The following is a 56,607-nucleotide window of genomic DNA, read 5'->3' on the forward strand; positions in this document are numbered from 1 at the left end:
CCGACGGACATCTCGCCGGTCGGCATGGCCGCGCAGATGCATCTCGGGCTCAGCATCCACAACTTCGGCATCCAGGAGTACATGCCGCACGGTGACAGGACGAACCAGGTCTTCCAGCAGTCCTTCACCTGGCAGAACGGCCTTCTTCACCCGGGCGACCAGCCGGGGCTCGGCGTCACACTCGACGTAGACGAAGCGGGCAAGTACCCGTATGAACAGGCCTACCTGCCCTACAACCGCCTCGCCGACGGCACCATCCACGACTGGTGACATCGCCATGACCAGCATGATGAGGGCTGTGATCAAACGTGGACCAGGGGTCGAGGGGATCGAGATCGGAGAGGTGGAGGTTCCGACCGCCGGTGCCGGACAGGTGGTCGTCGATGTCCTGGCGACCGGGATCTGCGGCACCGACGTGCATATCGCGCACGACGAGTACGCGCATGAGCGTCCCGTCGTCATGGGGCACGAAGTCCTCGGTGTCGTCTCGTCGGTCGGGTCCGATGAGGATGCCGGCTGGCTCGGCGCGGAGGTGGCGATCGAGACGTATTTCTCGGCCTGCGAAGTATGCGACATGTGCCGTTGCGGACGACGCAACCTGTGCCGAGATCGCCGGTCGATCGGATCATTCCGAAATGGCGGGTTCGCCGAGAAGCTGCTGGTTCCGGTGATCAATCTGCACCGCCTGCCGGACATGCCGGGGGAACTCGATGGCGTGCTCAGCGAACCGCTGGCGTGCATCGCGCAGTGCCTGCTCGACCCGCCCGTCGTGCAGCCGGGTGACCGGGTGCTCGTCACCGGCCCCGGAGCCATGGGGCAGCTCGCAGCGCAGGTCGCGAAGGCGTCCGGTGGTCTCGTCACCCTCGCCGGGCTCCCCACCGATGCGGAGCGGCTCGCGGTGGCCGCCGACCTCGGCGTCGCGATCACGACGGAGCCGCCGACGGAGGACGCGTTCGACGTCGTGGTCGAATGTTCCGGATCGGCTTCCGGCGCGGCCGGCGCGCTGCGTGCCGCGCGCCGGGGAGCACGCTACGTGCAGGTCGGGATCTTCGGCCGCGATGTGATGCTGCCGTTCGACATCCTGCTGTACAAGGAGCTCACCGTCACCAGCGGTTTCGCGTCCACGCCGTCATCATGGCGCTCCGCGATGCGCTTGATCGAGGCGGGCGATGTGATCCTGACACCGCTGATCACGAAGCAGGTTCCGTTGGACTCCTTCTTCGACGCGCTGGATGCTGCAGCTCGCGGCGAAGGGCTGAAGACGGTGATCACGCCGAGGCAGACTCGGGTTCGCTGACGGCGAAGGGCGGATGCGAGCGGTTCGGCCACGATGTCGGAGGCGCTCGCTAACGTGAGCGCATGACAGAAAGCCAACTCACAGTACGTCCGGCGACCCCGGAGGACGTCGCCGCACTGGTGCGCCGCGCGCACCACGAAGCCATCACCGTCGTCTCAGGCGGCCACGGACCCTGGTCGCGTGACGCATCGGACGGCGTGCGCATCGAACTCACCGAACTCGCCGAGATCCGGGTCGACGGCACCACAGTGCACATCGGGGGCGGTGCGACCTGGGGTGCGGTCGCGGCAGCGCTCTCGGAGAAGGGACTGGCCATCAGCTCGGGCGACACCTCGACCGTCGGCGTCGGCGGTCTCACGCTCGGCGGCGGGGTCGGTTGGATGGTGCGTGCCTGGGGACTCGCCGTGGATCAGCTGATCGGTGCACAAGTCGTGACGGCGTCCGGAGAGATCGTGGAGACGTCCGCGACGGAGAACGCCGATCTCTTCTGGGCATTGCGCGGCGGCGGCGGCAACTTCGGCATCGTCACGCGCTTCGACTTCGAGGCGCATCCGATCGAGGGCATCGTGTACGGCGAGTATGCGATCGGCGGCGATGCCGCTGCGGTCGTGCGAGCTGCCCGTGATGTGATGCGCACGGCACCTCGTGAGCTGACCGTGACGTACATGGATGTCCCGGCGATGGATCCGAGCGCCCCGGCGGGGGCTCGTCTGGCTGCGGTCTGGGCGAGCGCTGATGTCGAGGCGCTCAAGGCGACGCTCGCGCCGATCGCAGCGTTCGAGGGCGTCAGCGAGACTGTGACGACTCCGGCGTACCGCGACATCCTGCTCGAGATGCCGGTACCTGAAGCCGGGGACGAGGCGCCAGGCCCTCCCGGCTTCATCGGAGGCAACGGTCTCTATGCCGAACTCGATGACGAACTGATCGATCGCCTTGTGGCCTTCCGTGCGAAGTACCCCGCGTCGGTGGTGTTCCTGCGATCCCTGGGCGGTGCGTACGGCGATGTGTCTCAGGAGGAGACGGCGTTCCCTGCTCGATCGGCGACATGGTTCGTCATGGCAGGAGGATTCGACATCCCCGGCCTGGTCGACGAAGACGCGCGCGCAGCCATCCTCGCCGACTGGCGCCAGATCGAGTCGGGTCGTCTGGCCGAGTACGGCAACTTCGCCGACACCGAGCGTCCCGACGCTGTACCGGGGATGTTCACGCCCGCCGCTCACGATCGGTTGCGCACGGTGAAGTCGAAGTGGGATCCGCAGAACCTCTTCCGGCGTAATCACAACATCGCGCCGTGAGACGCGAAGGGCCGACAGCCTCGCGGCTGCCGGCCCTTCTGGGGGGGGGGGTGTGCGTGTCAGTGGGTGTCGACTGCTTCGATTTCGGTGCGGTCGCCGGACCATTGGGTGTGGAAGGTGCCTTCTTTGTCGATGCGCTTGTAGGTGTGTGCGCCGAAGAAGTCGCGTTGTCCTTGGACGAGGGCGGCGGGGAGGCGGTCGGCGCGGATGCCGTCGTAGTACGACAGCGAGGAGGAGAATGCCGGGGCGGGGATGCCGGATTGTGCGGCGGCGATGACGACGCGGCGCCAGGAGGCCTGGGCGCGGGTGATCGCTTCGCTGAAGTACGGTGCGGTCATCAGCACGGGCAGTTCCGGGGTCTCGGCGTAGGCGTCGGCGATGCGGTTGAGGAACTGGGCGCGGATGATGCAGCCGCCGCGCCAGATCTTCGACACGGCACCGAGGTCGATGTTCCAGTCGTACTCGGCGGCCCCGGCACGGATCTCGTCGAAGCCCTGCGAGTAGGCGACGATCTTCGATGCGTAGAGGGCGAGGCGGACGTCTTCGATGAACGCGTCGTGATCCTCGACCGTGAACGCCTCGTCGGGACCGGGGAGGTGCACGGCCACCGCGCGCTGTTCAGGGTGCGAGGACAGCGAACGGGCGAAAGTCGCTTCGGCGATCCCGGAGACCGGGACGCCGAGGGCGAGAGCGGTCTGCACGGTCCATGCGCCGGTGCCCTTGGCGCCGGCCTGGTCGAGGATGACATCCACGAGCGGATTGCCGGTCTCGGCGTCGACCTGGCGGAGCACCTCGGCGGTGATCTCGATCAGGTACGACTCGAGCTCGCCGGTGTTCCACTCGGCGAAGATCTCCGCGATCTCGGCCGGGGACTTGCCCGTGCCGCGACGGATCAAGTCGTACGCCTCGGCGATGAGCTGCATGTCGGCGTACTCGATGCCGTTGTGGACCATCTTCACGAAATGACCGGCACCGTCGTGACCGATGTGCGTGACACACGGCTCGCCCTCGGCGACCGCGGCGATGGATTTCAGGATCGGGCCGAGCGTGACCCACGACTCATCGGACCCGCCGGGCATGATCGACGGTCCGAGGAGGGCGCCTTCCTCACCGCCGGAGATCCCGGCGCCGACGAAGTTGATGCCCGTCTCACGCACGGCCTTCTCGCGGCGGATCGTGTCGGGGAAGTACGCGTTACCACCGTCGACGATGATATCGCCCGGCTCGAACACCTCCGTCAGCGCCTGGATCACGGCATCCGTGCCCGCACCGGCCTTGACCATGATGATCGCCGTGCGCGGCTTCTGCAGCGACGCCGCGAACTCCGCGTACGTGGACGCCGGAATGAACCCGGCCTCGGGGTGCGCATCGAGCACGCCCTGGGTCTTCTCGTAGCTGCGATTGAAGATCGCCACCGTGTTGCCCTCGCGGGAGGCGAGGTTGCGGGCGAGATTCGAACCCATGACGGCGAGTCCGACGACTCCGATATTCGCTGATGCTTCGGGCACAGACTGCTCCTCGGTCGTGAAGTTGTGGATGTTCTCAGATTATCGCGCTCAGCGACGTGATTACGCGCCGAGGAGCGAGTGGCCACGAATCGCCGCACCGGCGTCTCTGAATGCAGGCAGACTGTGAAGATCAGGATCGGGTGAGGAGACGCCGCCGGCGTCGTCATGAAGGAGTTCACGGTGGAGAACGTCGCCGCGGCCGCCCGCAGGGAGGATGGTTTGCGCATCGTCGTGATGGGCCCCAGCAGCTCAGGAAAGTCCACGGTCGGTCGCGCGCTGGCGGAGCATATCGGTACCAGCTTCATCGATGGGGACGATCTTCACCCGGCGGCGAATGTGGCCAAGATGGCGGCGGGGAAGCCCTTGGACGACGGCGATCGGATGCCGTGGCTCCGCGTCATAGGTCGGGCACTGCATGCTCAGCAGGACATCGTCATCGCATGCTCTGCGCTCAAGCGGGACTACCGGGACGCCATAAGAGCCGAGGCGCCGGATGCGTTCTTCGCGGAACTCGTGACAGACCGAGCCGTACTCGAGCAGCGCATGCGCACGCGCCTCGACCACTTCATGCCGGCGTCGCTGCTGGACTCGCAGCTCGAGACGTTGGAGCCGCTGGAGGAAGATGAGCGTGGAGTCAGGGTCAGCGCATCCGGTGATGTGCCCACTGTCGTGTCGGCGATCGCCGCGGCAACGGGGGAGTGACGCTTCAGTCCTTGCGGTAGCTGGTGCGCCCCATCGAGAACAGCGCACCGATCGTGAACACGGTGGCGCACACGGCCATCCCGCCGATGAGCCAGAGGATGACGTGTGAGAGGAAGGCGCCGTCGAGCATGCCGGACTCCAGGTTCTGCGAGGGACGATGAGCGGAGTTTCAGCTTACTCGGTCATCCGGTACGATAGAGGAGTTCCTCGGCGAGGGATGCTTCGCGTGCGCGGCATCCGTTATCGACGCGGCGAACCAAGCCTCGTGGCTTTTTCGCACGTCTGCGTCCGGGAAGCCGACCAATAGACCACCACGCGGCGAGTAGTTCGCCGTGTGCCCCGAAGGAGAATCCATGTCTGAGGACACCAAGGTCCACGCTGAGGTCCGCGAGCAGTTCGGCAAGGGCTTCGCCCGTCGCCTGCGCGCAGCCGGCAAGATCCCCGCCGTCATCTACGGCCACGGCACCGAGCCGGTGCACGTCGCACTGCCGGGCCACCAGGTCTCGCTCATCATCCGTCGCGCGAACGCGCTGCTCGAGCTCGACATCGAGGGTACGGCAACGCTCGCCCTCGTCAAGGACGTGCAGCGTGACCCGGTGCGCCAGGTCATCGAGCACATCGACCTTCTCGTCGTGAAGAAGGGCGAGAAGATCCAGGTCGACGTCCCGATCGTCGTCGTCGGTGAGTCGTTCGCCGGCACCGTCGCCAACCTTGACGCGACTTCCCTCGCGGTCGAGGTCGAGGCCACGCACATCCCGCAGCACTTCGAGGTTTCCATCGAGGGTCTGGAAGAGGGCCAGCACATCACTGCCGCCGACGTGAAGCTCCCCAAGGGCGCTTCTCTCCTCGCTGACCCGGAGACCCTGATCGTCGCGATCTACGTCCCGACCGCTGAGGCGACAGAGGAGTCGACCGAAGAGGTCTCCGCCGAGGGGGAGGCCGCAGACGCACAGACCGAAGAGTCTGCTGCGGAGTAATCCACAGGCATTTCTGACGCAGAGGGGACGCGAGCACATCGCGTCCCCTCTGTCGTATCCTGACGACGTTCGAAAGGCGTGAGAGGTATGGCCGACACCTGGCTGATCGTGGGACTGGGAAATCCAGGACCCCGGTACGAAGCGACCCGACACAACGTCGGACAGCTGGTCGTCGACGAACTCGCGGCGCGGCGCGGCGAGAGCTTCCGCGAACACAAGGGCGGCGCGCGCGTGGTGGAGACCTGGGTACGCCCAGGAGCGGACAAACTCGTACTCGCCAAGCCGAACTCATTCATGAATGTCTCCGGCACTCCGGTTGCCGCTCTGGCCCGTTTCTACTCCGTGCCGCCCGAGCGCACAGTCGTGATCCACGATGAGCTCGATATCCCCTTCGACACGCTCAAGCTCAAGATCGGTGGCGGGCACGGCGGACACAACGGCGTGCGCGATGTCGCTCGCGCGATCGGCACGGCCGACTTCCCTCGTGTTCGCGTCGGCATCGGCAGGCCGCCGGGGCGCCAGGATCCCGCGGACTGGGTGCTGTCTCCGTTCGGCAAGGCCGAACGGGAGACGCTTGCGATCCTCGTCGGTGATTCAGCGGATGCTGTCGAGCTGCTCGTCACGGATGGACTGCTGGCCGCTCAGCAGAGGCATCACGCTCCGCGCTGAACCGATCCCGCCTGATCGGCAGAGCCGCCCGGTCACGCGCCGTAGAACGACATCGAGCCGGCGCCCGCACCGACTCCGAGCGTCACACCGAGCACGGTGAAGAAGATCACAGGGCCGAGCACGCCGAGTATCAGCGCGGTGATGCCCCACGCGCGACCTGCGCGCTTCACGATCGCCATGATCCCGAGTACGATCGCGGCAATGCCGGCCAGGGTGCCCAGCCAGAAGGAGATCTCGCCCATCAGCACCTGATCACGCACGGGCGCGAGGAACGAAAGATCACTCGTCGAGCCGTTGAGCTGCTGCATGACGGTCGGCAGCTTGAAGCCGATCTGGTAGCCGGCGGCACCGCCGATGATCGATGCGACGACGGCGGCGACGATCGACAGCGCGAATGCCACTATGCCCAGTGCTGAGGACTTGGCCTGCGACGGCGCGGCGGACGGCTGGTATGCACCCGCGGGCGCTCCGTATCCGCCCACAGGCGCGGGGTAGGCGCCGGGGGGCGCCTGGTACTCCGGGGCCGTGGGCGTCTGGCTCTCCGGGGCGGGGGGAACCGGATATCCCGGCGCCGAATACGACGAAGCGGCAGGCGGGTGATATCCGGGCGCTACCGGAACCGGCGGCACGGAACCGTCGGACGAAGAGCCGTTGGACGAAGAGCCATCGGACGAGGGCGGCGGAAGCTGCGGATCGGTCACGCTCACCATCCTAGAGCGCGGGTCGGACCGGCTCGTCAGACTCGACGCAGCAGGCCGACCTTCTCGTAGACGTCGGCGAGAGTCGCATCTGCCACGGTGTCGGCACGTGCGGCGTTCGCGGCGAGGATGCGGTCGAGCTCGGCGGGATCGTCGAGGAGCTCGAGGGCGCGCGTGCGCACCGGCTCGAACTCGGACACGACGACGTCGGCGAGTCCCTTCTTGAAATCGCCGTACCCACGGCCGGCATATTCGTCCTCGATCGCCGCGACCTGACGGCCGGAGAGCGCCGCGTAGATCGTCAGCAGGTTGGATACCCCAGGCTTGGCCTGCCGATCGAAACGGACGCTGCCCTCGTTGTCGGTCACCGCGCGCATGATCTTCTTTGCGGACTTGGCTGGGTCATCCAGCATCCAGAGCACTCCGGCGTCGCTCTCCGCTGACTTCGACATCTTCGCCGTCGGATTCTGCAGGTCGTAGATGCGCGCCGTGTCCTTCTGGATCACCGGCATCGGCACGGTGAAGGTGTCACCGAAGCGCGAGTTGAACCGCTCAGCGAGATCGCGGGTCAGCTCGACATGCTGTTTCTGATCGTCGCCCACGGGCACCACATCGGTCTGGTAGAGCAGGATGTCTGCGGCCATCAGCACCGGGTAGGTGAACAGGCCGACAGAGGTGGCATCCGCGCCGTAGCGGGACGACTTGTCCTTGAACTGCGTCATGCGCCCGGCTTCGCCGAACCCGGTGATGGTGCTGAGGATCCACGCGAGCTCAGCGTGCGCGCGCACATGCGACTGCACGTACAAGGTCGACTGCGACGGCTCGATGCCGGCTGCGATGTACTGTGCGGCCGTGCGACGCGTCTTCTCCCGCAGCTCTTTCGGGTCCTGCGCCACCGTCAGGGCATGCATGTCGACGACCGAGAAGTACGCATCATACGAGTTCTGCAGGTCCCGCCACTGCAGGAGAGCCCCGATGTAGTTGCCGATCTGGAGGGAGTCGGCGGAGGGCTGCATTCCTGAGTAGAGGCGAGGTCTGTTCACGACATCAATCCTATGGGGCTGCTGGTGGGGACGATGCGCAGCTGCGAGACTCGGGCCATGGTGCAGGGGGAGACGACGACGGGTGACCGCGTCATACGGATCATCGGTCTCTTGCTCACTGTGCTGTGCGCGGCGCCATTCCTGGTGCCTCTGGTGTTCCGTTCCGGCAGCCGCAGCGCCGCGTATGGGTGGAGCCTGGTCACCTACGTGCTCGTCGGGGTCGGCCTCATCGCCGCGCTGCTGACTGCCTGATGGTCTTCCTCAGGTGGAGCGTTCGCATCCGCCAGCCGTACCAGGCCACGGCCAACGTCGCCACGGCGTAGAGGATGAGCGCTTGCAGCGCATAGGCAGTGTAGTGGATCACCCAGCGCGGTTGGCTGGGATCCGAGACATGCGCGGGGTTGTCACTCACGTACGGCACGAGCGTGCCCAGCATGTAGCCGGCCATCTGGCCGAGAGCGTAGATCAGGATGCCCACGCAGAGCGCGATCACTGCGCCTCCGGTACTGTGACGCCATCCGCGTCGCGTTGAGCGCAGCGCCGTGCGCCGATCCCAATTGCCGCGAACCGGGTCGAACCACGCCGTCATGATAGGCGCGCAAACGAAGGCGGCGACCAGCAGGAGCAGCAACAGGGCGGTCCCGATGAGCAGCAGCCGTTCGTCGCCAGCCCTGCTGCGCATGAGCTTCGGTACAAGAAGGAGGATCAGAAGGGGCAGACAGCCGAGCGTGCAGGCCAGCCAGCTGCGTAAGAGCGTTCCGATGTTCACGCTTTCAACCATGGCTCGGGAGCGTTGGTGGCGGTATACAGCGAGCCCTCGGATCTTTTCGGGAAACCGTCGTGAACCCTCTCCTGAGAGTCAGTACGAGTAATCCACGATGACCGGAGCGTGATCGCTCCAGCGGTCGGCGTAGGAGGCGGCGCGCGCCACGCTGTACGTCTCGACGCGCTCCGCGAGAGCAGGGGTCGCGAGGTGATAGTCGATGCGCCAGCCGGTGTCGTTGTCGAACGCTTGGCCGCGCATCGACCACCACGTGTACGGTCCCTCGACTTCACCGTGGAAGCGGCGTCCGATGTCGACCCAGCCGAGCCCGATGCCGACCGTGCCGTCGACACCGGCGATCTCTGCGTCTCGATCACCCAGGAAACGATCGAAGTACGCTCGTTCGCGGGGGAGGAAGCCGGCCTTCTTGCGATTGCCGCGCCAGTTCTTGATGTCGAGCTCTCGGTGGCCGACGTTGAGGTCGCCCGTGACGAGCGCGAGAGCATCGTCTCGACCGAGCTCGACGAGCCGCGTGCCGAAGGCATCGAGGAACTTCCACTTCTCGTCCTGCTTCGGGGTGTCGGCCTCACCGGAGTGCACATATGCGCTCACGACCGTGATCGTGCGATCTCCGAGCAGGAAGTCGCCTTCGATCCAGCGCCCCTTCGAATCGAAGTCATCGGCACCGAACGCGGTGCGAGACGCGAGCGCAGGCGTGCGGCTCGCGATCGCGACTCCCGCGCGGCCCTTCGCCGTCGCCTCGTCATGGATGATCGACCAGCCCGGGAGCGCGGCTTCGAGGTGCTCGTCTTGACCGCGCACCTCTTGCAGCGTCAGGATGTCGACGTCTGCAGCATCGAGCCAGCTGCTCATTCCGTTTCGGGCAGCCGCCCTGATTCCGTTGACGTTGACCGAGGCGATACGCAGGTTGGGCATGGGTTAAAGCCTAGCCAGCACCCCGGACATCGCGGCGCGCCCGCGTCAGCTCTGTGAGGAGACGGTGAGTGGCCGGGGCATCCGGCGTCGAGGGCTTCGGCGGATCCGCGAGGAGCTCGTCCAGCTCGTCCGCCGCGGCATGCACGGCTCTCCGTGAGCTCCACGCACGGTACCAGGGTGCGCGCTCCTGGGCGCTCCTCGCATCACGCAGACGAATGCGCGCGGCCAGGAGCAGCGCCTGATACTCCGCGATGATGCGCTCCTCCTCGCTCTGGCGAAGCAGAGGAACGTCCCGGTCCTTTGCGGCCACGGCGATCCATGCCGCAGCCACGAGCATGACGACGCCGTTGATGCGGAACCACAGCAGAAGGCCGACGAAGATCGCGAAGGTGGCGAGCAGGGGATTGGTCGGCGTGTAGCTGAGCAGGAAGCCGGCGCCGAACTGCAGCATGGTCATGGCGCCGCCGCCGAGCAGCGCGCCCGGCCAGATCGTGCGCCATCGCAGTGAGGTGCCGGTGAGGAAGCGCACCATCGCTGCCAGCGCCGCCGAGAGAAGGGTGAACGAGACGATGACGGTGCCGATGCGGATCAGTAGATTCACGGCATTCGAGCCGGCATCCCACCCCAGCAGCTGGAGAACCCAGGTCAGCATCGCGGCGCTGCCGTAGCTCAGCGCAGAACCTGCGATCAGAGCGATGCCGAAGATGAGAGCGGCGAAGAAATCGCGTGCCTTGAGCAGTAGGTAGCTGCGCCTGTCGGGCGGAAGGGCGAACATGTCGCGCACCGCTCGTCGTGAGAACGTGACCCAGCCGATGGCCGTCCAGATGACGGCCACGAGAGCGATCAGACCGGTGATGCTGAGAACGCCGGCCATGTTCGAGGCGAGCTCGTGGGCTTCCTCCGGGGTGAGAAGGTTGCTCTGCGCGCTGATCAGGTTCGGAATGTAGCTGTTGATGACGCCGATCAGCGCGTCGACGGCCTCTGTGCTGCCGCCGAGCCACAGCCCGGAGATCGCGAACGCGAGATAGATGGCGGCGAAGATCGCGAACAACGCCTGGTAGCTCACTCCGGCCGCGAGCAGGAACCCGTTGTTCTGCAGGAAGTGCCGCCAGACTCTGACCGGGAACAGGCCGAGCGTGCGCCTGCTCAGCCTGGTCGCGCGCTCCACGGCGGCGTCGAGGCGACCGGCGGATGCACCGGCGTCAGAATCAGACACGCCCCCACCCTATCCAGGGCCGGGGCGTGTCGATGACGGAAGGAGCGCTCAGCGTCGTCCGCGAAGAACGGCCTGCTTGACCTCGGCGATCGCCTTGGTGACCTCGATGCCACGGGGGCAGGCCTCGGAGCAGTTGAAGGTCGTGCGGCAGCGCCAGACGCCTTCCTTGTCGTTGAGGATGTCCAGACGCACCTCGGCGTTGTCATCACGGGAGTCGAAGATGAAGCGGTGCGCGTTGACGATCGCGGCAGGGCCGAAGTACTGACCGTCCGTCCAGAACACCGGGCACGATGAGGTGCACGCAGCGCAGAGGATGCACTTGGTGGTGTCGTCGAAGATCGCACGGTCTGCGATCGACTGCACGCGCTCCTTGCCCTTCTCCGGTGTGGAGTTGGCGACGAGGAACGGCTGCACCTCGCGGAAGGAGGCGAAGAACGGCTCCATGTCGACGATGAGATCCTTCTCGAGCGGCAGACCCTTGATGGCCTCGACGTAGATCGGCTTCGAGATGTCGAGGTCCTTGATCAGCGTCTTGCAGGCGAGGCGGTTGCGACCATTGATGCGCATGGCGTCAGAGCCGCAGATGCCGTGTGCACAGGAGCGGCGGAACGACAGCGAACCATCGACCTCCCACTTGATCTTGTGCAGGGCGTCGAGCACGCGGTCGGTGGAGAAGAGCTCCACGTCGTAGTCGACCCAGCGCGGCTCGGCGTCCTTCTCGGGATCGAACCGCCGGATGGTGAAGGTGACGAGGAAGGACTGGATGGCGGGGTCAGCCGCGGCGGGCGCCTCTGCGACAGCATTCGACATTTCAGTACTTCCTCTCCATCGGCTGGTAACGGGTCATGACGACGGGTTTCCAATCGAGCTTGATGTGGTCGGCCGGTGTCGACGAGTGCGGATCGCCCGTGAGGTAGGCCATCGTGTGCTTCATGTAGTTCTCGTCATCGCGCTTCGGGAAGTCGTCGCGCATGTGACCGCCACGGCTCTCCTCACGGTTCTGGGCCGCGTAGACCACGACCTCGGCGATGTCGAGGAGGAAGCCCAGCTCGACGGCCTCGAGCAGGTCGGTGTTGAACCGGTGGCCCTTGTCGTCGACGTAGACGTTCCGGTAGCGCTCGCGCAGTTCGGCGATCACGCCGAGCACGTGCTCGAGGGACTCGTGCGTGCGGAACACCTGAGCTCCGAGATCCATCTCCTCCTGCAGCTTCTTGCGCAGTACGGCGACGCGCTCGGTGCCCTTGCTGTCGCGCAGCTGCTCGAGCAGGCCGGAGACGAAGCCGGCTGGGTTCTCCGGCAGCGGGACGAACTCTGCGTTCTTCGCATATGCGACCGCGTTGTTGCCGGCGCGCTTGCCGAACACGTTGATGTCGAGCAGCGAGTTGGTGCCGAGGCGATTCGAGCCGTGCACCGAGACGCAGGCGCACTCGCCGGCCGCGTACAGACCGGGAACGACGGTGTCGTTGTCGGCGAGCACCTCGGCGTTGTTGTTGGTCGGGATGCCACCCATCGCGTAGTGCGCCGTCGGCATGACGGGAACGGGATCGGTCACCGGGTCGACACCGAGATAGGTGCGGGCGAACTCGGTGATGTCGGGGAGCTTGGTCTCCAGCACCTCGGCGCCCAGGTGGGTGCAGTCGAGGTAGACGTAATCCTTGTGCGGGCCGGCTCCGCGGCCGTCGAGGACCTCCTGCACCATGGAGCGCGCGACGATGTCGCGAGGCGCGAGGTCCTTGATGGTGGGAGCGTAGCGCTCCATGAAACGCTCACCCGATGCGTTGCGAAGGATCGCGCCTTCGCCGCGGGCGCCCTCGGTGAGAAGGATACCGAGACCTGCGAGTCCGGTCGGATGGAACTGGAAGAACTCCATATCCTCGAGCGGCAGGTTCTTGCGCCAGACGATTCCGACGCCGTCTCCGGTGAGGGTGTGCGCGTTGGATGTGGTCTTGTAGATCTTGCCGAAGCCGCCGGTCGCGAAGATGATGGCCTTGGCCTGGAACACGTGCAGTTCGCCGGTGGAGAGGTCGTATGCGACGACGCCTGCGACCTGGGTGCTGCCATCTTCGGCGGTGACCGTGATCAGGTCGAGCACGTAGAACTCGTTGAAGAAGTTGATGCCGAGCTTCACGCAGTTCTGGAACAGCGTCTGCAGAATCATGTGGCCGGTGCGGTCCGCGGCGTAACAGGCGCGTCGGACGGGCGTCTTGCCGTGCTCTGCCGTGTGGCCGCCGAATCGACGCTGATCGATCTTGCCCTCTGGGGTGCGGTTGAACGGCAGGCCCATGTTCTCCAGGTCGATGACCGCGTCGATGGCCTCCTTGGCGAGGATCTCGGCAGCATCCTGGTCGACGAGATAGTCGCCGCCCTTGACCGTGTCGAAGGTGTGCCACTCCCAGCTGTCCTCCTCGACGTTCGCGAGGGCCGCAGCCATGCCCCCCTGTGCGGCTCCGGTGTGAGACCGCGTCGGGTAGAGCTTGGAGATCACTGCCGTCTTGGCGCCGGGCCCCGCCTCGATCGCCGCGCGCATGCCGGCGCCGCCGGCACCCACGATGACGACGTCGAACTGGTGGTAGTGCACGCCGTTGCGGACGACGGAATCCTGTGTCTCAGTAGTCACTTCTTGTTGCTCTCTTCTCAGTTGCCGACGACGCCTGCGGCTACGCAGGTGTCCCACAGCGTGCTGGAGTCAGTGACGCCCAGGCAGGGGTCGAAGGTGAAGACGACCAGAGTGCCCAGCACGATCAGGAGTCCGGCTGCGAGGCCGATCGCCCAGACCAGGGGCCGCCGGACCTTCACGTTGGTCACATAGTCGTTGACGATCGTGCGCATGCCGTTGCCGCCGTGCAGGAGCGCGAGCCACAGCATCAGTACGTCCCACCACTGCCAGAACGGCGTGGCGAACTTGCCGGCGATGAAGGCGAAGTCGAGGGCGTGGATGCCTTCACCGACCATGAGGTTGACGAACAGGTGGCCGAAGATCAGGACGATCAGCACGACGCCGGAGCCGCGCATGAACAGCCAGCCCCACTTCTCGAGGTTGAACCCGCGGCGGCGGCGCGCCGGTGCGGCGACGGTCTGAGCAGACATCAGTGACCCCCTCCGAATCCGGCGAACGCGAGCATGAGGTGTCGCGGCACGAAGCCGGCCATGAGCACGATCCACACGGCGATGACGCCCCAGAAGAGCTGCCGCTGGAAGCGCGCGCCCTTCGACCAGAAGTCGACCAGGATGATGCGGAGGCCGTTGATGGCGTGGAACACGATGGCGGCGACGAGGACGACCTCGCCGATCGCCATGATCGGGTTCTTGTACGTGCCGATCACGGCGTTGTACGCCTCGGGGGAGACCCGGATGAGTGCTGTGTCGAGCACATGCACCAGCAGGAAGAAGAAGATCGCGACTCCGGTGATGCGATGAAGCACCCATGACCACATGCCTTCGCGACCCCGATAAAGGGTTCCGCGTGGCGTCTTGGAAGTGGTCTCCGAAATCGACGGTGCCAAGCGAGTGCCTGCGGACACGGTCGTCCTCCCTGATCGATACGAGGTCGGCAGCGCGTACTGGGTCTGAGCTGACCGCAGACGTGCCCGATCGTGTTCCATCCTATTCCTGTTCAATCGCTGGGAGCGACGAAGGGTGGCCTAACTGTCTCGACGTCGAGATTGTTTCGCGCGGCTACGCTGGGGTTATGACTGAGCCACTGGATGACTTCTACGCCGTGATACCCGCAGGTGGCATCGGAAGCCGACTGTGGCCGCTCTCCCGCGCCGACGCTCCGAAGTTCCTCCACGATCTGACCGGCTCCGGCAACTCGCTGCTGCGCGACACCTGGGACCGTCTGGAAGCTCTCACCGGCGCCGACCGCATATCGGTCGTGACCGGTCGGGCGCACCGCGCCGCGGTGGAGGCCGAGCTTCCCGGCATCGCGGACAAGAACGTGTTCCTCGAGTCCGAGCCGCGCGACTCGGCCGCTGCGATCGGGCTCGCCGCCGCGATCCTGCATCGCCGGGATCCCGACGTCATCATCGGCTCGTTCGCCGCTGACCATGTCATCCGCGGCACGCGCACATTCGAGTTCGCCGTGCAGCAGGCGGTCGAGGTCGCCCGCGCCGGCTACATCTGCACGATCGGCATCCAGCCCTCTGAACCGTCAGTCGGCTTCGGTTATATCCGCAAGGGCGAAGAGCTGATCGTCGACGGCGCGCCAGAAGCCGCAAGGGTGGAGAGCTTCGTCGAGAAGCCGGATCTCGAAACGGCGAAGGAGTACTACGCCGACCGTTCGTACCTGTGGAATGCCGGCATGTTCATCTCCAAGGCGAGCGTGCTGCTCGACGAACTCGCGGCGAATGAGCCGGAACTGCACGCCGGCCTCATGGAACTCGCCGAAGCCTGGGACGACCGCGAGCGACGCGGACCGGTCGTCGACAGGGTGTGGCCGACTCTGAAGAAGATCGCGATCGACTACGCCGTCGCCGAGCCCGCTGCCGACAAGGGCCGCCTGGCCGTGATCCCCGGCCACTTCGATTGGGATGACGTGGGGGATTTCGCGTCGCTCACCAAGCTCATAAGCAACGGCCGCAAGAACGACCTCGCCGTGCTCGGACCGAAGGCCAGAGTGCTCTCCGACGCGGCGACCGGAATCCTCGTGAGCCAGACGTCGCGCGTGATCAGCCTCGTTGGTGTGAAGGACATCGTGGTCGTCGATACTCCTGACGCGCTGCTGGTCACGACGACCGAACACGCCCAGCGGGTGAAGGACGTCGTGGAATCGCTCAAGCTCACCGGCCGCGGAGATGTGCTGTAGTCCTTCGTCACGGGTCTATTGCGAGTTTGTAACCATTAACCGCAACCATGATGTCGGATGCCGTAACACTGGGTAACTTGTCTCCACGGGCATTGCGAATGGCGCAGGCCAGTAGTCGTGGAGGCTTACGTGACCATTTCCACCAAGAAGCGCGCTCTGGCCGCGCTCGTGGCGACCGGTGTCGCCGTCGCACTAGCAGGTTGCGGTGCCGCTCCGGAGGATGACGGCGGAGATGCCGGCGGCGAGAGCATCGACTTCCTGCCCTGCATCGTCTCCGATGCCGGCGGATTCGACGACAAGTCGTTCAACCAGCTGTCCTTCGAGGGCGTCGTCCAGGCCGCCGATGAGCTCGGCGTCGAGTACAAGAACGTCGAGTCCAACAGCGAGACCGACTTCGCCCCGAACCTGGAGAGCCTCGTCTCCCAGGGCTGCAACGCCATCGTCTCGGTCGGCTTCGCGCTGTCGTCGGCGACCGTCGAGGCGGCGACGGCCAACGAAGGCGTCGACTTCATCCTCGTCGACGACGCCGCGGACAACGACTTCGACGGCGAGAAGGATGCCGAGAACGTCAAGCCGCTGCTGTACGACACGGCTCAGGCCGCATTCCTCGCCGGCTACCTTTCGGCCGGCTACTCGGAGGCCGGCAAGGTCGGCACGTACGGCGGCATGGAGTTCCCGACAGTCACGATCTTCATGGACGGCTTCTACCAGGGCGTGAACTACTACAACGAGCAGAACGGCACCGCCGTGCAGGTCGTCGGCTGGGACGGCACGGCCGGCTCGTTCACCGGTGGCTTCGAAGCGGGCCCCGAGGCCAAGACGGTCGCACAGAACATCATCGACCAGGGCGTCGACGTGCTCCTGCCGGTCGGCGGACCGATCTACCAGTCGGGTCTGCAGGCCATCAAGGAGTCCGGCCGCGACATCGCGCTGATCGGAGCTGACGCCGACCTGTTCGTCACCGACCCGACGACCGCCGACTTCGTGCTCACCTCGATCCTCAAGGACATGAAGCTCTCCGTCTACGAGGCGACCATGAGCAGCGCGAACGAGGAGTTCGATGCCGAGGCGTACGTCGGAACCCTGGAGAACGAGGGCGTCGGCATCGCCGAGCTGCACAACTTCGAGGACAAGGTCGACCCGGAGCTGTGGAACGCGGTTCAGGACCTGCAGCAGCAGATCATCGACGGTGAGGTCACCGTCACCTCGTACCTCGGCTGATCGAGAAACGAGAAATAGGGGAGGTCGGCGACCCGCCGGCCTCCCCTCGCCGTCTCGCGGGCTCCCACAGGAACCTGGGAGGAAGCACCTTTGCTGATTAGGATCTGACACATGAAGCTTGAACTGCGCGGCATCACGAAGAAGTTCGGCGCGCTGACGGCCAACGACCACATCGATCTCACCATCGAGCCAGGAGAGATCCACTGTCTCCTCGGCGAGAACGGCGCCGGGAAATCGACGCTGATGAACGTGCTCTACGGCCTGTACCAGGCCGATGACGGTGAGATCCTTCTGGACGACATCGAGCAGCACTTCGCCGGCCCCGGCGACGCGATGGCGGCGGGCATCGGCATGGTGCACCAGCATTTCATGCTGATCCCCGTGTTCACCGTCGCCGAGAACGTCATGCTCGGCCACGAGAAGACGACGTTCGGCGGTCGCCTCGATCTCGCGGCCGCTCGTGCGATGGTGCGCGAGATCTCGGATCGCTTCGGGTTCAAGGTCGATCCGGATGCCGTGGTCGAAGACCTGCCGGTCGGCGTGCAGCAGCGCGTGGAGATCATCAAGGCGCTCTCGCGCGACGCCAAGGTGCTCGTGTTCGATGAGCCGACCGCCGTGCTCACGCCGCAGGAGACCGACGACCTGATGGCGACGATGCGGCAGCTGCAGGAAGGCGGCACCTCGATCGTCTTCATCACCCACAAGCTCCGCGAGGTCCGCGAAGTGGCGGACCGGATCACTGTCATCCGGCTCGGCAAGGTCGTCGGGGAAGCGTCACCGACCGCCAGCAACGAAGAACTCGCTTCCCTCATGGTCGGCCGCGCCGTCGAGCTCACGGTGCACAAGGATGCCCCGAAGCTCGGCGAGGAGTCGCTCATCGTGAAGGAGCTCACGGTCACCGATCCCTTCGGGACGGTGCTCGTCGACGATGTCTCGTTCTCGGTGCGAGGCGGTGAGGTGCTCGTGATCGCCGGTGTGCAGGGCAACGGGCAGACCGAGATCACCGAGGCGATCGTCGGCCTGCAGACGCACGTCGAAGGCAGCGTGCGGCTCAACGGCGTGGAGCTGGTCGGACGATCGGTGCGCGACATCCTCGACGACGGCGTCGGCTTCGTCCCGGAGGACCGCAGCGTCGACGGGCTGGTCAAAGAATTCTCGATCGCCGAGAACCTCATGCTGGACCGCTCGGTCGGCGGGCCCTTCGTCAAGGCCGGCACCCTGCAGCTGGGTGCGCTCGAGGAATTCGCTCGCGAGAAGATCACGGAGTTCGACATCCGCACCCAGGGACCGGCTCAGCAGGCCGGACGTCTCTCAGGCGGAAACCAGCAGAAGGTCGTGCTGGCGCGGGAACTCAGCCGCGAACTCTCCCTGTTCGTCGCAGCGCAGCCGACCCGCGGCGTCGATGTCGGCTCCATCGAATTCATCCACAAGCGCATCATCGAGACTCGCGACTCCGGCATCCCCGTGATCGTGATCTCCACAGAGCTCGATGAGGCGGCGGCACTCGCCGACCGCATCATGGTGATGTATCGGGGCAAGGTCGTCGGCATCGTGCCCGGCGACACCACGCGTGAGCAGCTCGGCCTCATGATGGCCGGCATGATCGAGACCGACACGACGGCCGTGGCGGCCACGACGGCAGCCGACACCGAGGAGACGAGCGCATGACCGGCCCAGAGCTGAAGCCGATCGCCTCGGCCCCCGCAGACTTCGGCACCGATCCCACGAGCCCCGGCACCGAACCCTCGCGCTGGCACAGAGCGTTCCGGCGCATCGTGACCGGCAACGGTCTGATCTCCGTGCTCTCAGTCATCCTGGCTCTCATCGCCGGATCGATCATGATCGCGTTCACGGATCCCGACGTGCAGAGCACTGCCGGCTACTTCTTCGCCAGGCCTGGCGACATGCTCGCCGCCGTGTGGAGCTCGATCTCCGGCGCGTACGTCGCGCTTTTCCAGGGGGCCTTCTACAACTTCCGCGTCGACGGCTTCGCCGCCGGCATCCGCCCGCTCACCGAGACGCTGAAGTTCGCCACGCCGCTGATCGCCGCCGGCCTCGGAGTGGGCCTCGCCTTCCGCGCCGGCCTGTTCAACATCGGCGGCCAGGGCCAGATGCTGATGGCCGCTGCCGCCGCGGGCTGGGTGGGCACGAGCATGAACCTCCCGTGGCCTCTGCACATGCTGGCCGCCATCGTCGCCGGCATCGTCGCCGGGGGGATCTGGGCGGGCATCGCCGGCATCCTCAAGGCGCGCACGGGTGCGCACGAGGTGATCGTGACGATCATGCTCAACCACATCGCGGTGTATCTGCTGGCCTGGATGCTGGCCACCCAGGGCATCCTGCAGGCGCCCGGTTCGAACAACCCGAAGACGGCGGCGATGGCGGAGTCCGCCGTGCTTCCCGGCATCCTCGGACCCCAGTACAAGCTGCACGCGGGCTTCATCCTCGCTCTGATCGCAGTCGCCTTCACCTGGTGGCTGCTGGAACGCTCGAGTCTCGGCTTCCGCTTCCGTGCGGTGGGGGAGAACCCGAGCGCCGCGAAGGTGGCGGGCATCAGCGTCGGCAGGATGTACTTCTACGTCATGCTCATCGCGGGTGGCCTCGTCGGCATCGCCGGCGTCAGCCAGATGCTCGGCACCGTCACCAGCGGTTTCGGCGGTGACATCGACGCCGGTATCGGCTTCGATGCGATCACCGTTGCCCTGCTCGGCCGTTCGACGCCGCTGGGCATCCTGGCCGCAGGCATCCTGTTCGGCGCGTTCAAAGCCGGCGGGTTCGCCATGCAGGCATCCGAGAACGTGCCGATCGAGATCGTGCTCGTCGTCCAGTCCCTGATCGTGCTGTTCATCGCGGCGCCGCCCCTGGTGCGTGCCATCTTCGGCCTGCCCCAGCCGGGCGCGCGGAAGAAGCCGAACAAACCGAAGAAGCCGAAGAAGAATGCGGCGCAGATCGCCGAGGAGGTGTCCGCATGACCGTCACAGCTGAAGCGGTGGTCAGCGATGAACAGCGTCGCGTCGCCATCACCTCCTGGAAGACGCCGATCATCTTCGGCCTGTTCACCGTGCTGTTCGCTCTGCTGCCGCTCATCGCCCCGCGCGAGGGCGACAGCACCTTCCGGCTCGTCCGCTCCGCGGACGCTGTCATCCAGCTGCCGGAGCTCGTGCTGCCCGCCAATGCCACGGCGTGGGTCGCCGTCGTCGTGCTCGCCGCGATCACCGCTCTGGCTGTGATGTGGACGCGCGCTCACCGACGGCTGCCGCTGTGGCTGACGGTCGTCTACGTGATCGTGCTTCTCGTCGGGTTCCTCGCCTGGGCATCCGCCGGCGGCACGCTGCCGATGATCGGACTGCTCGGCGGTGCGCTCGCACTCGCGACGCCCCTGATCTTCGGGGCTCTGGGCGGCGTGATCGGCGAGCGGGTCGGTGTCGTCAACATCGCGATCGAGGCGCAGTTGCTGGCCGGCGCCTTCATGGCCGCGCTCGTCGGGTCGGCGACGAAGAACCCGTGGGCCGGCCTCGTCGCGGCGATGGTCGCCGGCGTGCTGGTCTCGCTCGTGCTCGCCGTGTTCGCGATCACCTACTACGTCAACCAGGTGATCGTCGGCGTCGTGCTGAACGTGCTCGTGGCAGGGCTCACGACGTTCCTGTACCGCCAGGTGCTGGTCGCCAACCCCGAGACGCTGAACTCTCCGCCGCTGTTCCCGGTCATCCCGATCCCGCTGCTCAGCGAGATCCCCGTGCTGGGGCCCGTGTTGTTCCGCCAGACGATCATCGTGTATCTGATGTACATCACGGTGTTCCTGGTCTGGTATGGCCTGTACCGCACCCGCTGGGGGCTGCGCCTTCGGGCTGTGGGTGAGCACCCGCAGGCTGCTGACACGGTCGGCATCAAAGTCGCACCAACGCGCTACTGGAACATGATGCTCGCCGGTGCCATCGCAGGCATGGGCGGTGCGTTCTATACGCTGGTCACGAATCCGCAGTTCGGCCGTGAGATGACTGCCGGTGCGGGCTATATCGCACTGGCCGCGGTGATCTTCGGCAAGTGGGATCCGGTGCGTGCGACCCTGGCGGCGCTGCTGTTCGGCTTCGCCACCAACCTGCAGGGCGTGCTCTCGGTGATCGGATCGCCGGTGCCGAGCCAGTTCATGCTGATGCTGCCGTATGTCGTGACGATCTTCGCGGTCGCCGGTCTCGTCGGACGTTCACGTCCGCCGGCGGCCTCCGGCGAGCCGTACATCAAGAGTTGAAGCACTGAGACCAGAGGGACAATGACTGACATCGACTGGGACGAGCTGCGTCAGGTTGCGACCGACGCCATGCACAAGGCATACGCCCCGTATTCGCGGTACAAGGTGGGAGCTGCGGCTCTCGTGGATGACGGCCGCATCATCTCCGGCTGCAATGTGGAGAACGCCTCGTACGGTGTCGGGTTGTGCGCGGAGTGCGCGCTCGTCGGCGACCTGCACATGTCCGGCGGCGGACGCCTCGTGGCGTTCGTCTGCGTCAACAATGACGGGCAGACCATCATGCCGTGCGGCCGCTGCCGTCAGCTGCTCTTCGAGCACTCCATGCCGGAGATGCTGCTGGAGACCGTGTCCGGTATCCGAACGATCGACGAGGTGCTGCCCGATGCGTTCGGTCCGCGCGATCTGGAGGACGTCCGATGAGCGTGGAAGCATTCGACGCGATCGATGTCATCCGCGCGAAGCGCGACGGCGGTCAGGTTCCAGAGCCCGCCCTGCGCTGGATGGTCGACGCCTATACGCGCGGCTACGTGTCGGATGCGCAGATGGCCTCGTTCGCGATGGCGGTGTTCCAGCGGGGCATGCAGCGCGATGAGATCCGCGTGCTCACCGACGCCATGATCGCCTCGGGGGAGCGGATGAGCTTCGCGTCCCTCGGCAAGAAGACCGTCGACAAGCACTCCACCGGCGGAGTCGGCGACAAGATCACGCTGCCGCTTGCCCCGCTGGTGGCATGCTTCGGGGTCGCGGTGCCGCAGCTCAGCGGCCGCGGTCTCGGCCACACCGGCGGAACGCTCGACAAGCTCGAGTCGATCCCCGGCTGGCGGGCGGCGCTGAGCAACGAGGAGATGTTCGCGCAGATGCAGGGCGACGTCGGCGCGGTGATCTGCGCGGCTGGCTCGGGCCTCGCACCCGCAGACAAGAAGCTCTACGCCCTGCGCGACGTCACAGGCACCGTCGAGGCGATCCCGCTGATCGCCTCGAGCATCATGTCCAAGAAGATCGCCGAGGGCACGGATGCGCTTGTCCTGGATGTGAAGTTCGGCTCCGGCGCCTTCATGCAGGACATCGATCGCGCGCGCGAACTCGCAGAGACCATGGTCGCGCTCGGCACGGATTCCGGCGTCGCCACGACCGCCCTGCTCACCGACATGAACGTGCCGCTCGGTCTCGCGATCGGCAATGCCAACGAGGTGCGGGAGTCTGTCGAGATCCTCGCGGGCGGCGGACCGGCAGACGTGCGCGAGCTGACCGTGGCTCTGGCGCGCGAGATGCTCGCGCTCGCCGGGCACCCTGATGCGGACGTGGAGGCTGCACTGGATGACGGCCGCGCGATGGACAGCTGGAAGGCGATGATCCGCGCGCAGGACGGCGATCCGGATGCTGCGCTGCCCACCGCGCGCGAGTCGCATGTCGTCATGGCTCCGGCTGACGGTGTCGTGACGGGCATGGACGCCCTGCCGTTCGGCATCTCGGCATGGCGCCTCGGCGCCGGGCGCGCCCGCGCCGAGGACCAGGTCGTGCACGCTGCGGGCATCGACCTGCACGTCAAGCCCGGTGACCGCGTGACGGCGGGTCAGCCGCTCTTCACGCTCTCGGCAGAGGACGAGGCGCGCTTCCCCCGTGCGATCGAGGCGCTCGACGATGCATGGTCGCTCGGAGACACCGCGCCCGAGATCGGACCGCTCGTCCGCGAGCGCATCACGGCGTAGGCTGGAGGCGCCTTCGCCGAGTCAGTCGAGGCGCCGATTCCGAGAGGACACACATCCATGTCGATCGCCGCCGACGGTGACAAGAAGCTGCAGGGCGTCTCCCTGCGCTCGCTGCCGAAGATCTCGCTGCACGACCATCTCGACGGGGCCGTTCGCCCGTCGACGATCATCGAGCTGGCCGAAGAAGCAGGCCTGCAACTGCCGGCGACCGACGCACAGGCGCTCGGAGACTGGTTCACGGCGCAGAGCGATTCCGGATCGCTCGTGAACTATCTGAAGACGTTCGAGCTCACCGTCGGAGTGATGCAGACCGCCGAGAGCCTCACCCGCATCGCGCGCGAGTTCGTGGAGGATCTCGCAGAAGACGGCGTGATCTACGGCGAGGTGCGCTGGGCACCAGAGCAGCACCTCTCAGGTGGCCTGTCGCTGGATGATGCGGTCGAGGCGGTGCAGCAGGGGATCGAAGACGGTGAGGACGCTGTCGACCGTGCCGGGCGCAGCATCCGTGTCGGTCAGATCCTCAGCGCGATGCGTCAGAGCGACCGATCCCTCGAGATCGCAGAGCTCGCACTGGACAATCGCGAGAGCGGCGTGGTCGGTTTCGACATCGCCGGTCCGGAGGACGGATATCCCGCCTCCGACCATCGTGAGGCGTTCGATCTGCTCGCAGAGAACTTCTTCCCCGTCACCGTGCACGCAGGGGAGGCCGCCGGTCTCGCGTCGATCCGCAGCGCGCTGCTCGACGGCCGGGCGCTCCGCATCGGCCACGGCGTCCGCATCGTCAGCGATCTCGACGTCATCGAGCGAGAAGGCGATGAGGTCCAGGTCAGATTCGGCGATCTGGCTCGCTGGGTTCGCGATCGGGAGATCCCCCTCGAACTCTCGCCGTCCTCGAACGTGCACACGGGGGCGATAGAGGCCTGGGGCACCGAGCTCGCCGATCACCCGTTCGACCTGCTGTACCAGCTGGGCTTCGCCGTCACGGTGAACGTCGACAACCGTACGATGAGCCGCACGTCCCTGACCAGGGAACTCGCGCTGCTCGTCGACGCGTTCGGCTACGACCTCGACGACCTGGAGGCATTCCAGTTCAACGCGGCATCGGCGGCGTTCCTGCCGGTCGAAGAACGCGAAGAGCTCGTCGAGATGATCGCCGAGGGGTTCCAGATCGACTGAACGGACGTATCAGCCATGACCGCACCTGCTGTGTTCATCGCCGGCCCGGCATCCTGGAACTCGATCGTCGTCCTGGATCGGCTCCCCGATCCGGCCCCGCACATGCAGTTCGCCGAGGACAGCTGGGAGACGGTGGGTGGCACGAGTGCGGGCAAGGCGCTCAGCCTCGCAGCGCTGGGAACCTCGGCAATGTTGTACGCGCTCATCGGCGACGATGAGCCCGGACGCAAGGTCGACGCGGCGTTGGCCTCAGCCGGAATCGAGGTGCGCTGGGGACCGAGCAGCACGACCGAGCGCCACCTCAACCTGATGACCCGTGCGGGGGAGCGTGTCTCGCTCTATCTGTCCGGGGTGTCCGAGCAGACGGCGGCGGTGCCTGAGGATGTTCGCCGTGCGATGACGGATGCCGAGATCATCGTGCTCGATCTCGCGGCAGAGCCCCTGCGGCTGCTCCCGCTCGCGAAGGCGAGTGGGCGGCCGGTGTGGGTGGACGTGCACGACTACGACGGCGACGCCGCGTTCCATCGTCCGTTCCTCGAAGCGGCCGACGCGATCTTCTGCAATGCAGACAATCTGGCCGATCCGGTCGGGTTCCTGCGATCGCGTGTCGCCGCTGGAGCGTCGTTCGGAGTCTGCACGCTCGGCGCGGAAGGTGCGGTGGCCGTCGATGCGGAGGGCCAGACGTACCGGGTGGATGCCGTGCCGGTGGATGTCGTGGACACCAACGGCGCCGGCGACGCGTTCTTCGCCGGAGTTCTGGCCGCACGACTGGCGGGCGCGACGCTCCCGCAGACACTCGCGTCGGGTGCGTCGTCAGCCTCGACGGCGCTCGGCAGCAGGCACCTGCATCCGCTGCTCGACCGCGCGCTCTGAACTGGGCTCGCTCTGAACTGGGCTCGCTCTGAACTGGGCTCGCTCTGAACTGGGCGCGCTCCGGGTTTCGGGGCGCCCGATCAGCGCATGCGCGCGACGGCGTGCGGATGCGTCGCCAGATACTCCTCGAACGCTTCGCGACTCGTGCGCGTGGGCGTGAATCCGAATTCGCGCTTCAACCGGGCGTTGGCGAGCACCGGTCGATATCGGAGGAAGGGCACCTTCTCGGGGCCGTGCTCCGTGAGGCGCAGCATCCGACCGACTCTGAGGAGCACAGCGAGCACGGACGCCGGGACGGTGAGCAGGGGCTTGCCGAGTCGTGATGCGATCTCGGGTACCGTCATCCGGCCGTCGCCCGCGACGTTGAAGATCCCCGCCGGGCCGTCTGTCGCTGCGCGCACCATGGCGGCAGCGACGTCATCCACCCACGCGAAGACGAACGGCGAGTCCGCCCCTGTGATCCGCAGGATGCGGCGCGCATCCCAGAGCGAAGTGATCTGATTCTGCACGGTGGGGCCCAGGATCGTGCCGATCCGGAAGATCACCTGCTCCAGTTCGGGATGCGATGACCTGTATTCGGTGAGCATCTCCTCGACCAGGCGCTTGTGCCGCGAGTACGGAAAAGCATCGTTGCCGCGCAGCGGCTGGTCCTCATCGATCCACTCGGGGTTGTCAGGGTGGTAGCCGTACGCCGCTCCGGAGCTGGAGACGACGACACGACGCACGCCGCTCTCGACACAGGCGGCGAGCACATTCGCCGACCCGGTGACATCCACCCGGTATTCGAGATGCACGTCGCGGCCCGGGTTCACGATCGCCGCGAGGTGCACGACGGTGTCGATGCGGTGTTCGCGGAGCACAGGACCGATCGCCGTGGGGTCCGTCACATCGAGCACGACGGGGAGCACGCCGGGCGACGTGACACCTTCCTTCAGATCGGCCGCCACGATCAGCTCGACGTCGCTTCGCGCAGCCAGCGCCGCTGCGACGTGCGATCCGAGGAACCCGCCACCGCCGGTGATGAGTACGCGCGTCAAGGCGTGGTCCCGGCTTCGAGGGTCGCGTTCCCCGTGCTGTCGCCGTTCGTCGAGCCGGTGCGCCGCTTCGTATGCCGCGCCCAGAGGCCGGCGAGGACCAGGCCTGCCACGATGTCCCAGATACCCCACCACCCGGCGACGATCGCCATGCCACCGAGGCCGCCGAAGAACGCGAAGACGAGTCCGAGTCCGAGCCCGGCGTTGCGGATGCCGACCTCGAAGGTCATCGCCTTGCGCTCCCTCGTGCCGAGGCCGCCGAGAACAGCTGTGCTGTAGCCGAGCGCGAGAGCGGTGGCATCGTGCACGGTCACCACGAGGATGACGATGCCGAGCACCGAGATGAACACCGCCCAATTGCCGACCAGCGCGCCGATGATGAATCCGACCAGCGCTAGCAGGCTGAACCACTTCACGAAGGGTTGCACACGGGCAGCGAACCCCGGGAGCTTCGCGCGCAGCAGCAATCCGATCGCGAAGGGCAGGCCCACGATGAGGAAGATCTCCAGCAGCATTTTCCACGGGTCCAATGCCACTTCGCGCAGCAGGTCACGGGCTGTCGGATGCAGTGATCCCCAGAACGCGATGCTCAGCGGCATCGCCACGATGTACACCAGGTTGCCTACCGCTGTCATGGACACCGACAGTGCGACGTTGCCTCCGGAGCGATGCGTGAGCACCTGCGAGATGTTCCCTGGTGGGCAACAGGCGACGAGGATCATGCCGAGCGCCATGGACGGCGTCACCGGCAGCACGAGGGTGAGCAGGAATGTCACGACCGGGAGCAGGAGGAGCTGGGCGAGGATCGCGATGATGAACGGCTTCGGATGCCGTGCTACCACGCGAAAGTCGCTGGGGGACGTGTCGAGGGCGATCCCGAGCATGATGAGCCCGAGCACGACGTTCAGGATCGTGAGGGTGCCCGGCGTGAAGCTCAGGACGACGTCATCGACGTTCACCGTGTTCGCTCCAGTGCGTCGCGCTCATGGCGCACTGCGGCGCGGTACGCGTGGTTGTTCACGTAGTACGCCATGCGATCGAGACCGAGGTAGTGGTAGCCGCCGGTGACATCCGGCCATGGACTGCCGGTCACACGTTCCCGGAACAGCTTCGCGTTCTCAGGAGACCTCTCGGATGCGGCGAGGTAGCTCGCCAGCAGCTCGGCCTGCTCGAATCGACCCTGCCATCCGATTCCGGATGCCTCGATCATTCCCATCATGTACAGGCCGTTGAAGGTTGCAGGGAACATGTTGAGGAACAGCCGTGGCGACGGGCCGCGCCAGTGCAGGTGCTCCCGATCGACGAACGGGTAGTCGAGACGGTACCCGGTTGCGAGCATGACGAGGTCGTAGTCACCGCTGGAACCGTCGCGGAACCGCGCGGTGTGCCCGTCGAACCGCTCGATGTCGGCGCGCACCCGCAGGTCGCCCTGACCGAGATGGTTCAGCACCATCGTGTTGACGATCGGGTGCGATTCGTAGATGCGATAGTCGGGCTTGGGGAATCCGAATCGCACCGGGTCGCCGGTGAACGCCTTCAGCACGCGGGAGTCCAGCGCCTGCTTGATGCGAGCGGGAAGCGGCCGCCCCTGATTGAGCGTGTCGCTGGGCTTGCCGAACAGATAGCGCGGCACGAAATAGTAGCCGCGGCGCACGCTCATGTCGATGGATGCCGCGTGGTGCACGGCATCCACTGCGAGGTCGCAACCGGAGTTCCCTGCACCGACGATGAGCACCCGCCGACCGTCCAGCTGCGCAGCACTCTTATATGCACTTGTGTGCATGAGTTCTCCATCGAACTCTCCGACGAATGACGGTACATTCGGCTCCGCGAGGGTGCCGATCGCGATGACGACGCCTTCATACCAGCGTGTGCTCGTGCCGTCAGGCCCCGTGGAAGTGAGATCCCATCCGCCGTCACGCGGTTCGAGGCGAGTGACGCGGGTGTCGAAACGGAACCGCGACGTGAGTCCGAAGTGATCCGCGTAGGAGCGGAAGTAGTCGCGCAGCACCCGATGACTCGGATAGTCGGCGTCGCTGTCCATCGGGAACTCGGCGAACTCGGTCGTCGTGCGTGATGAGATCAGGTGCGCTGACTCGTACATCGTACTGCGCGGGTTCGTGATGTCCCAGAGGCCACCGACGCCGTGCGACGCCTCGAAGCCGTCGATCTCGATGCCCTGCACCTGCAGCGCCCGCGCCGTGGCCAGGCCCGACGGCCCTGCGCCGATGACGGCGTATCTGCTCATGATGCTCCCCGCACGACGGTGTGTTCGATCTGTCGCCCCCCAGGCTCGATCGTAGCGGCATCGTCGTGCAGGAAGTCGTCAGATCGTGCGGAGCTCCTCTTGCCGTGCGGCGAACACCTCGTGCACGGCGTCGAAGAGCGGATGCTCCGGCTCCAGTCCGGTGATCGTCGCGGTGAGCACGTCCGCGTCCTCGCTGTGCAGCATCCGCTGAAGTTCTACGGACTGCTCATCAGAGGGATCGTCGAAGGCGATCGCGGCCGCGACGGCTGCGACCAGAGCCGAGGTCGACAGCCCTTGCTCTGCTGCCTGGATGGCCGGACCGATGAAGCGTTCGTTGCGTGAGAGCTTGCGCAGCGGCTGGCGCCCGACGCGCTGCACCGTGTCGACGAGTTCGGGGTTGCGGAAGCGTTCGAGGATCGTGGCGCGGTAGTCAGCGAGTTCCGCAGGATCCAGACCGTGCACGGCGCTGAGCACCGCCGACGTCTCCTCCAGTGCCGCGCCGACGCGTGCGGCGATCGACGGATCGGCGAGGGCGTCGGAGATGCGCTTGTGGCCCGCCTGCGCGCCGAAGTACGCGGTCGCCGCGTGGCCGGTGTTGACGGTGAACAGCTTGCGCTCGATGTACGGGCGGAGGTCGTCGACGAAGTGCGCGCCGGGGATGTTCGGCAGGTCGTCGCCGAATGGACCGGACTCGATCGCCCACTCGAAGTATGGCTCGACGGTGACATCGACGCCGCCGCCGGGGGGCTGCGCCGGCACGATGCGGTCGACGGCGGTGTTCGCGAACACCGCGCCATCCGCCGCCGACGGATCCAGCTTCTCGATCTCGGCGCGCAGCTGATCCGTCGCGCCGATCGCGTTCTCGCACGCCATGATCTTCAGCGGTGCGCGCTCGGGGGAGCGGCGAGTGAGGCCGGCGACTATCGCGGGTGCGATGAAGCGCAGCATGGTCGGACCGACGGCGCACGTCACGACGTCGGCGGTGGCCACCTCTTCGGCGACGGCATCCGGGTCCGTCTTGCTGTTCACGGCTCGATAACCGGTGACCACCCGATCGACACCGCCGGGGCCGGCCTCATGCACCGTGTACGACTCGGTGGCATTGATCGCGTCCACCAGTGCATCGGCGACATCCGAGAAGACGAGTTCGTAACCGCCCTCGTGCAGCAGCAGTCCAACGAAGCCACGGCCGATGTTCCCGGCGCCGAAGTGGACGGCTTTCATCCTTCGTTCACCGCCGACAGCAGTGCGTACAACTCGTCAGGTGTCTGGGCGGCATTGAGCTTCGCGACATCGTCCTCGTCCGAGAACAGGATCGCGATCTGGGAGAGGATCTCGAGGTGCTCGTCGCCCCGGCCGGCGATGCCGATCACGAATGTGGCGTTCTCTCCCGCCCAATCCACTCCGCCGTCGTAGCGCACGACGGAGAGACCGGAGTCCAGGATCGCCTCCTTCGTCTCGTTCGTGCCGTGCGGGATCGCAAGGCCGTTGCCCATGAACGTCGACACCGTCTCCTCGCGCTGACGCATCGCGTCGACGTAGGCAGGGGTGACGGCGCCGGCCGCGACGAGGATGTCTGTCGCCTCCTGCAGCGCCTCGTCCTGGGTGGCGGAGCCGGAGTGGATGCGGACCTGTCCGATTGACAGTACGGCCATGGTGTCTCCTTCTTTCGGGGTGTGTTGGCTTTCGAGGTGGGGCGGATGCCACGGCATCCGCCCCACCTCATCGACTATTCGCCGGATTCCTTCTGCTCGCGCACCATCTCGACGACCTCTTCATACTGCGGCGCATTCATGAAGTTGTCGACCGAGACGTGGATCGAGTTCGGGGACTTGCCCTTGGCGCGATCGGTCAGCTGCTGCTGAGTGATCACCAGGTCGGCGGTGCCGTCGAGGTTCGCGATCGCCGCGTTGGTGACCTTGACGTCCTCGATGCCGGCCTTCTTCAGCTTGTTGCGCAACACGCTCGCGCCCATCGCTGAGGACCCCATGCCCGCATCGCAGGCGAACACGATGTTCTGGATCGGTGCGGTAGCCGTCGAGATGGCCGCAGCGCCGCCGGCAGCAGCAGAGGCGGCGAGATTCGACAGATGCTCGGACTTCTTGCCCTTGTTCGCTTCGGTCTGTGCGATGGCTGCGCCGAACGTATCGCCTTCAGCGGCCAGGTCGCGCTTGCGAGATGCTCGCAGGATCACACCGGTGATCAGGAAGGTCACGACAGCTGCGATGACGACCGACAGGTAGACGACCAACAGGTTTCCGACACCGCCGCCGATGGCTGCCGCCGTCACGGCGATGATGCTGCCGGGAGCCGCCGGGAAGCCCAGACCGCCGCCGAGGAGCATGTTGGTCGTGACGCCTGCCGCACCGCCGGCGATCAGAGCGAGGATCGTGGTCGGCTTGCTCAGCGCGTACGGGAAGTAGATCTCGTGGATGCCGCCGAAGAACTGGATGATCGCCGCACCGGGTGCGGAGGCCTTGGCGACGCCGACGCCGAAGAACGTGAACGCGAGCAGCAGTCCGAGGCCGGGGCCGGGGTTGGCCTCGATCAGGAAGAGGATGGACTTGCCGTTCTCGGTCGCCTGCTCGATGCCGAGCGGCGTGAACACGCCGTGGTTGATGGCGTTGTTCAGGAACAGCACCTTGGCCGGCTCGACGATGATCGACACGAGCGGCAGCAGCTGCAGCGTCACGAGCCAGTCGACAGCGGCTCCGAGCACCGTGCTGATACCGAGCATCACCGGTCCGAACGCGAAGAACCCGGCGATCGCGAGGATCATGCCGAGGATGCCTGCGGAGAAGTTGTTCACCAGCATCTCGAACCCGGGGCGGATCTTGCCGTCCCAGAGCCGGTCCATCTGCTTGGTGATCCATGCCGCGAGCGGCCCCATGATCATCGCACCGAGGAACATCGGGATGTTGGTGCCGACGATGACGCCCATCGTGGCGATCGTCGCCACCACGCCGCCGCGTTCGGCATAGACCAGACGGCCGGCCGTGTTCGCGATCAGCAGGGGCAGCAGGTAGGTGACCATCGGGCCGACGAGCCCGACGTAGCCGAAGAAGTTGCCGCCGTCCCCCTCGGACAGCGCGGTCATCGCGCCCGGCCAGTTGATGAGCGCTGAGTCGCCGCCACCGCCGATGATCTCCGCAACGGGGGCCCAGTGCCATCCGAACGGACTGTCCGCGCCGAAGAACCCGGCGGGGATGAAGAGCATCGTGATGAATCCCCAGGCGATGAAGGCCGCGATGTTCGGCATGATCATTCCGGAGAGGAATGTGCCGAGTCTCTGCACTCCGACTCGGAGGCCGCCCTTCTTCGGGGCGGCGGTTGACGTCGTCGTCATGATGTCGTCTCTTTCTGGTGTGAAGGGAGGGCCGTGACGGCTTCAGCCACGGCATTGCGGGCACCTGCGGCATCATCTGCAGCAAGTGCCACCTCGGCGAGGTGCTTGGCCTCGTCGAGTGTGCGCTCGGAGAGCGCGAGTCGCACGTCGGCGAGGGCCGCCGACGCCATTGACAGACTTGTGACGCCGAGACCCACCAGCACAGCAGCCAGCAGCGGATCGGCTGCGGCTTCGCCGCAGATGCCCACCGGCTTGCCGAGGCGGGCGCCTGCGGCACCCACCTCGCCGACGAGGCGCAGCACCGCGGGGTGCCACGGGTCCTGGAAGCTTGCGACGGAGCCGAGCATGCGGTCAGCGGCCATCGTGTACTGCGTGAGGTCGTTGGTGCCGATCGAGGCGAAATCGGTGTGGGCGAGCACCCGATCGGCCAACAGTGCGGCGGCCGGGATCTCCACCATGACGCCTGCTGTCTTCACTCCGTATTCACGGGCGAGAGCGGTGAAGTACTTCGTCTCCTCCACCGTGGCCACCATCGGCGCCATGACCCACAGCTCGGCGTCGGTCTCGGCATCCGCCTCGGCGAGAGCGGTGAGCTGCTCTCGGAGGATGTCCTCGCTCGCGCGCAGGGACCGCAGGCCACGTAGCCCGAGGGCGGGGTTCTCCTCGTGGGCGTCGTTGAGGAACGCCAGCGGCTTGTCGGCACCCGCATCCAGCATCCGCACGACGACCTTCTTGCCGGGGAAGGCCGAGAGCAGTTCGCGATACGACTCCCGCTGCTGAGCCACCGTGGGCGCCTGAGCGGAGGAGAGGAACAGGAACTCCGTGCGGAACAGCCCGACGCCCTCGGCTCCGCGCGCAACGGCATCCGCGGCATCCGCCGGTTTGCCGAGGTTGGCGAGCAGCGCGATGGCCGTGCCGTCGGCGAGAGCGCCCGGGGTGAGCGGCGCGCTCTCCGCCGCGTCACGCGCTGCCGCGCGCTGACCGGCCTTCTCCAGTTGCTCGGCGTTCGGATCGGTCGTGACGACGCCGGATGCGGCATCCACGATGACGGTGGTGCCCGTCTCGAGAGTCGTGGCCTCCGTAGCACCGACGATGGCGACGATCCCCTTCTCCCTGGCGAGGATCGCCGTGTGCGAAGTCGGACCGCCATCGGTGGTGATCAGCGCCAGGACCTGCTCGAGGTTGAGCAGCGCGGTGTCCGCGGGTGCGAGATCGCGGGCGACGAGCACGAAAGGATGCCCCGGGTCCGGCACGCCGGGGGCGTCGAGGCCCCTGAGGTGCGCGAGCACGCGCTGTGCGATGTCGTCGAGGTCGGCTGCGCGCTCGCCGAGGTAGCCACCGACCGCCTCCAACGTGGCGCGGAATCCGGCGAAGGCGTCGTGCACAGCCCATTCGGCGGTGCCGCCGTCGTCGATGCGGGAATCGACCTCGTCCTGAAGGGTGGGATCCTCGGCGATCATGGCCTGCGCCTCGAGTACTTCCTGCGCAGCGCCTCCGGCAGTGTCCGCGCGCTGCTGCAGCTCGGCGGCGACGGCGGCGACGGCTTCCCTGGCGCGGGCGCGCTCCTCGTCAGCGCCGATCGTGCTCGGCGTGTTCTCGGGTGCAGGCAGCGGCTCTGCCATGCGGACGACGGGGCCTTGGGCGATGCCACGACCGACGCCAACGCCGCGCAACTCGGTCATCCGGCCGCCTCCTGGTCGTGATCGGTGGTCAACAGCTCGGTGAGCGTGTCGAGAACGCTCTCCGCGCCGTCTCCCTCGGCGGAGAGAGTCACGTAGTCGCCGTGCTCGACAGCGAGAGCGATGACGCCGAGGATGCTGGCGGCGTTGACGGGCTTGCCGGAATCCTTCGCGATGGTCACCGGGATCCCCGACTCCTTCGCCGCCTGCGCGAACAGCTTCGCCGGTCGTGCGTGCAGCCCGTGGGAGGATCCGATGCGGACGGTGCGTGAGATCGCGGTCATGATGTTCCTTTCGCAGGGGGCGGGGAATCGGAGAGAGTCGTGCGGGCGACGCCGAGAGTTCTGCTGCCGTCGCGATCGGCGAACACGTCGTCGGGGAGCACAGCGACAGGGCCGTGGGAGGCGGCGCGGATCGCGTCGAGTCGATCGGCGAGGTGCGGGCCGACGAGTACGAGGTCGGCGAATGCAGCGGAGACCGAGTTCTCGGTGCCGGCGGCGGTTTCCCAGTCGAGGCCGGCGGCGGATGCTGCGCGCCGCAGTCGTTGAGCGACGAATGTGCTGGACGCGCCAGCGCCGCACACCACCAGGATCTTCATCGATGCCACCTCTTCCTCCTCTCCATTCTGGGAACCCGCTGAGAGCGGCGCCACCAGGTTCCCTTCCGCCCCTGCGGAACCTTCCGCCTCGCCCCGTGGGGGCTGCCGTGCTGGCATCATGGGATCATGTCGCGTCAGCGCCAGGATCAGCTCCTGCAGACCCTGCTCCGGCAGGACGATTGGGCGACGGCCGCGAGTCTTGCCGATCTGTTCGGTGTGACGCCCCGCAGCATCCGCTCGTACGTCGCGGCTCTCAATGCGCGCGCAGCAGACGGCGACGCCGTCGAATCCGGGCCGGCCGGGTACCGGGCAGGAGCGGGCGCACACGCGACCCTGCGCCTGCGGGCGACGGGGGAGTCCGCCCCGCGCGACCGCCTGCACACGCTGGTGCGGATGCTGCTGGATGAATCCGACGGCATCGACGTCTACGCCACTGCGGAGCGGATGCACGTCAGCGAGGCGACGCTCGAGTCCGACCTCTCCCGTGTGCGAGGGCTGCTCGACGGCACCGATCTGCGACTGGAACGCGATCGCGAGATCGTTCGCCTGCGGGGCACGGAGATCGCGCAGCGCCGGCTGCTGAGCCGCCTCGCGCATGACGAGATGGATGCCGGATCATTCCATCCGGAGAGCATCCGCCGGGCGCTCACCGGCAGCGCCGTCGCCGCGCACGCTGTCGCCCCGTTCAAGACCGCCCTGGTTCGAGAACTCGGTGCTCTCGGGTACTACGTGAACGAGCTCGCGATCTCGGACGTGCTGCTGCATATCGCGATCGCCGCCGATCGGGTCTCAGCCGGGCGCGCGCTCGAGACGCCCCAGCCTGGGGCATCCGAGGAGATCTCGAAGCTGGGCGGCGTCATCACGCAGCTCGCGGCGGAGCACTTCGGCGTGGCCCTCGGCGGCGGGGACAGCGCGCACCTCGCGACCCTGGTGCTCACCAGGGCGATCGCACCGGGTCAGAGCTCAGGCCACGGTGCGGCGCGCAGCGGTGTCGATCACGCCGTCGAGGCCGCGGTGCGCGCCGAGATCGTGCAGGCGGCGGCGGACTACCAGGTCGACCTGGTCGATGAGGCGTTCATCCTGCGGCTGGCGCTGCACGTGCAGAACCTGCTGCGCCGCGCAGAGGAGCGGGCCTGGACGCGCAATCCGCTCACACGCTCGCTGAAGTCTTCGTATCCGATGATCTTCGAGGTGGCGGTGTCGATCGCGAGCGGTCTGCATGACCGGCTCGGCGCGCCGATCCACGACGATGAGATCGCCTACATCGCGATGCACATCGGTGGACGCCTGGAGCGCAGCCGCAAGGCAGAGTCGATCCTCACCGCCACGATCGTGTGCCCCGGCTACTACGAATTGCACGAGCTGCTGCGTTCGAGCGTCGACCGCTCGTTGGGGTCGTCGGTGGAGGTGACCAGCGTCGTCACGAGCGTCGACCCCGAATGGGCGGCGATCGACACCGACCTGGTGCTGACCACGATCGAGCCAGGCGCGACCGGTGACCGCTACGTGCGCATCCAGCCGTTCCTCACCGACGCCGACGTGGAGCGCGTATCGCAGGCCGCAGCACGCATGCGTCGCGGACGCCGCCTCACGCGCCTGCGGGAGGAGCTGTCACGCTACTTCGTCGCGGATGCGTTCGTGCGCCCGCTGCCGGATGAGGGGGAGGAGGCCGTCATCCGCAGACTCGGCGGGCTCCTGACAAGCGCCGGACTCATCGCAGACGACTACGTCGAGAACACGATCGTCAGAGAGCGGATGTCATCGACCGCCTTCACAGATGCTCTGGCAGTCCCCCACGCGCTGCAGATGACCGCGCAGCGCACCGCGATCGCCATCGGAGTGGCGGACGGGTCCGTGGCGTGGGGGGAGGGCCGAGTGCAGGTCGTCGCGCTCGCCGCATTCAGCGAAAGCGATCGAGCGGCATTCCAGACGGTCTTCGAGCAGCTGGTCGAGGTGTTCAGCGAGCGAGAGAGCGTGCAGCGGATCGTCCGCCGTGGCATGACCTTCGAGGCGTTCCTCGACGAGCTCGTGGCCGTGATCGACGGCTGAGTCGATCAGTCCTGTCGCGCGAGCACTCCGACAAGCGACTCGAGCACAGCGTCGGCCGTCGGAGACTCCGCGGTCGACAGCACGACTTCATCACCGCGTGAGAGTGCGAGATCCATCACCGCCAGCACGCTGCTGAGGTCCACCTCGGTGCCGCTCGTGGTTCGCAGCACGATCGGACCCTCGTGGGCCTGCGCGAGACGCACGAGTTCGGCGACAGGACGGGCGTGCACCCCGTTGTGCGCGCTGATGATCACATGTCGGGTCGGCATACAGCGATGCTAGCTGTGCTCAGGAGCGCTCCTCCAGCAGCGTGCGCACCCCGGCCTCGAGATCCGCGACCGCGCGTCGGGATTCCTCCGCCGAATCGGCTCGCGCGTCGATGTACACCTTGAGCTTCGGCTCTGTGCCGCTGGGACGCACGATCACGCGTGAGCCATCGGAGAGGCGGTAGCGCAGAACGTCACCGGATGGCTGTCCGTCCGGCGCCTGCAGGAGATCCTCTGCGGAGTCGATCGCCGTGCTTCCGATGCGCGTCGGCGGCAGCGTGCGCAGCGTGAGCATGATCTTGTCGATGACCGAGAGATCATCCACGCGCACAGACACCTGACCGCTGGCGAAATGACCGTAGGTGTCGCCGAGCTCGGTGACGAGCGTCGCGAGTGTCACCCCGCGCTCGCGTGCCTCCGCCGCGAGTCCAAGCACGGCGACCGCAGCCGAGATCCCGTCCTTGTCTCTGACGGTCTCGGGATTCACCAGGTATCCCAGTGCCTCCTCGAATCCGAACACCATCCCCGGCGCACGCGAGATCCATTTGAAGCCGGTCAGCGTCTCGTGGAAGTCCAGCCCGTGGTGCGCGGCGATCGCACCGAGGCCCGGCGAGGACACCAACGAGCACGCCAGCGACGCCCCCGGCGTGCCTTGCGCGGCCCGTGCCGCGCGAGCACCCAGCAGAAGCCCGACCTCGTTGCCGCTCAGGCGGCGCCAGCCGCCCTCGACGGACTCATCGGAGATCGCGACGGCCAGCCGATCGGCATCCGGATCGTTCGCCAGGATGAAGTCGGCGCGTGTACGCCGGGCGGCGGCGTACGACAGATCCATCGCGCCCGGCTCCTCCGGGTTCGGGAAGGACACGGTGCGGAAGGTCGGGTCCGGGTGCAGCTGTTCGCCGACCGTCTTCGGCTGCGGGTAGCCGGCCGTGCGCAGAATGCGGGAGAAGGTCTCCCAGCCCACGCCGTGCATCGCGGTGTAGACCCAGTTGAGGTCCTTCGCCGACTCCTGGGCGGGCGCGACGGCAGCCGTCTCGCGAATGTACGCGGAGACGACATCCTCGGACGCCAACTCGTATGACGTCGAGCGGGGCAGAGCGGTGACGTCGGAGCCGTCCGCCACGCTGCGGATGCGAGCGGCGATCTCGGCGTCTGCCGGCGCGACGATCTGCGACCCGGCGTGCGCTCCGCCCAGGTACACCTTGTAGCCGTTGTCGTCCGGCGGATTATGGCTGGCGGTCACCATCACGCCGGCATCCGCATCGAGATGCCGGACCGCGAACGCGAGCACGGGGGTCGGCAGCAGCCGCGGTAGCAGTATGGTTCGAAGCCCCGCGCCGGCGAAGAGCTCGGCCGAGTCGAGCGCGAAGCGCCGGGAGTTGCGGCGTGCGTCATAGCCGACCACGACGGTCGGGGTGCCGTGCACGCGCTCGCGCAGATACGCCGCGAAGCCGGCCGCGGCCTGAGCGATCAGCACACGGTTCATCCGATTGCTTCCTGCTCCGAGTGCGCCCCGCAGACCCGCGGTGCCGAACGCGAGGCGTGTGCTGAAGCGATCATCCAGATCGGCGATCGCGGCAGCATCGCCGGATGCCGCGCGGGTGACGATGCCGGCGAGCTCGTCCCGAGTCGCCGCATCCGGATCCTGGCGCAGCCACGCACGCGCCTGCGCCAGCCGCTCCTCCGCCTGCTCGCTCACAGCGCCTCCACCACTCGCGCCAGCAGCGCCGAGATCACCGGCTCGGCCTCGCGACCGGCCTCGATGACCTCGGCGTGACTCAGCGGCGTCTTCTGGATGCCGGCGGCCAGGTTCGTGATCAGTGAGAAGCCCAGGATCTCCATGCCTGCTTCGCGAGCGGCGATCGCTTCGAGCGCCGTCGACATGCCCACGATGTGTCCGCCGATGGCCTTCGCCATCTGCACTTCGGCCGGCGTCTCGTAGTGGGGTCCGCGGAACTGCGTGTAGACGCCCTCGTCCAGCGACGGGTCGACGTTGCGGGCGATGTCGCGCAGCCGCGCCGAATACAGGTCGGTGAGGTCGACGAAGTTCGCGCCCTCCAAGGGGGAGTCCGCCGTCAGGTTGACGTGGTCGCTGATGAGCACCGGCTGGCCGGGCTTCCACGTCTCGCGGATGCCGCCTGCACCGTTGGTGAGCACCATGATCCTCGCCCCTGTGGCGGCCGCGGTGCGCACGCTGTGCACGACGCGGCGCACTCCGTGGCCTTCGTAGTAGTGGGTGCGGGCGCCGATCACCAGCACGCGCGTGCCGGTGGGGGTGAGGATGCTGCGAAGCGTTCCGACGTGTCCCTCGAGCGCGGGCTTCGAGAAACCGGTCGCTTCGGTGGCAGGGATCGTGGCGACTGTCTCTCCGAGCAGGTCGGCGGCCTTGCCCCATCCGCTTCCGAGAGTGAGGGCGATGTCGTGCTTCTCAACGCCGCTGAGCCGCGCGATGTCTGCGGCTGCGAGGGCTGCGACCTGGAACGGGTCGGCGTTCGGATCGTCGAGAGGGTTGTCGTGAATGTCGGTCATGGATCCACTCTAAGGAGTGGTGACGGTGACACACTCAGGATTGCGGAAGAATGGGAGTCATGTCTTCCACTCCATTCGAGCGCACTCAGCGGGTTGCCGTCCTCGGCGGCGGTCCCGGCGGTTACGAAGCGGCGCTCGCCGCTGCCCAGCTCGGTGCCGAGGTGACACTCGTGGAGCGCGTCGGCGTCGGAGGCTCGGCGGTGCTCACCGACGTGGTGCCGTCGAAGAGTCTGATCGCCACGGCCGACGCGGCTGTCGCGATCTCTGAGGCGAGTGACCTCGGAGTGCAGTTCTACGCGAAGGGCGCAGGCGGGAAGCCGCTCAAGCCCGAGATCGCGATCAACCTCGCTGCGGTCAACAAGCGTCTGCTCGCTCTCGCGGGGCAGCAGTCGGAGGATATGCGCGAGACGCTGCTCGAGGCCGGCGTTCGCATCCTGTCCGGTCACGGGCGGCTCGAGGGCGCCAACGCGATCGTGGTCGCCACCGGCCCCGGCGGCACCGACTTCGATCGCGTCGAGGCCGACACCATCATCGTGTCGGTCGGCGCATCACCGCGCGAGCTCGACAGCGCGAAGCCGGATGGCACGCGCATCCTGACCTGGACGCAGCTGTACGATATGAAGGCTCTGCCCGAGCACCTCATCGTGGTCGGCTCCGGCGTCACCGGGGCGGAGTTCGCCTCCGCATACATGAACCTCGGCGCCAAGGTGACGCTCGTCTCCAGTCGCGATCAGGTGCTGCCCGGTGAGGATCAGGATGCTGCGCGGGTGCTGGAGAAGGTCTTCAAGCGAGGCGGCATGACTGTGCTGTCCAAGTCACGCGCCGACAAGGTGGAGCGCACCGACACCGGTGTGCTCGTGACGCTCTCAGACGGGCGTACCGTCGAGGGCAGCCACTGTCTGATGGCGGTCGGCTCGATCCCCAACACCGCGGGGGTCGGTCTGGAAGAGGCGGGCGTCGAGCTCACGGAGTCGGGTCACGTACGCGTCAACCGCGTCGCCCGCGCCTCAGTGCCGAACATCTACGCCGTCGGCGACTGCACGAACTTCATGCCGCTGGCATCCGTCGCATCCATGCAGGGACGCACCGCCGTGTTCCACGCGCTGGGCGACATCGTCATCCCGCTCGAGAAGATCAAGGTCACCTCGAACATCTTCACCGCCCCCGAGATCGCCACGGTCGGCTGGGGTGAGAAGGACGTCGAGGACGGCGTGGCCGACGGGCTCGTATACAAGCTGCCGCTGGCCGCTAACCCGCGCGCGAAGATGATGGGCATCAAGGATGGCTTCGTGAAGATCATCGCCCGCAAGGGCTCAGGCACCGTCATCGGCGGTGTCATCGTGGCGCCGAAGGCATCGGAGCTGATCTATCCGATCGCCGTGGCCGTGGAACGTCGCCTCACGGTCGACCAGGTCTCACGCGTGTTCGCCGCCTACCCGTCGCTGTCTTCGAGCATCACGGATGCGTCCCGCGCGATGCACCTGGTGAACATCAGCTAGATCTTCGACCCTTCGACAGGCTCAGGGATCGAACCGGCCGATGAGCCTGTCGAAGCGTTCGTGTCAGGAGATCAGCAGCAGCTGATGGCCCGAAGAGACCGTGGTGCCGGCAGTCGCATTGATGCCGCCGATCACGCCGTCCTTGTGCGCCTGCAACGGCTGCTCCATCTTCATCGCCTCGAGCACGACCACCAGATCGCCCTTGACGACGTGCTGACCCTCTTCGACTGCGACCTTCACGACCGTGGCCTGCATGGGCGACTTCACGGCGTCGCCCGAGGCGCCGGCCGAAACCGAAGTGGCGTGGCTGCGCCGTGATGGTGGTACGGCGGCCGGGCGGCCGGAGACGCCGCTGGCCACCGCGACGCGGTCAGGCAGGCTGACTTCGAGGCGCTTGCCTGCGACCTCGACGACCACGGTGTGGCGGCTCTCAGGGGACGAGGGGGCCTCCAGCTCGCCGTCCCAGGCGGGGATGTCGTTGTCGAACTCGGTCTCGATCCAGCGGGTGAAGATGCCGAAGGTGCCGTTCTCCGCAGTGAAGGCGGGATCGCGCACCACCTTGCGGTGGAAGGGGATGACGGTCGGGAGCCCGGCGACCTCGAACTCGTCCAGGGCGCGGCGGGCGCGCTCGAGCGCTTCGGCGCGGTCGCGACCTGTGACGATGATCTTCGCCAGCAACGAGTCGAATGCCCCCGAGACGGCGTCGCCGGCCGTTACGCCGGAATCCAGGCGGATGCCGGGGCCGCCGAACGTCTTGAAGACATGGATGGGGCCGGGCTGGGGGAGGAACCCTCGCCCAGGGTCCTCGCCGTTGATGCGGAACTCGAACGAGTGGCCAGTGGGCGTCGGGTCGTCGTAGTCGATGGTGCCGCCGGCCGCGATGCGGAACTGCTCGCGCACCAGATCGATGCCGGTGATCTCTTCGGAGACGGGGTGCTCGACCTGCAGGCGGGTGTTCACCTCGAGGAACGACACCGTGCCGTCGGCGCCGATGAGGAACTCGCAGGTGCCGGCGCCGACGTAGCCGACCTCTTTGAGGATCGCCTTGGACGACTCGTAGAGCTGACGGTTCTGCTCTTCGGTGAGGAAGGGCGCCGGAGCCTCTTCCACGAGCTTCTGGTGGCGGCGCTGCAGTGAACAGTCGCGGGTGGAGATGACGACGACGTTGCCTTCGGCATCCGCAAGGCACTGCGTCTCGACGTGACGCGGCTTGTCGAGGTACTTCTCCACGAAGCACTCGCCACGGCCGAAGGCCGCAACGGCTTCGCGGGTCGCCGACTCGAACAGCTCGGCGACCTCGTCGAGTTCACGCGCGACTTTGAGCCCGCGCCCGCCACCGCCGTAGGCGGCCTTGATGGCAATCGGCAGACCGAACTCCTTCGCGAATGCGACGACCTCGTCTGCGGTCTCGACAGGACCGGGAGTGCCCGGAGCGAGCGGCGCGCCGACCTTCTCGGCGACGTGGCGTGCGGTGACCTTGTCTCCGAGCGACTCGATCGCCTCGGGCGACGGACCGATCCAGATCATGCCTGCGCCGATCACGGCGCGTGCGAACTCGGCGTTCTCGGCGAGGAAGCCGTAGCCGGGGTGGACGGCGTCGGCGCCGGCGCGGCGAGCGATGGAGAGGATCTTGTCGATCTGCAGGTAGGTGGTGGCGCTGGTGTCGCCGTCGAGGGAGTACGCCTCGTCTGCGAGACGGGCGTGCAGCGCGTCGCGATCCTGGTCGGCGTAGACGGCGACGGAGCCGATCCCGGAGTCACGGGCGGCGCGGATGATGCGTACGGCGATCTCGCCGCGGTTCGCGATGAGGACCTTGGCGATAGCAGGCATGAATGTCAGCCTAGCGAGATCGACGTCGATAATTTTGACGGCTCTCCACAAGAAACTCGCGAGAACGTGGCGGGATCTCTACGAGCGGGGTCCCTATGACCAGAGATCCGTCCACGTGACGCCCAGTTCGGCGGCGAGTCGGCGGATCGTCGAAAGGGACATGCCGACGACCGTCGACGGATCGCCCTCGACGCGGGTGATGAACGCGCCGCCGAGACTGTCGACCGTGAACGCGCCGGCGACGTGCAGCGGCTCGCCGCTCGCGACGTAGGCGGCGATCTCGCCGTCTGTGATGTCATCGGCGAAGGTGACGGATGCCTCGGCGATGGCTGTGGCTTCCCGTGGTTCGGCGCCGGGTCGTACGTGGAACACGGAGTGCCCGGAGTGCAGGATGCCGGTCGCCCCGCGCATCTCGTGCCACCGCCGGGTCGCCTCCTCCGGTGTGTAGGGCTTGCCGTACACACGGCCGTTCAGCTCGAACATCGAATCGCCGCCGATCACGAGTCCATCGAAATCGGGTTCCTCCGACGAGAGGCGATGCGCCACGTCTGCTGCCTTGGCACGTGCGAGCAGCAGCACGAGCTCGGCGGGCGGGAGGTCGGCGCCTCGCTCTGCTCCGGCCGCGGCGGCGATGGCGTCCTCGTCCGTCTGCGGGGCGCGGGTGAGCGGCTCGATCCCGGCCTGGCGCAGCAGCATGAGACGAGCGGGGGAGGTGGAGGCCAGGCATACACGCATGTCCATCACCGTATCCTGGAGGGATGACTTCTTCTGCGGGCCAGACGCTCGACCTCGACATCACCGGTATCGCGCACGGTGGCACCTTCATCGCCCGTCACGAAGGTCGTGTGGTGTTCGTCTCGGATGCCGTTCCCGGTGAGCGCGTTCGTGCCCGCGTGACCGATGGTGCGAAGTCGTCGTTCTGGCGGGCCGAGACGATCGAGGTGCTCGAGGAATCGCCGCATCGCCGGCCGCATGTGTGGAAGGAAGCCGACGTCTCGCGTGAGCCGGCGGACCGGGCCGGAGGCGCGGATCTCGGACACATCGACCTCGCGCATCAGCGCACGCTCAAGCGTCAGGTGCTCACCGAGGCGCTCGACAAGTTCGCCGGCTCCGGTCTCGAAGCCCCTGAGATCATGCCGATCGACGACAGCGATGGCACCGGCTGGCGCACCCGCGTCTCGCTGCATGTGGACGATGACGGCGTGGTCGGACCCTTCGCGGCACGCAGCCACCGGGTGATCCCAGTGCAGTCGCATCCGCTGGCACGTCGCCGCGTCGCGGCCGAGGCGCTCTCCTTGCGCAACGCCAAGCCCGGTCGCATCGACCTCGTGCAGGACGCAGACGGCAAGGTGCACGTCATCCGCCGCCCGGCCCGAGGCAAGCGTCCGGCATCCGAGGTCATCAAGGAGCAGGTGGGGGAGCGCACCTTCCGTGTGGACGTCGACGGGTTCTGGCAGGTTCACGCCCGCGCCGCCGACACGCTCGACACCGCGGTGCGCTCGGTCCTCGAGGGCCGCATCGATCCTGCCAAGACGCACCTCGACCTGTACGGCGGGGTGGGGCTCTTCGCCGCCTCGCTCGCAGAGCTGGGAGCGACCGACCTCGTCACGGTGGAATCGAGCAGCCGCGCGACCGAGCACGCGAAGCACAATCTCGACCCGTTCGACGTCGCCGCCGTCACCGACCGCGTCGATCGCTATCTGACTGGGCTTCCATCGGGAATGCAGGCAGGCGCCGTCGTGCTGGATCCGCCGCGCGCGGGTGCAGGACGCGTCGTCGTGGAGGGCGTGCACGCCCTCAACCCCGATGCGATCGTCTATGTCGCCTGCGATCCGGTGGCTCTGGCCCGCGATCTCGGCACATTCCGTGGTCTCGGCTGGAACGTCGAGTCTCTGCAGGGGTTTGACCTGTTCCCGCACTCGCATCATTTCGAGGTCATCGCGCTGCTCAGCCGGTGAGTTCTCAGCCGATCGATAGGGTGGAGCCATGAGCAGGGTCGCACTCATCGATGATCACGAGTCCGTTCGTCTCGGGCTCGAGCTCGCATGCGAGCGCGACGGTGCACAGACGGTCGTCTTCTCCGGCAGCACGGTCGGCTCGTATCTCGGCTGGCGCGCCGCGACGAGCTCCGCTCCGGCTGATGTCGTCGTGCTCGATCTCACGCTCGGAGACGGCACCACGGTGACCGAGAACGTGGGCACTCTCGTCGCGGACGGTGCCAGCGTCGTGATCCACAGCGTCGCCGATCGCCCTGCTGCGGTGCGTGAAGCGCTCGCCGCCGGTGCCGCCGGTGTCGTGAGTAAATCCTCCGCGTTGGATGACGTGCTCGATGCGATCCGCACGGTTGCACGTGGCGAAGCGCTCAACAACGTCGAATGGGCGAGCGCTGTCGAGGGCGACCGCGCTTTCGCGGACGCGCAGCTGTCGGTCCGTGAGCGTGAGGTGCTGCGCCTGTATGCCGCCGGATTGCCGCTGAAGGTCGTGGCTGAGCGGCTCGGCGTCGCATATTCCACGGCGAAGGAGAACATCACCCGTGTGCGGGTGAAGTACGTCGAGGTCGGTCGGCCAGCACCGACCAAGGTCGACCTGCTGCGCCGCGCGATGGAGGACGGAATCGTGGCGGCCGACGGGGCCACGAATGTCGGCTGACACCGTCCTCGGGGACGCCTGGAGTCGGATTCCGTCGCCGGGCACTGCAGATACAGCGTTCGAACGCTTCACCGGGAAGCGGATGGAGCGCATCCTCGCAACGGTCGTGGCCATCGGCTCCGCTGCGCTGGGGACGCAGGCGATGTTCGCCGCTGTCGGAAGCATGTCGGCTGGGAGCTCTGCCGTTCATGTCGTCCTGCTGGTCATCGTGTACATCCCGTTGATCGCGATGCTGGTCGCGTGTGTGGTCGGCCGCGGGGCGCGGCTGACCTCAGGGGCCTTCGCCGTCGTCTATCTGGTGGCACTGGCGATCTGGCCGCTCACGGTGGGCGCCGGCGATCATCGAGCGATCAACCAGCCGTGGATCTTCTTCCTGGTGAACGTCGGTGTGGCGGCGGCGATGCTCGCGTTCCCCGTCCGCATTCAGATGATCTGGGCCATCTGTGTTCCTCTCGTGTACGGGTACGTACGCCTCGTTGAGGGCGAGTTCACCGGATCGTTCTGGACGAGCACGGCGTTCGATGTCTCATTCACGCTGATCCTCGGCGTGGTCATCCTCTCCCTCGGATGGATGTTCCGCTCCGTCGCTGCCGGTGTCGATGATGCGCGCGGGCGAGCTGTCGCCTCATACGCGGGTGCCGCTGCCGCCGCCGCGGCGGAGGAGGAGCGCGTGGCCATGGCGGCGCTCATGCACGACAGCGTGCTCGCGGCCCTGATCGCGGCCGAGCGGGCCGACACCGATCGCGCGCGTGACCTGGCCGTAGCCATGGCACGAGAGGCTCTGACGCGCCTCGCCAATACGGAGGCAGCGGTGGCGCACGAAGGCAGCGATGAGCCGGTGGGCACGGCGCAGATCGTCATCGAGATGCGCAGAGCGCTGTCGGAGCTCGGGGCGGATGCGATCGTCGAAGAGCGCGGATCTGCTGGCCTCGTTCCCGGTCGCGTCGCTCGCGCTGTGGTGCTGGCCGGGCGGCAGGCGATCGGCAACGCGGTCACCCACGCTCACGGCAGGGGGCTGCACCTCATCGTGGAAGGACGCGACGACGAGGGGCTCACAGTGACGGTGACGGATGCCGGCGATGGTTTCGACATCGACGCGATCGGTGAGGACCGGCTCGGCATCCGTGCATCCATCGTCGCGCGGATGGCGGGCGTCGCGGGCACTGCCACGATCGATTCCGACGACGGCGGCACCACTGTCGTTCTGGGGTGGATGCGCGAATGAACCGCTCTGTCCGTAGCGTCGCGACCTCGCTCGCGGTCGGCTTCGCCGTGTACTTCGCGGCGCGAGCCGTGTGGTGGACAGTGCAGCCCGCCGTTCCGCTGCTCATGGTGGCGGCGATCCTCCTGTATCTGGTCGTCATGGTGGCGACGGTGCTGCTCGAGATGCCGAAGGGCCCGCAGCTGCCGCGGTGGTGGGCTGCCGTCGCAGTCGTCGCCGCTGCGCTGATCCCCTTCATGGCGAGCGGATCCATGCCGCTCGCATACCGGACGGCTCCGTTCGCGACATGGTACATCGGTGCTCTGGGGCTGCTCGCTGTCGTGTGCATCGTCCGCAGACGCATCATCGCCGGGTGGCTGGTGCTCGCAGCGCTCACCGTCTCGTCGACTGTCTGCCTCGGTCCGATGGTGTCGCTCGAGTTGGGGTTGGTCGGCTCGATGATGTGGACGGTCGTGGCGCAGCTCCTCGTTCTGTTCTGGGACCGTGCGGTGCGCGACACCGAGCATCTGGCGGATATCCAGCAGGCGGTATCGGCATGGCACGCGACTCAGCTCGTGCGCCAGCGTGAGCGCCGTGTCCGCGTGAAGTACGCTCTCGGAGTCGCAGGCCCGGTGCTCACCAGGACCGTTGCGGCTCATGGGCGTCTCACGGATGAGGAGCGCCTGGAGGCGCGACTCGCTGAGGGGCGGTTGCGCGACGAACTGCGAGGCGCGAGCCTGCTCAATGACGCGGTGCGCGACGCGATCCAGCAGGCGCGGCTGCGCGGGGCGACGGTGACCGTCTTCGATGAGGGCGGTCTGGATGAGCTGGATGAGGATCGCCGGACGCAGATCCGCGACGAGCTTGCTCGTGTCCTCAGGAGCGCCGAGGCGGGTCGGGTGATCATCCGTGCGGCGCGTGATCCGCAGACCGCCGTGACGGTAGTGGGCCGCTCCGGTTCGGGCGATTCGTCGGATGAGGACTCTGTCGGGCTGTGGCACGAGATTCCGCGAGAATCCGCAACGGATGCCGCGCGCGCCAGCAGCAGCGACTGAGAACTCCGAGTCGAGAAGTCCGAAGCTTTGAGATGGGCAAGCTTTTAGATGGGCGAGGGGCGGCGAAGCCGCCCGCCCCTCGCCAGGTGCGATGCAGTTACCCGAAAACTGACCGCAGGTGGTCGATCACCGTCTGCCTACCCTGGGGCAAAGAGACCGACCGAACGCGAAGCGTTGATCTAATTCTGCTGCGGTGCGTGCACGTTGTCTGTAGGTATTTTGGGGGACAAGGATTCGTCCTCCCTGCAAGCGCGGAGCTCAGCCCGAGAAACGTCCCCAGGGGATGTCGCGGCGTAGCGGCGTGCGCAGCGGACGTCGGGTGCGCTGCCACGCTGAGATCCGCGGTTCCTCGGCGACAGCATCCGCCGTCTCGGTGCTGTAGGCGTCGCTGACGACGGCCACGAGTGCAGCGAGCTCTTCTTCGCTGGCGGCGCCGCGGATGATCCGCACGTCGGCTGAGGGTTGGTCCGGTGCGGTCACAGCGGGATGTTCCCGTGCTTCTTCGGCGGAAGGTCACTGCGCTTGCCGCGGAGCGATCTCAGCGCCTTGGCGATCGAGACGCGCGTGTTCGCAGGTTCGATGATGCCGTCGATCTCACCGCGTTCTGCGGCGAGGAACGGTGAGGTGACGCTGTAGGTGTACTCATTCGCGAGGCGGGTGCGGACCGCTTTGACGTCTTCGCCGGCCTCTTCCGCCTTCTTGATCTCGCCGCGGTAGAGGATGTTGACCGCACCCTGGCCGCCCATGACGGCGATCTCGGCCGTGGGCCATGCGAGGTTGACGTCTGCGCCGAGCTGCTTGGAGCCCATGACGATATAGGCGCCGCCGTAGGCCTTGCGGAGGATCACGGTGACCAGCGGCACAGTCGCCTCAGCGTAGGCGTAGATGAGCTTCGCGCCACGCCGGATGACGCCCGTCCACTCCTGGTCGGTGCCGGGAAGATAGCCGGGCACGTCGACGAGAGTGACGATCGGGATCGAGAAGGCGTCGCAGAAGCGCACGAAACGGCTGGCCTTCTCTCCGGCTTCGATGTTCAGCGTTCCTGCCATCTGCGATGGCTGGTTGGCGATGATGCCGACCGAGCGCCCTTCGACGCGGCCGAAGCCGATGACGATGTTCGGGGCGAACAGCGGCTGCACTTCGAGGAAGTCATCGTCGATGACGTGGTCGATGACCGTGTGGATGTCGTAGGGCTGGTTGGCGGAGTCGGGGATGATCGTATTCAGTGTGCGATCAGCATCCGTGGTCTCCCATTCGAAGTCGCTTTCATAACCGGGGATCTCGGCCATGTTGTTGTCGGGCAGGAAGCCGAGCAGCGTGCGCGCATAATCGATCGCGTCGTCCTCGTCTTCAGCGAGGTAGTGCGCGACGCCCGAGCGGGTGTTGTGGGTGAGGGCGCCGCCGAGTTCTTCCATGCCGACGTCTTCGCCGGTGACGGTCTTGATGACGTCGGGGCCGGTGACGAACATCTGGCTGGTTTTGTCGACCATGATGACGAAGTCGGTGAGGGCGGGGCCGTAGACGGCGCCGCCGGCGGCCGGGCCCATGATGATCGAGATCTGCGGGATGACGCCGGAGGAGCGCGTGTTCAGGCGGAAGATCTCGCCGTACTTGCTGAGGGCGAGCACGCCTTCTTGGATGCGGGCGCCGCCGGAGTCGAGGATGCCGATGACCGGGATGCCGCCTTGGAGTGCGTACTCCATGATCTTGATGATCTTGTCGCCGGACACCTCGCCGAGGGAGCCGCCGAAGGTGGTGAAGTCTTGGGAGTAGACGGCGACGGTGCGGCCGTGGATGGTGCCGATGCCGGTGACGACCGAGTCGCCATACGGGCGATTGCGGTCCATGCCGAAGGAGGTGGTGCGGTGGCGCACGTACTCGTCGAATTCGACGAAGCTGCCGGGGTCGACGAGCAGTTCGATGCGCTCGCGGGCGGTCATCTTGCCTTTGGCGTGCTGCTTCTCCTTCGCCTTCGTCTCGGCGTCGACCACTGCTTCGCTGTAGCGCGCGCGGAGGTCGGCGATCTTGCCGGCGGTCGTGGAGAGGTCAGGGGTGTCCGTCACGGATTCCACACTAGCGGCGGGGAGCGGGGTCACGTTGGATGCTCGCCACAACGGGTTGGTCGATCCTTTGGTGAGAGTGGCTGGCTGCCAGTGCGCCGTGTTCATGCCGAGGGCGCAGCCGTACCCATCACAAGACGAATCGCCACACGTACTCCAATCCGTCGACGGGGCGGAACCATGCGACCGTGATCACCGTCTCATCCGGATCAGTTGCGCACAGGCACAGTTCGATCTCCTCGGTCGGCAGCACCTGACCCCACAGTTGCGTGCGCGCGATAATGTCACCGCTGTCGCGGAACACGCGTACGAAGTCTGCGGCCTCCCGGCCATCGTTGACGACGATCGGATGAGTCGCGTCGGCCCGCATCACCCGCCAGGGCACGCGGTACGCAGGCGGCGGCGGCAATTCGTTCGGATCGACGGGTCTCAACATGACCCTGACGGTAGGAGCGGCATCCGACGCCTTGGTCCGGCTCAGCCGGCCGCATCCATGATCGGTGGGGAATGCTCAGATATCGGAGTCGGTGGAGACGGAGTCGCCTGCGCCGAGTGCCTTGCGATTGCGATGCGTGAGGTCGCTGACCTTGTGACCGACCCACCCTGCACCCCGGGCCACTGTCCCGGCAGCGCCGGCCACAGCAGACCCGGCGTACCGCGCTCCGCGCAGCATCCGAGTCTCGATCTTCTCGGTACCCGTCACGGGCTCGAGCTCGGCAGGTAGTGCCGCCGGTGCCACGCCGAACGCGCGACGCGACGTGGTGAGCACGCGCCTGCCGAGGAGGTGGTTGCCCGCACCGCCGACCGCAGCTCCGACGCCGAACGGCAGCGCCTTGCCGAGGAAGGACGCGCCGCCTGCCGCCGCGAAATGCCTGACGAACATCGTCTTGAGCCGGTCCACGACAGGACCCACCGCCGCACGGGGGAGCGACTTGGTCACGAGCTCGCCCCAGTACGATGAACGGCTCGTTCCGCGGTCCGTGGCCTGCCTCGCGAGCTGGCCGACCAGGTCGACGCCCTCCTTGCCGAGCATCAGCGTCATCACCAGCGCCCGCGCGCGATCGGGATTCTCGATCGCGATGCCATGAACCTCCGCGAGCGACTGGGCGAACAGCGCTGTCGACTCCACGAATCCGACGGTCTCCACTCCTGAGAGCGCCAGCGTGATACCGGTTCCGATACCGGGGACGACAGCTGTCGCTCCGACCGCCGCGCCACCCGTGGTGACGGCCGCGAGATACCGGCGCTCGAGAATGCGCACGAGCTGATCGGGCGTGGCCTGCGGATTGCGCAGTCGGATGCTGCGGATGTGAGCCAGCACGAGCGGGCGCTGAATCGCGAGCACTCGATCAAGACCGCGCACCGCGGCCGGATGCTCGTCCGAGCCCACGGGCGGGACGCTCTTCTCCCAGGCGGAGTCGTCTGGGAGGGAATGTATCTTGTGCACCTTCTTAGCCACAGCACGATCTTAGATACGACGGCAGGGAGAAAGCAGAGAGCCGCGCACTTCGGAAGGGCGCGGCTCTCTGGAGATCGAAGGTCAGACGAACAGATTCGCCCGCTCGAGGTCTTCGGCGAAGTCGACCTCGACGGCGTACAGGTCCGAGACGTCCATCGGCTCGAGCAGCAGACCGTCTTCTGCGATCGCCAGCTCGAGGCCGCGCTCGAAGTAGTCCTGGTCCTCGACGCGCTGCAGCTGACGAATGAACGCCTTCTTGTTCGCGGACGAGATGTAGTTGATTCCGACAGCCTCACCGAGGCCGCCCTTGACGGTCTTCGACAGCTCGTTGATGAAGCCCTCTGCGGTGACGGTGTACTTGACCTCTTCGTCGCTCACCTTGGACGTGTTGACCGTGACGAAGGACTGGTCGCGCTCGATGAACTCGATCGCGCGCCCCAGGATGCGGGGGTCGAAGACCACGTCGCCGTTCATCCAGAGCACGCCACTCTTACCCGTGACGTTGAGTGCGCGCAGCAGGCTCTTGGAGGTGTTGGTCTCGTCGTAACGCTCGTTGTGCACGTAGTTCACGTGCGGGAACGCCTCGATGATCGTCTCGGCCCGGTACCCGACGACGGCGGTGATGCGGGCGTCGCTGCCGAAAGCGGCACGGATGTTCTCGTGCTGCTGCTGCATGATCGTGCGTCCGTCGCTGAGCTCGGTCAGCGGCTTAGGAAGGGCGCGGCCGAGGCGCGAGCCCATGCCGGCGGCAAGAATGACGGTCTGAAGAGTCACGAATACTCCTTAAAGAGAAATCTGTGTTCACGGTCGGTTCACCGACCAGACACTTCTTCGTGCCGTTTTCATGTTAGCGATGCACCCTGTGAACGCCCGGGTCAGGTCGCCGCCGTTGCCGTTTCGTGATCGAGTACACACCTGACGCACAGGTCGAACGTCGTGGGAACCAGGCCCTGACTGAATTGTTTCGCTGGACCCTCGGAATGTCCAGTCCCATTGATACCGTAGGACGGTGACTGCTTCTCCAGATGACCACGCCGATCGGCCGGACGACGTGACGGCCACCCCCATCGAAGGCTCGGCGAAGACGCCTCCGGCGAAGACACCTCCGGCGAAGACGGCGGCGGCGAAGGCGAAGAGCACAGCGGTGAAGACGAAGAGCACAGCGGCGAAGACGAAGAGCACAGCGGCGAAGTCGACGGCAGCAGCTGCGCCGAAGACGGCGGCCGCCAAGACGATGGCAGAGAAGGCGGCGGCAGTGAAGTCGGGCGAGGCCAAGGCCGCAGCCGCGAAGACAGCTGCCGCACGGACCACCGCGGCGAAGACCGCAGCGGCGAAGTCGGCTGCCGCTCGTTCCGCGGCGACCAAGACCGCGACCAAGACGGCAGCGGCGAAGGCAGCGGCGGCGAAGGCGGCCGCAGCGAAGGCCGCCGCGGCGAAGGCGGCAGCGGGGAAGTCGGCTGCCGCGAAGGACGCCGAGGCGAAGGCCGCCGCTGAGGAAGCGGCCGAGAGGGCTCGCGCCGCTGTCGACACAGGTGCGCAGGAAACACCGCAAGCGGTGACGGACGAGCCAGACGCGACCGCACCCAAGACGTCATCTCGCAAGCCGGCGGCCAAGCGCACGACGGCGAACAAGACCACGGCGACGAAACCGACGACGAAACCGCGGACGACGAAGCCGCGCGGAGCGGGCCCGTCGACGCGGCCCAAGCCCGTCGTCGCTGCCGACGCTGCCGCGCCGACCTCCGAGACGGTTGCGTCGCCGGCTGTCGAGATCGAGCCATCGGTACAGGCTGCTGTCGCCGAAGACGTCCTCTTCACCGAGCTCCGCGCTGCAGAGCTGGCCGAGGCTGAGTCGATCACTCGCCCTGAGGCTGTCCAGCCGATTGCTGAATCGGCGGAGCCTGCGGCTGCAGCCGTGCCCGAGGCTGAGCCCGCAGCGCCCGCAGCTCCCGATACCGACACATCCGTCGACGCCGAGACGAGCGATCCCGAGGTCATCCCCGCCCCGGCCGATGACACGGTCACTGCGCCGGCATTCGCGCAGCACGCCGTCATCCTTCGCGACCTCGTCAAGGACTTCGGCGACCAGCGTGCGGTGAACGGCATCGACCTCACGGTTCCGGCCGGCTCGTTCTACGGCATCGTCGGACCGAACGGCGCGGGAAAGACGACCACGTTGTCGATCCTGGCAGGACTCCTCCGTGCGTCCTCGGGTCAGGTGGTGGTCTGCGGAATCGACCAGACCGAAGATGCACTCGGCGCCAAGCGACTGATGGGTGTGCTTCCCGATCGGCTGCGTACATTCGATCGCCTCACCGGACGGCAGCTGCTGCATTACTACGGTCTGCTGCGCGGGCTGGCATCCGACGTGATCGACAAGCGCACAGCAGATCTCGCCCGCGCGTTCGATCTCGCCGACGCACTGAATCGTGTCGTCTCCGATTACTCGGCTGGCATGACGAAGAAGATCATGCTCGCAGGTGCCATGATCCATTCGCCGCGCGTTCTCGTGCTCGATGAGCCGTTCGAGGCCGTCGATCCGGTCTCATCCGCAGTGATCCTCGACATACTGCGCGCGTACGTCGCGCACGGGGGCACGGTCATCCTGTCTAGTCACGGCATGGACCTTGTCGAACGGGTGTGCTCGCGGGTGGCGATCATCGTCGGCGGTGACGTGCTCGCGGAGGGGACGATCGACGAGGTTCGCGCAGGTCAGTCGCTCGAGGCGCGATTCGTCGAGCTCTCCGGCGGTATCGGAGAGGTGGAGGGTCTCGAGTGGTTGCACACGTTCTCCGACTGAGGCTGACGCTGATGCTCGGTGTCCTTCGCGGCGGCCGAGCACTGCGCACTCTGCTCGGGCTCGCCGCGGTGGTGATCGTGACCGTGGCGGTCTGCATAGCCGTGCTGAGTCTCGCCGACGCACCGCTCGCCGTCGCGCGTGCCGTGATCGTTCTCGGCGGCACCGCCGTTCTGCTCGGATTCCTGATCGGACCGATCCTCACGGGAGCGGTGGATCAGCTCGACCCGCGCCGGTTCACCGTCTTCGGTGTCGACGAACGGCATATGCCGTGGATCCTCGCTCTCGCCTCGCTGGTCAGCGTGCCCTCGTTCGCCCTGCTCGCCGTCGGCGTGTGCATCGTGATCCTGGCCGTGCAGCTGGGGGCGCCGTGGATCACGGCGGTGCTCGTGTCGCTTCTCGTCGTCGTCGCATCTGCGCTCGCCGCTCGCATCGGGATGTCGCTGAGCGCATTGCTGCTGCCGGAGCGGCGTTCGCGAGAGCTCACGGCACTGTTCGCACTCGCGGTCGTCGTCGTGGCCTTTCCTGTCGCGGTGTTCCTCGCATCGCTGGAGTGGGACGGCGCAGTGCCCAGTCCCGTGGCGATAGCGACCACGGTCGTCGGCTTCACGCCGTTCGCTGCGATTCCCGCGTTCCCGTTCGCGATCGCCGCCGGAGACGTCGTCGGCGCGTGGATCAGCGGAATCGTCGCCGTCGTGACAGTGGCGGCCCTATGGCTGACATGGTCGTGGGTCGTACGTCGACTGCTCACGACCACCGAGCGACCGGCCGCGTCGCGCGAGCGCGCGGGACTCGGCTGGTTCGCGCTGCTGCCAAGCAACGCCTTCGGTGCGATCGCCGCGCGGAGCCTCGTGTACTGGCTGCGCGATCGCCGCTACATCGTGAACATCATCGTCGTCCCCATCGCCGGAATCCTCACGGTCTTCCCGCTGCTCGTCGCAGGCGTGCCGCTGTACATCGCGGCCCTCGTTCCTGTGCCGCTCATGGCCCTCTTCTTCGGCTGGCTGCCGCACAATGATGTGGCGTACGACTCCACAGCGTTCTGGACGCACGTCGCCAGCGGCGTGCGCGGGCTGCCGGACCGCTTCGGCCGGCTCGTTCCGATCGCACTGGTGGCGATTCCCGTGCTCGCGATCGCGATCCCGCTGACTCTCGCTCTCATCGAGAGCTGGTACCTGCTGCTTCCGATGATCGGCCTCGCGGCCAGCCTGTTCCTCTCAGGCCTGGGCCTGTCCAGCATCTCGTCCGTCGTCTCGCCATATGCCGTCTCGCGACCGGGAGACAGCCCGTTCCAGCAGCCGCAGCGATCGGCATCCCGTGGCTCTTTCGGCCCCGCCGCTGCCTTCATCGGCACTTTGGTCGTCTGCGCCCCGACCCTCTGGCTGTTCATCATGACGATCATCACGGACGGGGTCTACAACCCGTTGACGTTCTGGGTGGGCCTGGGCACCGGCGTCATCGTCCTCACTCTCGGCGCGTTCACCGGCGGACGCATCTACGACCGCGGCGGGGCGCGACTCATGGAGTTCGTCGAGACCGCATGATCGTACGATCCGCGCCCCGCACGGGCCTCGGGGCGATTAGACTCACCGCTATGAGTACTCCGCTGGACAGCCCCGATCAGGGCGGCGTGGCAACGCTTGATCGCGAACTGGAAGAACTTCTCAACGAAGAGAACCTCGAGCCGGGCGACCACGAGCGCTTCTCGCATTACGTGAAGAAGGACAAGATCCTCGAGTCGGCGATCTCCGGAAAGCCCGTGCGCGCCCTGTGCGGCAAGAAATGGACACCGGGTCGCGACCCGGAGAAGTTCCCGATCTGCCCCACCTGCAAGGAGATCTACGAGTCGATGGTCAACTGACCGGACTCGAGGTTCCGTCTCGATCTATTCCGCGTCGACGAACACCGTCGGGATCGCAGGATCGGACTTGCTCAGCGCGAGCGCGCGCACCGGCATCTCCTCGCGGACTCGCATGTGGTGCTCGCGAGCGGATGCTGTTCCCTCCGCGCCCTCGTTAGCGCCGTCGATGTCGCCGCCGTCGACGAGCAGGACCTGCAGCGGGCGGGAATCCGGATGCTCTGACGCGGTGCTGATCTCCTCGAATCCATCTGAGACGACAACGGTCTCCGCAACGGCGACACCGTCACGCAGCGTGCGGAAGGCTGCCTTTCGACCGCCTTTGGAGGCCTTATCTGTCGATGCCTTCGCGACACCGACCCAGGAGCCTGACGGATCCTGGCGGGCGACGAGCTTGTAGACCATGCCCGCCGTCGGATAGCCGGACCCGGTCACCACCGAGGTCCCGACGCCGTAGAAGTCGACGGGTGACGCCGCCAGGGAGGCGATCGCGTACTCATCGAGGTCGCTCGTGACTGTGATCTTGGTGCCGGTCGCGCCGAGCTCGTCGAGCTGCGTGCGCACAGCGGCGGCGACCGTCGGGAGGTCACCGGAGTCGAGTCGCACGCCGCCGAGTTCGGTGCCGGCGACGCGGATGGCGGTCTCGACGCCGGTGCGGATGTCGTAGGTGTCCACGAGCAGCGTGGTGCTTGTGCCGAGGCTGTCGACCTGCGCGCGGAAGGCGTCTTCCTCCGTGTCGTGCAGGAGCGTCCATGAATGCGCGGCCGTGCCCATGGTCGGGATCCCCCACTGCCGTCCGGCCTCGAGGTTGCTCGTCGAGCTGAACCCGGCGATGAACGCGGCTCGAGCCGCGGCGACCGCAGACATCTCAGCGGCTCGCCGCGAGCCCATCTCCGCCAGTGGGCGTTCACCAGCGGCCATGCTCATCCGCGAGGCCGCGGTCGCGACGGCCGAGTCGTGGTTGAGGACGCTCAATGCGAGGGTCTCCAGCACCACGGCATCCGCGAATGTGCCCTCGACGGTGAGGATCGGGGAGCCGGGAAAGTACAGTTCCCCCTCGCGATAGCCGTGCACGGAACCGGTGAATCGATAGTTCTCGAGGTACTTCAGCGTCTCGGAATCCACGACCCCGCCGTCGTGCAGGAACCGCAGCTCTTCGTCGCCGAAGCGGAACTGGCGCATCAGCGAGAGCAGACGCCCTGTGCCGGCCACGACTCCGAAGCGCCGTCCGCCGGAGAGCCGCCTGGAGAACAGCTCGAAGACGCTGGGCCGCGCTGCGGTGCCATCGCGCAGCGCGGCTCCCAGCATCGTGAG

General features: G+C 66.8%; 56 protein-coding genes (1 of these 56 only partly in view). 25 read left to right on the plus strand and 31 right to left on the minus strand.

The window, feature by feature from the left end; translation table 11 throughout:
• The 3 genes from HDC95_RS15025 to HDC95_RS15035 form a co-directional block, all read left to right on the plus strand.
• Positions 1 to 270 (plus strand): enolase C-terminal domain-like protein (locus tag HDC95_RS15025; RefSeq protein WP_310503270.1); only part of this gene is annotated, 270 nt, incomplete at its 5' end.
• A 19-nt stretch (positions 271 to 289) separates the two neighbouring features.
• Entirely contained in the window at positions 290 to 1,297 is a 1,008-nt protein-coding gene (locus HDC95_RS15030) for a zinc-binding dehydrogenase (RefSeq protein ID WP_396652719.1), read from the plus strand.
• 62 nt (positions 1,298 to 1,359) lie between these two features.
• Positions 1,360 to 2,592 (plus strand): FAD-binding oxidoreductase, encoded by a 1,233-nt coding sequence (locus HDC95_RS15035; RefSeq protein ID WP_259064441.1) that lies wholly within the window; start codon positions 1,360 to 1,362, stop codon positions 2,590 to 2,592.
• 59 nt (positions 2,593 to 2,651) lie between these two features.
• Here the strand turns inward: HDC95_RS15035 and gndA are convergent, their stop codons facing one another.
• A complete protein-coding gene (gene gndA, locus HDC95_RS15040) occupies positions 2,652 to 4,100 on the minus strand; it encodes an NADP-dependent phosphogluconate dehydrogenase (RefSeq protein WP_259064442.1) in 1,449 nt (482 codons plus the stop codon).
• 165 nt (positions 4,101 to 4,265) lie between these two features.
• On the opposite strand from gndA, the gene HDC95_RS15045 reads away from it, so the two are divergent.
• Positions 4,266 to 4,802: a gluconokinase gene (locus HDC95_RS15045; RefSeq protein ID WP_259064443.1), complete on the plus strand. Its 537-nt coding sequence runs from the start codon at positions 4,266 to 4,268 to the stop codon at positions 4,800 to 4,802.
• A 4-nt stretch (positions 4,803 to 4,806) separates the two neighbouring features.
• Here the strand turns inward: HDC95_RS15045 and HDC95_RS15050 are convergent, their stop codons facing one another.
• Positions 4,807 to 4,932 carry a hypothetical protein gene (locus tag HDC95_RS15050; protein ID WP_259064444.1) on the minus strand — a complete coding sequence of 42 codons (126 nt, stop codon included), beginning with the start codon at positions 4,930 to 4,932 and terminating at the stop codon, positions 4,807 to 4,809.
• A 223-nt stretch (positions 4,933 to 5,155) separates the two neighbouring features.
• On the opposite strand from HDC95_RS15050, the gene HDC95_RS15055 reads away from it, so the two are divergent.
• A complete protein-coding gene (locus HDC95_RS15055; protein ID WP_259064445.1) occupies positions 5,156 to 5,779 on the plus strand; it encodes a 50S ribosomal protein L25/general stress protein Ctc in 624 nt (207 codons plus the stop codon).
• A gap of 87 nt (positions 5,780 to 5,866) precedes the next feature.
• Positions 5,867 to 6,448, plus strand: a complete 582-nt coding sequence (gene pth / locus HDC95_RS15060) for an aminoacyl-tRNA hydrolase (RefSeq protein WP_259064447.1) — start codon at positions 5,867 to 5,869, stop codon at positions 6,446 to 6,448.
• A 32-nt stretch (positions 6,449 to 6,480) separates the two neighbouring features.
• Here the strand turns inward: pth and HDC95_RS15065 are convergent, their stop codons facing one another.
• Positions 6,481 to 7,149: a hypothetical protein gene (locus HDC95_RS15065; protein ID WP_259064448.1), complete on the minus strand. Its 669-nt coding sequence runs from the start codon at positions 7,147 to 7,149 to the stop codon at positions 6,481 to 6,483.
• Positions 7,150 to 7,184: 35 nt separating this feature from the next.
• Entirely contained in the window at positions 7,185 to 8,189 is a 1,005-nt protein-coding gene (trpS, locus tag HDC95_RS15070; protein ID WP_259064449.1) for a tryptophan--tRNA ligase, read from the minus strand.
• Between the two features lie 57 nt (positions 8,190 to 8,246).
• Between trpS and HDC95_RS15075 the strand changes: the two genes are divergently transcribed.
• On the plus strand, positions 8,247 to 8,441 hold the full coding sequence (locus tag HDC95_RS15075; RefSeq protein WP_259064450.1) for a hypothetical protein: 195 nt from the start codon (positions 8,247 to 8,249) through the stop codon (positions 8,439 to 8,441).
• On the opposite strand, the gene HDC95_RS15080 is transcribed toward HDC95_RS15075, so the two are convergent.
• The 7 genes from HDC95_RS15080 to sdhC form a co-directional block, all read right to left on the minus strand.
• Entirely contained in the window at positions 8,416 to 8,958 is a 543-nt protein-coding gene (locus tag HDC95_RS15080; RefSeq protein WP_259064451.1) for a hypothetical protein, read from the minus strand. The genes HDC95_RS15075 and HDC95_RS15080 overlap by 26 nt on opposite strands.
• A 90-nt stretch (positions 8,959 to 9,048) precedes the next feature.
• Entirely contained in the window at positions 9,049 to 9,888 is an 840-nt protein-coding gene (locus HDC95_RS15085; RefSeq protein WP_259064452.1) for an exodeoxyribonuclease III, read from the minus strand.
• A 10-nt stretch (positions 9,889 to 9,898) separates the two neighbouring features.
• On the minus strand, positions 9,899 to 11,104 hold the full coding sequence (locus tag HDC95_RS15090; protein WP_259064453.1) for a YihY/virulence factor BrkB family protein: 1,206 nt from the start codon (positions 11,102 to 11,104) through the stop codon (positions 9,899 to 9,901).
• A 48-nt stretch (positions 11,105 to 11,152) separates the two neighbouring features.
• Positions 11,153 to 11,914, minus strand: a complete 762-nt coding sequence (locus HDC95_RS15095) for a succinate dehydrogenase iron-sulfur subunit (RefSeq protein ID WP_259064454.1) — start codon at positions 11,912 to 11,914, stop codon at positions 11,153 to 11,155.
• A 1-nt stretch (position 11,915) separates the two neighbouring features.
• Positions 11,916 to 13,721 carry a succinate dehydrogenase flavoprotein subunit gene (gene sdhA, locus HDC95_RS15100; RefSeq protein WP_259064455.1) on the minus strand — a complete coding sequence of 602 codons (1,806 nt, stop codon included), beginning with the start codon at positions 13,719 to 13,721 and terminating at the stop codon, positions 11,916 to 11,918.
• 17 nt (positions 13,722 to 13,738) lie between these two features.
• A complete protein-coding gene (locus tag HDC95_RS15105; RefSeq protein ID WP_259064456.1) occupies positions 13,739 to 14,191 on the minus strand; it encodes a succinate dehydrogenase hydrophobic membrane anchor subunit in 453 nt (150 codons plus the stop codon).
• A complete protein-coding gene (gene sdhC / locus HDC95_RS15110) occupies positions 14,191 to 14,625 on the minus strand; it encodes a succinate dehydrogenase, cytochrome b556 subunit (RefSeq protein WP_259064457.1) in 435 nt (144 codons plus the stop codon). Before sdhC ends, HDC95_RS15105 begins: the two co-directional genes overlap by 1 nt.
• A gap of 167 nt (positions 14,626 to 14,792) precedes the next feature.
• Here sdhC and HDC95_RS15115 point away from each other — a divergent pair, with 167 nt between their 5' ends.
• From HDC95_RS15115 to HDC95_RS15155, 9 genes are all read left to right on the plus strand, one after another.
• Positions 14,793 to 15,908, plus strand: coding sequence for a mannose-1-phosphate guanylyltransferase (locus HDC95_RS15115; RefSeq protein ID WP_259064458.1), 1,116 nt, complete (start codon positions 14,793 to 14,795; stop codon positions 15,906 to 15,908).
• Positions 15,909 to 16,037: 129 nt separating this feature from the next.
• Positions 16,038 to 17,129, plus strand: coding sequence for a BMP family protein (locus tag HDC95_RS15120; RefSeq protein ID WP_259064459.1), 1,092 nt, complete (start codon positions 16,038 to 16,040; stop codon positions 17,127 to 17,129).
• Between the two features lie 111 nt (positions 17,130 to 17,240).
• Positions 17,241 to 18,797, plus strand: a complete 1,557-nt coding sequence (locus HDC95_RS15125; protein WP_259064460.1) for an ABC transporter ATP-binding protein — start codon at positions 17,241 to 17,243, stop codon at positions 18,795 to 18,797.
• Positions 18,794 to 20,101, plus strand: a complete 1,308-nt coding sequence (locus HDC95_RS15130) for an ABC transporter permease (RefSeq protein WP_259064462.1) — start codon at positions 18,794 to 18,796, stop codon at positions 20,099 to 20,101. Before HDC95_RS15125 ends, HDC95_RS15130 begins: the two co-directional genes overlap by 4 nt.
• Positions 20,098 to 21,378, plus strand: coding sequence for an ABC transporter permease (locus HDC95_RS15135; protein ID WP_259064463.1), 1,281 nt, complete (start codon positions 20,098 to 20,100; stop codon positions 21,376 to 21,378). Before HDC95_RS15130 ends, HDC95_RS15135 begins: the two co-directional genes overlap by 4 nt.
• 21 nt (positions 21,379 to 21,399) lie before the next feature.
• On the plus strand, positions 21,400 to 21,798 hold the full coding sequence (locus HDC95_RS15140) for a cytidine deaminase (RefSeq protein ID WP_259064465.1): 399 nt from the start codon (positions 21,400 to 21,402) through the stop codon (positions 21,796 to 21,798).
• Positions 21,795 to 23,087: a thymidine phosphorylase gene (locus HDC95_RS15145; RefSeq protein ID WP_259064466.1), complete on the plus strand. Its 1,293-nt coding sequence runs from the start codon at positions 21,795 to 21,797 to the stop codon at positions 23,085 to 23,087. The genes HDC95_RS15140 and HDC95_RS15145 overlap by 4 nt, the downstream gene beginning before the upstream one ends.
• Positions 23,088 to 23,144: 57 nt before the next feature.
• Complete coding sequence (locus tag HDC95_RS15150) at positions 23,145 to 24,263, plus strand: adenosine deaminase (protein ID WP_259064467.1); 1,119 nt, start codon at positions 23,145 to 23,147, stop codon at positions 24,261 to 24,263.
• Between the two features lie 15 nt (positions 24,264 to 24,278).
• A complete protein-coding gene (locus HDC95_RS15155; RefSeq protein WP_259064468.1) occupies positions 24,279 to 25,136 on the plus strand; it encodes a carbohydrate kinase family protein in 858 nt (285 codons plus the stop codon).
• Positions 25,137 to 25,216: 80 nt separating this feature from the next.
• Here HDC95_RS15155 and HDC95_RS15160 read toward each other — a convergent pair whose 3' ends face one another.
• The 9 genes from HDC95_RS15160 to HDC95_RS15200 form a co-directional block, all read right to left on the minus strand.
• Positions 25,217 to 26,173: an SDR family oxidoreductase gene (locus HDC95_RS15160; protein WP_259064469.1), complete on the minus strand. Its 957-nt coding sequence runs from the start codon at positions 26,171 to 26,173 to the stop codon at positions 25,217 to 25,219.
• Entirely contained in the window at positions 26,170 to 27,129 is a 960-nt protein-coding gene (locus tag HDC95_RS15165; RefSeq protein WP_259064470.1) for a bile acid:sodium symporter family protein, read from the minus strand. Before HDC95_RS15165 ends, HDC95_RS15160 begins: the two co-directional genes overlap by 4 nt.
• The gene (locus HDC95_RS15170) at positions 27,126 to 28,418 is read right to left on the minus strand and encodes an NAD(P)/FAD-dependent oxidoreductase (RefSeq protein ID WP_259064471.1); all 1,293 of its coding nucleotides are present in this window, start codon (positions 28,416 to 28,418) and stop codon (positions 27,126 to 27,128) included. The genes HDC95_RS15165 and HDC95_RS15170 overlap by 4 nt, the downstream gene beginning before the upstream one ends.
• A 78-nt stretch (positions 28,419 to 28,496) precedes the next feature.
• Positions 28,497 to 29,642, minus strand: coding sequence for a mannitol-1-phosphate 5-dehydrogenase (locus HDC95_RS15175; RefSeq protein WP_259064472.1), 1,146 nt, complete (start codon positions 29,640 to 29,642; stop codon positions 28,497 to 28,499).
• Positions 29,639 to 30,073, minus strand: coding sequence for a PTS sugar transporter subunit IIA (locus tag HDC95_RS15180; protein WP_259064473.1), 435 nt, complete (start codon positions 30,071 to 30,073; stop codon positions 29,639 to 29,641). Before HDC95_RS15180 ends, HDC95_RS15175 begins: the two co-directional genes overlap by 4 nt.
• A 74-nt stretch (positions 30,074 to 30,147) precedes the next feature.
• Positions 30,148 to 31,764, minus strand: a complete 1,617-nt coding sequence (locus HDC95_RS15185; protein WP_259064474.1) for a PTS mannitol transporter subunit IICB — start codon at positions 31,762 to 31,764, stop codon at positions 30,148 to 30,150.
• Positions 31,761 to 33,446, minus strand: a complete 1,686-nt coding sequence (gene ptsP / locus HDC95_RS15190) for a phosphoenolpyruvate--protein phosphotransferase (protein ID WP_259064475.1) — start codon at positions 33,444 to 33,446, stop codon at positions 31,761 to 31,763. The genes HDC95_RS15185 and ptsP overlap by 4 nt, the downstream gene beginning before the upstream one ends.
• Positions 33,443 to 33,727 carry an HPr family phosphocarrier protein gene (locus HDC95_RS15195; protein WP_259064476.1) on the minus strand — a complete coding sequence of 95 codons (285 nt, stop codon included), beginning with the start codon at positions 33,725 to 33,727 and terminating at the stop codon, positions 33,443 to 33,445. The genes ptsP and HDC95_RS15195 overlap by 4 nt, the downstream gene beginning before the upstream one ends.
• Positions 33,724 to 34,041: a PTS sugar transporter subunit IIB gene (locus tag HDC95_RS15200; protein ID WP_259064589.1), complete on the minus strand. Its 318-nt coding sequence runs from the start codon at positions 34,039 to 34,041 to the stop codon at positions 33,724 to 33,726. Before HDC95_RS15200 ends, HDC95_RS15195 begins: the two co-directional genes overlap by 4 nt.
• A 126-nt stretch (positions 34,042 to 34,167) precedes the next feature.
• On the opposite strand from HDC95_RS15200, the gene HDC95_RS15205 reads away from it, so the two are divergent.
• A complete protein-coding gene (locus HDC95_RS15205; protein WP_259064477.1) occupies positions 34,168 to 36,090 on the plus strand; it encodes a transcription antiterminator in 1,923 nt (640 codons plus the stop codon).
• A 5-nt stretch (positions 36,091 to 36,095) separates the two neighbouring features.
• Here HDC95_RS15205 and HDC95_RS15210 read toward each other — a convergent pair whose 3' ends face one another.
• The 3 genes from HDC95_RS15210 to HDC95_RS15220 are packed head-to-tail and all read right to left on the minus strand — an operon-like array spanning position 36,096 to position 38,885.
• Positions 36,096 to 36,359: an HPr family phosphocarrier protein gene (locus tag HDC95_RS15210; RefSeq protein WP_259064478.1), complete on the minus strand. Its 264-nt coding sequence runs from the start codon at positions 36,357 to 36,359 to the stop codon at positions 36,096 to 36,098.
• Positions 36,360 to 36,378: 19 nt separating this feature from the next.
• Positions 36,379 to 38,055 carry a phospho-sugar mutase gene (locus tag HDC95_RS15215; protein ID WP_259064479.1) on the minus strand — a complete coding sequence of 559 codons (1,677 nt, stop codon included), beginning with the start codon at positions 38,053 to 38,055 and terminating at the stop codon, positions 36,379 to 36,381.
• Positions 38,052 to 38,885 carry a purine-nucleoside phosphorylase gene (locus HDC95_RS15220; protein WP_259064480.1) on the minus strand — a complete coding sequence of 278 codons (834 nt, stop codon included), beginning with the start codon at positions 38,883 to 38,885 and terminating at the stop codon, positions 38,052 to 38,054. Before HDC95_RS15220 ends, HDC95_RS15215 begins: the two co-directional genes overlap by 4 nt.
• A 50-nt stretch (positions 38,886 to 38,935) precedes the next feature.
• Between HDC95_RS15220 and HDC95_RS15225 the strand changes: the two genes are divergently transcribed.
• Entirely contained in the window at positions 38,936 to 40,384 is a 1,449-nt protein-coding gene (locus tag HDC95_RS15225; protein WP_259064482.1) for an NAD(P)H-quinone dehydrogenase, read from the plus strand.
• 63 nt (positions 40,385 to 40,447) lie between these two features.
• On the opposite strand, the gene HDC95_RS15230 is transcribed toward HDC95_RS15225, so the two are convergent.
• Together HDC95_RS15230 and HDC95_RS15235 are read right to left on the minus strand one after the other, a co-directional pair.
• The gene (locus HDC95_RS15230; protein ID WP_259064483.1) at positions 40,448 to 42,214 is read right to left on the minus strand and encodes a biotin carboxylase N-terminal domain-containing protein; all 1,767 of its coding nucleotides are present in this window, start codon (positions 42,212 to 42,214) and stop codon (positions 40,448 to 40,450) included.
• Between the two features lie 93 nt (positions 42,215 to 42,307).
• The gene (locus tag HDC95_RS15235; protein ID WP_259064591.1) at positions 42,308 to 42,949 is read right to left on the minus strand and encodes a nucleoside triphosphate pyrophosphatase; all 642 of its coding nucleotides are present in this window, start codon (positions 42,947 to 42,949) and stop codon (positions 42,308 to 42,310) included.
• 23 nt (positions 42,950 to 42,972) lie between these two features.
• On the opposite strand from HDC95_RS15235, the gene HDC95_RS15240 reads away from it, so the two are divergent.
• The 4 genes from HDC95_RS15240 to HDC95_RS15255 are packed head-to-tail and all read left to right on the plus strand — an operon-like array spanning position 42,973 to position 47,119.
• The gene (locus tag HDC95_RS15240) at positions 42,973 to 44,172 is read left to right on the plus strand and encodes a class I SAM-dependent RNA methyltransferase (protein WP_259064484.1); all 1,200 of its coding nucleotides are present in this window, start codon (positions 42,973 to 42,975) and stop codon (positions 44,170 to 44,172) included.
• 28 nt (positions 44,173 to 44,200) lie between these two features.
• Positions 44,201 to 44,863: a response regulator transcription factor gene (locus HDC95_RS15245; RefSeq protein ID WP_259064485.1), complete on the plus strand. Its 663-nt coding sequence runs from the start codon at positions 44,201 to 44,203 to the stop codon at positions 44,861 to 44,863.
• Positions 44,853 to 46,088, plus strand: coding sequence for a sensor histidine kinase (locus tag HDC95_RS15250; protein ID WP_259064486.1), 1,236 nt, complete (start codon positions 44,853 to 44,855; stop codon positions 46,086 to 46,088). Before HDC95_RS15245 ends, HDC95_RS15250 begins: the two co-directional genes overlap by 11 nt.
• Positions 46,085 to 47,119, plus strand: a complete 1,035-nt coding sequence (locus tag HDC95_RS15255) for a hypothetical protein (protein WP_259064487.1) — start codon at positions 46,085 to 46,087, stop codon at positions 47,117 to 47,119. Before HDC95_RS15250 ends, HDC95_RS15255 begins: the two co-directional genes overlap by 4 nt.
• 258 nt (positions 47,120 to 47,377) lie before the next feature.
• On the opposite strand, the gene HDC95_RS15260 is transcribed toward HDC95_RS15255, so the two are convergent.
• The 5 genes from HDC95_RS15260 to HDC95_RS15280 all read right to left on the minus strand — a co-directional run bounded on the left by HDC95_RS15260 (position 47,378) and on the right by HDC95_RS15280 (position 51,412).
• Complete coding sequence (locus tag HDC95_RS15260) at positions 47,378 to 47,599, minus strand: acyl-CoA carboxylase subunit epsilon (RefSeq protein ID WP_259064488.1); 222 nt, start codon at positions 47,597 to 47,599, stop codon at positions 47,378 to 47,380.
• The gene (locus HDC95_RS15265; RefSeq protein ID WP_259064592.1) at positions 47,596 to 49,191 is read right to left on the minus strand and encodes an acyl-CoA carboxylase subunit beta; all 1,596 of its coding nucleotides are present in this window, start codon (positions 49,189 to 49,191) and stop codon (positions 47,596 to 47,598) included. The genes HDC95_RS15260 and HDC95_RS15265 overlap by 4 nt, the downstream gene beginning before the upstream one ends.
• Before the next feature lie 118 nt (positions 49,192 to 49,309).
• Positions 49,310 to 49,615, minus strand: coding sequence for a hypothetical protein (locus HDC95_RS15270; RefSeq protein ID WP_259064489.1), 306 nt, complete (start codon positions 49,613 to 49,615; stop codon positions 49,310 to 49,312).
• Between the two features lie 75 nt (positions 49,616 to 49,690).
• Positions 49,691 to 50,638, minus strand: a complete 948-nt coding sequence (locus HDC95_RS15275; RefSeq protein WP_259064490.1) for a hypothetical protein — start codon at positions 50,636 to 50,638, stop codon at positions 49,691 to 49,693.
• Positions 50,639 to 50,719: 81 nt separating this feature from the next.
• A complete protein-coding gene (locus HDC95_RS15280) occupies positions 50,720 to 51,412 on the minus strand; it encodes a phosphocholine cytidylyltransferase family protein (protein WP_259064491.1) in 693 nt (230 codons plus the stop codon).
• A 235-nt stretch (positions 51,413 to 51,647) separates the two neighbouring features.
• On the opposite strand from HDC95_RS15280, the gene HDC95_RS16845 reads away from it, so the two are divergent.
• From HDC95_RS16845 to HDC95_RS15295, 3 genes are read left to right on the plus strand one after another with little or no spacing between them, the layout of a single operon-like run.
• Complete coding sequence (locus HDC95_RS16845) at positions 51,648 to 53,438, plus strand: ABC transporter ATP-binding protein (protein ID WP_310503271.1); 1,791 nt, start codon at positions 51,648 to 51,650, stop codon at positions 53,436 to 53,438.
• A gap of 11 nt (positions 53,439 to 53,449) precedes the next feature.
• Entirely contained in the window at positions 53,450 to 54,979 is a 1,530-nt protein-coding gene (locus HDC95_RS15290) for a hypothetical protein (protein ID WP_259064492.1), read from the plus strand.
• Between the two features lie 50 nt (positions 54,980 to 55,029).
• Positions 55,030 to 55,296 (plus strand): DUF3039 domain-containing protein, encoded by a 267-nt coding sequence (locus HDC95_RS15295; RefSeq protein WP_033106861.1) that lies wholly within the window; start codon positions 55,030 to 55,032, stop codon positions 55,294 to 55,296.
• A 24-nt stretch (positions 55,297 to 55,320) separates the two neighbouring features.
• On the opposite strand, the gene HDC95_RS15300 is transcribed toward HDC95_RS15295, so the two are convergent.
• Positions 55,321 to 56,607, minus strand: partial view of a nicotinate phosphoribosyltransferase gene (locus HDC95_RS15300; protein WP_259064493.1) — the 3' portion only. Its footprint extends 39 nt past the window's final position; the window shows 1,287 of its 1,326 coding nt (coding positions 40-1,326); its start codon lies off the right edge, out of view; it ends in the stop codon at positions 55,321 to 55,323.

The sequence above is a fragment of the Microbacterium sp. AK031 genome (assembly GCF_024807145.1).
Taxonomy (GTDB): domain Bacteria; phylum Actinomycetota; class Actinomycetes; order Actinomycetales; family Microbacteriaceae; genus Microbacterium.

Coding starts and splice junctions, on each gene's coding strand:
- HDC95_RS15115 (WP_259064458.1), top strand. CDS start 14,793: ATGACTGAGCCACTGGATGACTTCTACGCCGTGATACCCGCAGGTGGC.
- HDC95_RS15210 (WP_259064478.1), bottom strand. CDS start 36,359: ATGCCGACCCGACATGTGATCATCAGCGCGCACAACGGGGTGCACGCC.
- HDC95_RS15175 (WP_259064472.1), bottom strand. CDS start 29,642: ATGAAAGCCGTCCACTTCGGCGCCGGGAACATCGGCCGTGGCTTCGTT.
- HDC95_RS15195 (WP_259064476.1), bottom strand. CDS start 33,727: ATGACCGCGATCTCACGCACCGTCCGCATCGGATCCTCCCACGGGCTG.
- HDC95_RS15200 (WP_259064589.1), bottom strand. CDS start 34,041: ATGAAGATCCTGGTGGTGTGCGGCGCTGGCGCGTCCAGCACATTCGTC.
- HDC95_RS15270 (WP_259064489.1), bottom strand. CDS start 49,615: ATGTTGAGACCCGTCGATCCGAACGAATTGCCGCCGCCGCCTGCGTAC.
- HDC95_RS15075 (WP_259064450.1), top strand. CDS start 8,247: ATGGTGCAGGGGGAGACGACGACGGGTGACCGCGTCATACGGATCATC.
- HDC95_RS15230 (WP_259064483.1), bottom strand. CDS start 42,214: ATGCCTGCTATCGCCAAGGTCCTCATCGCGAACCGCGGCGAGATCGCC.
- HDC95_RS15135 (WP_259064463.1), top strand. CDS start 20,098: ATGACCGTCACAGCTGAAGCGGTGGTCAGCGATGAACAGCGTCGCGTC.
- HDC95_RS15240 (WP_259064484.1), top strand. CDS start 42,973: ATGACTTCTTCTGCGGGCCAGACGCTCGACCTCGACATCACCGGTATC.
- HDC95_RS15185 (WP_259064474.1), bottom strand. CDS start 31,764: ATGACGACGACGTCAACCGCCGCCCCGAAGAAGGGCGGCCTCCGAGTC.
- ptsP (WP_259064475.1), bottom strand. CDS start 33,446: ATGACCGAGTTGCGCGGCGTTGGCGTCGGTCGTGGCATCGCCCAAGGC.
- HDC95_RS15235 (WP_259064591.1), bottom strand. CDS start 42,949: ATGCGTGTATGCCTGGCCTCCACCTCCCCCGCTCGTCTCATGCTGCTG.
- HDC95_RS15150 (WP_259064467.1), top strand. CDS start 23,145: ATGTCGATCGCCGCCGACGGTGACAAGAAGCTGCAGGGCGTCTCCCTG.
- HDC95_RS15085 (WP_259064452.1), bottom strand. CDS start 9,888: ATGCCCAACCTGCGTATCGCCTCGGTCAACGTCAACGGAATCAGGGCG.
- HDC95_RS15055 (WP_259064445.1), top strand. CDS start 5,156: ATGTCTGAGGACACCAAGGTCCACGCTGAGGTCCGCGAGCAGTTCGGC.
- HDC95_RS15245 (WP_259064485.1), top strand. CDS start 44,201: ATGAGCAGGGTCGCACTCATCGATGATCACGAGTCCGTTCGTCTCGGG.
- HDC95_RS15205 (WP_259064477.1), top strand. CDS start 34,168: ATGTCGCGTCAGCGCCAGGATCAGCTCCTGCAGACCCTGCTCCGGCAG.
- HDC95_RS15295 (WP_033106861.1), top strand. CDS start 55,030: ATGAGTACTCCGCTGGACAGCCCCGATCAGGGCGGCGTGGCAACGCTT.
- HDC95_RS15155 (WP_259064468.1), top strand. CDS start 24,279: ATGACCGCACCTGCTGTGTTCATCGCCGGCCCGGCATCCTGGAACTCG.
- HDC95_RS15220 (WP_259064480.1), bottom strand. CDS start 38,885: ATGACCGACATTCACGACAACCCTCTCGACGATCCGAACGCCGACCCG.
- HDC95_RS15125 (WP_259064460.1), top strand. CDS start 17,241: ATGAAGCTTGAACTGCGCGGCATCACGAAGAAGTTCGGCGCGCTGACG.
- HDC95_RS15225 (WP_259064482.1), top strand. CDS start 38,936: ATGGGAGTCATGTCTTCCACTCCATTCGAGCGCACTCAGCGGGTTGCC.
- HDC95_RS15170 (WP_259064471.1), bottom strand. CDS start 28,418: ATGAGCAGATACGCCGTCATCGGCGCAGGGCCGTCGGGCCTGGCCACG.
- HDC95_RS15045 (WP_259064443.1), top strand. CDS start 4,266: ATGAAGGAGTTCACGGTGGAGAACGTCGCCGCGGCCGCCCGCAGGGAG.
- HDC95_RS15250 (WP_259064486.1), top strand. CDS start 44,853: ATGTCGGCTGACACCGTCCTCGGGGACGCCTGGAGTCGGATTCCGTCG.
- HDC95_RS15050 (WP_259064444.1), bottom strand. CDS start 4,932: ATGCTCGACGGCGCCTTCCTCTCACACGTCATCCTCTGGCTCATCGGC.
- HDC95_RS15130 (WP_259064462.1), top strand. CDS start 18,794: ATGACCGGCCCAGAGCTGAAGCCGATCGCCTCGGCCCCCGCAGACTTC.
- HDC95_RS15290 (WP_259064492.1), top strand. CDS start 53,450: ATGCTCGGTGTCCTTCGCGGCGGCCGAGCACTGCGCACTCTGCTCGGG.
- HDC95_RS15255 (WP_259064487.1), top strand. CDS start 46,085: ATGAACCGCTCTGTCCGTAGCGTCGCGACCTCGCTCGCGGTCGGCTTC.
- HDC95_RS15035 (WP_259064441.1), top strand. CDS start 1,360: ATGACAGAAAGCCAACTCACAGTACGTCCGGCGACCCCGGAGGACGTC.
- HDC95_RS15140 (WP_259064465.1), top strand. CDS start 21,400: ATGACTGACATCGACTGGGACGAGCTGCGTCAGGTTGCGACCGACGCC.
- HDC95_RS15105 (WP_259064456.1), bottom strand. CDS start 14,191: ATGTCTGCTCAGACCGTCGCCGCACCGGCGCGCCGCCGCCGCGGGTTC.
- HDC95_RS15145 (WP_259064466.1), top strand. CDS start 21,795: ATGAGCGTGGAAGCATTCGACGCGATCGATGTCATCCGCGCGAAGCGC.
- HDC95_RS15180 (WP_259064473.1), bottom strand. CDS start 30,073: ATGGCCGTACTGTCAATCGGACAGGTCCGCATCCACTCCGGCTCCGCC.
- pth (WP_259064447.1), top strand. CDS start 5,867: ATGGCCGACACCTGGCTGATCGTGGGACTGGGAAATCCAGGACCCCGG.
- HDC95_RS15095 (WP_259064454.1), bottom strand. CDS start 11,914: ATGTCGAATGCTGTCGCAGAGGCGCCCGCCGCGGCTGACCCCGCCATC.
- HDC95_RS15030 (WP_396652719.1), top strand. CDS start 290: ATGAGGGCTGTGATCAAACGTGGACCAGGGGTCGAGGGGATCGAGATC.